The sequence below is a fragment of the Acidocella sp. genome (assembly GCF_028687955.1).
In the GTDB taxonomy this organism is placed as follows: domain Bacteria; phylum Pseudomonadota; class Alphaproteobacteria; order Acetobacterales; family Acetobacteraceae; genus Acidocella.
Genome location: NZ_JAQTZC010000006.1, coordinates 1 through 48,927 on the forward strand (window position 1 = coordinate 1; position 48,927 = coordinate 48,927).

A 48,927-nucleotide genomic window follows, 5' to 3' on the forward strand; every position below is an offset into this window, starting at 1 on the left:
ACCAATGGATGCCTTTCACCGCCAACCGGCAGTTTCTGGAGCAGCCCCGGCTGATCACGCGCGCCGAAGGCGTTTATTATTATAATACACGCGGTGATAAAATCTTTGACGGCTCATCAGGCCTCTATTGCATTCCCCTGGGCCACGGCCGCCGCGAAATCCGCGAAGCCGTCACCCGGCAGATGCAGGAGCTGGATTACGCCCCGCCGTTTCAATACGGCGTCCCGGTGGCCTTCCGTCTCGCCGCCGAGATGGCGGACATGCTCCCCCCCGGCCTCAACCGCGTTATCTTCTCCGGCTCCGGCTCGGAAGCCGTGGAAACCGCGCTGAAAATCGCCATCCAATACCATCGCGTCCGCGGTGAGGGGCAGCGCCAGCGCATCGTAGGCCGTGAGCGCGGCTACCACGGCGTCAACTTTGGCGGCTGGTCGGTCGGTGGCATGGTCAACAACCGCAAGAGCTTCGGCCTCGGCCTGCCGGGCGTCCTGCACATGCGCCACACCAAAATCCCCGAGAACCAGTACGAGATGGGCGAGGGCACCCATGGCGCCGACCTCGCCGATGACCTTCAGCGTTTTGTCGATCTCCACGGCGCGGACACTATCGCCGCCTGCATCGTCGAGCCCATCGCCGGTTCCACCGGCATCCTGGTCCCGCCCAAGGGCTACTTGCAACGCCTGCGCGATATCTGCACCAAACACGGCATCCTGCTGATCTTCGATGAAGTCATCACCGGTTTTGGCCGCACCGGGCAGAATTTCGCGGCGCAGACCTTTGGCGTCACACCTGATATCATGACCATGGCCAAGGCGCTCACCAACGGCTCGATCCCGATGGCCGCGACCGCCGTGCGCGAGGAAATCCAGCAGACGATCCTCGATGCCGCGCCTGATAACAACGTCGAACTCTACCACGGCTACACCTACTCCGGGCATCCCGCCGCCTGCGCGGCTGCCCTGGCCACGTTGAAAATCTACCGCGAGGAAGACACCTTCGCCCGCGTGCGCGATCTCGCCCCGGCGTTTCTGGAACAGATCGGCGCGTTTAAGGATCTGCCCTATGTCACCGATACGCGCGGCTACGGCCTGCTCAGCGCGGTGGAGCTGGAGCCGAAAGGCAAGCCCGGCGCGCGTGGCTTTAACATTCTCTGCAAGGCGTTCGAGGCCGGTCTGGTGCTGCGCGCGGCGGGCGATTCCATCGTCCTCGCCCCGCCATTTGCCGCCACGGCGGACGAGCTTTCGCAGATGATTGATATCATGGGAAAAGTCATCAAAGAGAGCTAGAGGAAGTATAGAATGTATCAGGACGTATTGCTGCATATCGCGGGGAGATGGCGCGCGGCCAGTGGCGGGCGCACGCTCGGCGTGGTCAACCCCGCGACGGAAGAGGTCATCGGCACGCTGGCGCATGCCGGGATTGCCGACCTTGACGAAGCGCTGGAATCCGCCGCCGCCGGTTTCGCCGTGTGGCGGAAAATCTCGGCCTATGAGCGCGGCAAGATCATGCGCAAGGCGGCCGATCTGGTGCGTGAGCGCAGCGAGTCCATCGCCCGGCTCATGACCACCGAGCAGGGCAAGCCGCTGGCCGAGGCGCGGATGGAAATTCTCGGCTCGGCGGATGTGATCGACTGGTTCGCCGAGGAAGGCCGGCGCGCCTATGGCCGTGTCATCCCCGCGCGCGCGGCTGGCATTTATCAGCTCTCATTGCGCGAGCCTGTCGGCGTTGTCGCGGGGTTCACGCCGTGGAACTTCCCAATGAGCCAGGCGGTGCGCAAAATCTCCGCCGCCCTGGCGGCGGGCTGCGCGTTCATCCTGAAAGGGCCTGAGGAAACCCCCGCGAGCTGCGCCGAGCTGGTGCGCGCCTTTGTTGATGCGGGAACCCCCGCCGGTGTGGTTCAGCTTGTCTTTGGCGTTCCGGCGGAAATCTCGGAATATCTCATTCCGCACCCGGTGGTGAGAAAGATCTCATTCACCGGCTCAACCGCGGTGGGCAAGCACCTGGCCGCCCTGGCCGGCGCGCATATGAAGCGCGCGACAATGGAGCTGGGCGGCCACGCCCCGGCGATTATTTTCAACGACGCTGATCTGGACGCCGCGGCCACCATTCTGGCCGCCAACAAGTTCCGCAACGCCGGACAGGTTTGCGTGGCGCCGACGCGCTTCATCGTGCAGAACGAGGTTTACCAGCCGTTCCTGCAAAAATTCGTCGCTAAATGCGAGGCCATCAAGCTTGGCAACGGTCTGGAGGATGGCACCACCATGGGCCCGCTCGCTAATGACCGCCGGATAGCGGCAATGGAATCGCTGCTCGCAGATGCCGTGGGCAAGGGCGCCAAAATCGCCACCGGCGGCAAGCGCGCAGGCAATAAGGGTTATTTCTTCGAGCCGACGGTGGTGACCGATATTCCCCTCGATGCCCGCGTGCTCAACGAGGAGCCGTTCGGCCCGCTGGCACTGTTCATGCCCTTCGCCATGTTTGACGACGCGATCGCCGAAGCCAACCGGCTGCCCTACGGCCTCGCGGCCTACGCCTACACCCGCTCCGCCACCACGGCGGCGGGCCTTGGCGCTGGCATCGAGTCCGGCATGGTGGGCATCAACCACCACGGCCTGGCCCTGCCCGAAACGCCGTTTGGCGGCATGAAAGACAGTGGTTACGGCTCGGAGGGCGGCGCCGAAGGGCTGGAGCCTTATCTGGTGACGAAGTTTGTAACCCAGGCGAGCGTTTAAGAGTCATCTGATACCAGCCCGCCAAGAGCTTGACTCTCTGGGTTTGGTGGCGGGCTGGTATAACTTTGGCATGCGATTTTTCTGGCGAGCAGAACCCAGCCGGTTGCACTGGCGATTGTTGCCTCGAAATCCTTGGCGAGGCGGCGGCGGCGGCCGAGCCAGGCGAAGGTTCTCTCGACCACCCATCGGCGTGAAAAAGTTCAACCCGGATTTCCCAGAGGGCTTCGCGGTATCGTGCCGATGCCCAGCCCTGGCGAGATGGTGGTGGTGCCGCCATTCCCCGGTTCTTGAGGCAACGCGGGCGTTTCGGCGAAAGCGGGCACGGACATCAAAAAGAGCGCCGCCGCGCAGGCCCTCAGGCGGCGGGGGCGGAAGTCTGCCATGCCAGCGTGCCGGGCTTGTGGCAGGCCGGACAGACCGCCGCCCAGTTTTCCTGGGGCGTATGGCAGGCGCTGCACACCCAGGCCGGTTTTGCCCCGCCGCCGGGGGGATTGCCCTCCAGGCTGGCCAGCACATCGCGCGCGCGGGCATCCGTGGCGCCTGCCGCAATCGCCGCCTGCACGTGGCGCCGGGCTTCCGCCGGGAGGGCGGCGTGGAGCGATGTTTGCGCCAGCAGCAGCTCGGACTCGGCATGGCCGGGGTTTTCCGCCGCCAGCTCCGCCGCCGCCTGCACCTGTTCGATCACACCGTTCACCGGCGCCAGATAGGCCTGCGCGATCAGCGGGTTCGGCGCCGCCGCCCAGCCCGCGCGCAATGTTTTGCTGGCGGCACGCGGCTTGCCCGCATCGCGCAACGCCTGCGCCAGGGCCACCACAGCCGGGGCCAGTTTGGGATCGGCCTTGACCGCCTGTTTGGCGAAGCTCAGGGCCTGGCCTTTGCCGGTGCTCGTCTGCGCCGCCGCCGTAGCCAGCGCCGCGACCTCGGCGGGCGCCTGCGTCAGCCCAAGCGCCGCGCGGAAATCCTGCTCGCGCAAGGCCAGCTCCAGCCGCCGGGCACGCACCCAGGCACTGCCGGGGTAGCGCACCTCCGCCGCCGCCGCATGGGATTTGGCTGCCTCATGGTCACCTTGTTCCAAATGATGCCGCAACAGGCCGCGATGGCCCAGAAAACCCATTTCCTCATGCTGGCTAAGTTGCCCGAATGCCGTCTGCGCCTCGGCGGCCTTGCCGGCAAGCCGCGCCGCCTCGGCGGTGATCAAGAGCACCAGCGGCGTGTCGCCCAACAGTTTTTTCGCCCGCCCGGCCTCGGCCCAGGCGGCCTTGGCGTCCTCGGCGGCGAGCGCCACCAGCCCGCGCTGCACCGCCACCTCGCCCAGCCTGTGCCGCCGCCCGCCGCGCCAGGCGCTAAGGCCCCCCGGCGCGCGGCGCAGTCCGCCCGCCACGCGCAGCAGCACCGTAAACAGCAAGGCGATGAGGAATAGCAGCAAAAGCGCGGCGGGGACCGAGGTTTCAACCGTATAGCTGCCAGAGGTTGCGCTTACGCTGCCGGGTAGCCCGCCGATCCACCACGCCAGCAGCAGAACAACCGCCGCGATGAGGATGAATTTGACCGCGCGCAGCATGGGCCTATGCCTGCCCGGCCACGGCGATCAGCGCCGCGCGCGCCGCCAGCAGGGCCTTTGCCTGGGCGAGCCAGCCGCCCATGGCCTGCTGCGTGGACTGGCTGAGCGTGCCCACCTGCGCGACCGCGCCGGCAAGGTCTCCCGCGTTCAGCAGCGTTTGCGCCTGGGCCAGCACGCCGGAAGCGGGGCTGCCGACGAGCACATGCGCGCCCTGGCGGATGGTGATGAAATTATCCAGCCGCAGCAGCGCGCGCACCCAGACGCCGCCCTGCGCGTTCCCGGCGATGCTGGCCGCCGCGGCCGCGGCGGCGGCAGCGGGAAAGCCAAGGCGCAGCGCCGCCACGGTGGGCGGCGGCGTGGTGGCGAACTGCGCCAGCGCGGGCGGGGCGTTGGCGATGGCGCCAAGCGGCATTCCGGCATCCAGCGCCATGCGCGCGGTTTCCAGCTGATTGAGCAAAGCGATGCGGGCGGTAAGCCTGGTTAAGTCCGTGGCGTTCACCTGCAACGTCGTCAGCGTGCCATGGTCAGCGGCGAGCTGGCCCTGCATGGCGTTCACCTGGGCACTCAGCGTCGCGAATTTCAGTGACAGATCCGCCTGGGTGGCGATGCTGTCCGGCCCCGGCTGGGCGCGGGCCGCCTGGGCGCGCAGATCCGCCACCTGCGCCTGCAACACGGCGACCGCCGTGCCCTGCCCGGCCAGGGATTGCTGGAGCTTCCATAAATACACCTCGCCGCCCGCCAGGATGCCAAAGCTGAGCAGCAAAAACACCGGCCAGAGCGAACGCCGCGGCTTTGGCGCCGCCGGTTTCGCGGTTGCGGCCTTGGGTTCGGTCTTGGTTTCGGTCTCGCTCATGATAACAATGCCATCAGATCCGCCTCGGTAGGTGCTAATGCGGCACGAATTGCGCGCCAGGGCAAGCCGCCCAGCGCGGCGGCCACCGCGGGGCTGAGCGCACAGGCGATGATTTGAGCGGTGCCGGGCGGGTTGAGGCGGATAAACGCGCGGGCCGACTCGGCGGAATAGAACAAGGCCGCGCCGATTTCCCCGCCCGCGAGCGCGGCGCGCGCGGCCTCGGGCAACATGCGCAGCGGCCGGGCGGCATAAACCGTGCGGCGCGTCACCGCAAACCCCGCCGTCCGCAACTGCCGCGCCAGCGCCTGCCCGTGGCGCTCGCCCACCGCCAGCACATGCAGCCCCGGCAAATGGCGTTCGCGGATCAATCGCAGCAGATCCGCCGCATCGCCGCTGGCGCTCTCCACGCGGGTAAACCCCGCCGCGCGCAATTTGCCGGCCGTGGCATCGCCCACGCAGAACACCGGCACGTTATGCAGCGCGGGCGGCAATGCGGGCACCGCCTGGCCGCTGGTGACAACCAGCGCCGCCGGATTTGCGGGCAGATGCGCGGGCCGCGGCGTGATGGCAAGGCACGGCGCCAGCACCGGCTCATGCCCCATGGCCACCAGCCGCGCCGCCGTGGCGCTCGCGCCCGGCTCCGGCCTGGTGACCAGGATTTTCACGGCAGGAAGATGTCTGACGGGCTGTCCGCCTTTAACTCCAGCCCCAGCTCACGGCCGATGCGCGCGGCATCCGCCACCGCGCCGGTGACGCTGCGCTTGAGCAGAAACGTGCCATCAGCCCGCGCCACCAGCCCGGTGATATGCAGGGTGGCGTCATCAATCAGCCGCGCATAGCCGCCAATCGGCGTGCGGCAGGAGCCGTCCAGCGCATCAAGCAGCGCGCGCTCGGCGGTGGCCACGGCTTTTGCCTCTGGGTCCTCGATGCTTGAGAGCAGAGACAGCAGCTCGGTATCGGCGGTGCGCACGGTGATGCCAACGATGCCCTGACAGGCGGAGGGGACCATGTGTTCCGGGCTGAGCACGATGCTGGCCTTGTCAGCGAGACCGAGGCGGCGCAGCCCGGCGTAAGCCAGCAAAGTGGCGTCAAACTCGCCGGTCTCCACCTTGGCCAGCCGCGTGCCGACGTTACCGCGCAACAGGGAGAATTCCAGATCCGGCCGGGCGTGCTTCAGCTGCGCCTGGCGGCGCACCGAGGCGGAGCCGACCCGCGCGCCATGGGGCAGGGCGGCGTAGGGGTCGGCGGCGTCCACCGCGGCATGGCTGGATGGCAAAATCAGCACATCGCGCGCGTCCTCGCGCTTGAGGGTGCAGGCCAAAGTGATGCCCTCGGGCAGGGTTGTTTCCAGGTCTTTCAGGCTGTGGACCGCGAAATCGATCCGGCCTTCCTGGAGCGACTCATGGATTTCCTTGGCGAAAAGCCCTTTCCCGCCGATCTCGGCAAGCGGGCGGTGCTGCACCGCGTCGCCCGTGGTGACGATGATATGCTCCTCGAACACCTCCATGCTGCGCAGCACCGGGCAGAACTGGCGCAGCAGCGCGAGGAAAGTCGCGGTCTGGGCGCGGGCGAGCGGGGAGCCACGGGTGCCGGCTTTGAGCGGCAGGTCCCGGCGGTGCGGTTTCATGAGGGGTGTTACGGTTTTCACGAGGGTGGTCTAGAGCGTGCGTCGAGGAAAGAAAAGTAGTGGCAATGAGTCAGATTGTATTAGGCATCGAGAGTTCCTGCGATGAAACCGCCGCCGCGGTGCTGGCGGCGGACGGGCGGATTCTCTCCGAGCTGGTGCTGAGCCAGATCGCCGACCATGCGCCTTGGGGCGGGGTGGTGCCGGAAATCGCCGCGCGGGCGCATCTGGCGGCGCTGGCGGAGATGGTGCGCGCGGCGTTGCGCGAGGCCGGGGTTGGCTATGCGGACCTCGACGCCATTGCCGCCACGGCGGGGCCGGGGCTGATCGGCGGGTTGCTGGTGGGCACCGGCTTTGCCAAGGGCGCGGCCATCGCGGCGGGCCGGCCTTATATCGCCATCAACCATCTGGAGGCGCATGCCCTCACCGCCCGGCTGCCGGGGTTGAGCGCCGCCCAGCCGCAATTTCCGTATCTGCTGCTGCTGCTCTCGGGCGGGCACAGCCAGTGCGTGGTGGTGGAGGGCGTGGGGCGCTACCGCAAGCTTGGCACCACGCTGGATGACGCGGTGGGCGAGGCGTTCGACAAGACCGCGAAGCTGCTCGGCCTGCCCTACCCCGGCGGCCCGGCGCTGGAAGCGCTGGCGCGCGAGGGCGATGCGAGCGCCTACCCCCTGCCCCGCCCGCTGCTGCACCGGGCTGGGTGCGATTTCTCCTTCTCCGGGCTGAAGACCGCCGTGGCGCAGCTGGTGGCGGCGCAAGGCAGCGCCGCCCTGCCCCGCTTGCTGGCTGCCAGCATCGCCGCCAGCTTTCAGGCCGCCGTCACCGATATTCTGGCTGACCGGCTGGCCAATGCCTTCGCGCTCCGCCCGGATGTCTCGGCTGTGATCATCGCCGGAGGCGTGGCCGCGAACACCGCGATTCGCACACGGCTGGACTCCCTCTGCGCCGCCCAGGGCAAAACCCTGATCGCGCCGCCGCTGCGCCTGTGCACCGATAATGCCGTGATGGTCGCCTGGGCGGGGGTTGAGCGCCTGCGCGCCGGACTGACCGACCCGCTCACCGCGCCCTGCAAACCACGCTGGCCGCTGGAAGAGCTGGCGCGGGAGGGCGTGCGATGAACTACCGCCACGCCTTCCATGCCGGGAATTTTGCCGATTGCGTGAAACATGCGCTGTTCATCCAGCTTTTGCGCGCGATGCAGCGCAAGGATAAGCCGCTGCTGGTGCTCGACACCCATGCCGGAATCGGCCGCTACGACCTCACAAGCGGCCCGGCGGAGAAAACCGGCGAATGGCGCGAGGGGATCGGCCGGGTGCTGGCCGCGCACGACCCGGCGCTGGCGGATTACACCGCGCTGATCAGGCAGCTTGGCCCCTACCCCGGCTCCCCCGCCATCGCCGCCGCGCTGCTGCGTCCGGCGGACCGGCTGGTGGTCTGCGAGCTGCACCCTGAGGATGCCGCCATGCTGCGGCGCAATTTCCGCAACGCGCCAGGCGTGGCGGTGCATGAGCGCGACGGCTATGAGGCCCTGCGCGCGTTTTTGCCGCCGCCGGAAAAACGCGGGCTGATCCTGATCGACCCGCCGTTCGAGCGCCCGGACGAATTCGCCACCCTGGCGAAGAACCTGCTGGCTGCCTACACCAAATTCCGCACCGGGGTTTATGCCGTGTGGTATCCCATTAAGCACCGCGCGCCGGTGCGGGCGTTTTTCGAGACGCTGCAACTGGGCGGCGTGCGCGATGTCATCGCCGCCGAACTGCTGCGCCGCCCGGCGCTGGACCCGGCGCGGCTCAACGGCTGCGGCGTGCTCGTCATCAACCCGCCCTATAGTTTTGCGCAGGCGGCGCTGCCGGTATTAGATGCCTTGAGGGTGATTCTGGGCGAACCAGGCAGCGCGGCGGGAATTGAGAGAATAACCGATGAATGAACAAATCGCCGTGATCGGCGCCGGGGCCTGGGGCACGGCGCTGGCGGTGCTGATGGCCCAGGCCGGCAAGAACGTTACGCTGTGGGCGCGCGATGCCGAGCGCGCGGACAATATGCGTGTCACCCGCCACAACATTCGCCTGCCCAGCGCGGTGCTGCCGGACAATCTGCGCATCACCGCGCAGGTTCCCGCCGCTGATATTTATGTGGTGGCGGTGCCGATGCAGCATCTGCGCGCGGCGCTGGCGAACCTGCCGGGCAACGCGCCGCTGGTGCTGTGCTGCAAGGGGCTGGAGAGCGCCAGCCTGCTGCTGGCGCCGGAGATCGTGACCGAGCGCCCCGCCGCCATGCTCAGCGGGCCGAATTTCGCGCATGAGGTCGCCGCCATGCTGCCCGCCGCCGCCGTGCTCGCCACGCCCGATGCGAGGTTGCGGGCAATGCTGATCGCCGCGCTGAAAACCGACACGCTGCGCCTGTATGGCAGCACGGATGCGCTGGGCGCCGCGCTCGGCGGGGCGGCGAAAAATGTCATCGCGATCGCCGCCGGCGTGGTGATGGGGGCGGGGCTTGGCGAGAACGCGCGCGCCGCGCTGATCACCCGGGGGCTGGCGGAGATCGCCCGGCTGGCCGCGGCACTGGGCGGCAAGGCGGAAACCATCGCCGGTCTCTCGGGTCTGGGCGACCTGTTGCTCACATGCACCGGGCCGGGCAGCCGAAATTTCTCGCTGGGGTTTTCGCTGGGCAAGGGCGAGCTGCTGGGGGAGATCCTTGGCCGGCGGACTGTTGTGACAGAGGGGGTTACCACCGCGCCCGCGCTGCTCGCGCGCGCCGCCGCCGCCGGGGTGGGCATGCCGATTACGGCCGCGGTGGCGAAGCTGCTGGCCGGGGGGGCCGGCATCGCCCAGACCATGGCCGAGCTGATGGGCCGGGCGCTGAAGGACGAATGATCAGGCGTTGATCAGGCGTTGCGGACCAGCAGCGCCAGGGCGGTGAGCAGCTGCGCGCCGTTGATCCATACAGATATGCGGTGCCCGCGCGCGAAACCGGCGGTGTCTCCCGCCAGACGCATCGCTTCAAGGTGCGGCATCCAGCCAAACAGCAGCCATACGGTTACCGCCATGAGGGCGAACAAGGCGCTGGCCGCGCCATATTGGCTGCGCAGCAAAAAGCCGCCCGCCGCGAGCGCGGATGTGGCGATGATATACGCATAATAAAACGGGAAAGCAGCGCGGATGAAATTCCCCGCCGCTTCCGCCGGTAGTTTGGTGAACACCAGCGGCGCCATGACGGCGCCGAAGAACAACATCCCGCCGGTTAGGGCCGCCAGACCCAGCGCCACCAGGATGTTGCCTGTGGTTGGCATTAGTAGCGGTAAAGCTCGTGCTTGAACGGCCCCTGCTGCGACAGGCCCAGATAATCGGCCTGCTTCGTGGTCAGCTGCGTCAGCTTGGCACCGACTTTGGCGAGATGCAGCGCCGCGACCTTTTCATCCAGATGGCGCGGCAGCACATACACCTTGTTCTCGTACTTGCCGGCCGGGGCGGTCCACAGCTCGATCTGCGCCAGCACCTGGTTGGTGAAGCTGGCCGACATCACGAAGCTCGGGTGGCCGGTCGCGTTGCCGAGGTTCACCAGCCGGCCCTCGGAGAGCACGATCAGGCGCTTGCCATCGGGGAACTCGATTTCGTCGACCTGCGGCTTCACATTGTCCCACTTCAGGTTCCGCAGCGCCTCGATCTGGATTTCGCTGTCAAAATGACCAATGTTGCAGACGATGGCGCGGTGCTTCATGGCGCGCATGTGCTCGATGGTGATGACATCGACATTGCCGGTGGCGGTGACGAAAATATCACCGCGCGGGGCGGCGTCGTCCATGGTGACGACCTCGTAGCCTTCCATCGCGGCCTGAAGCGCGCAGATCGGGTCGATCTCGGTGACCAGCACGCGGCAGCCGGCATTGCGCAAGCTGGCGGCGGAGCCCTTGCCGACATCGCCAAAGCCGGCGACCACGGCGACCTTGCCGGACATCATCACATCCGTGCCGCGGCGGATGCCATCCACCAGGCTCTCGCGGCAGCCGTAGAGATTGTCAAACTTCGACTTGGTGACGGAATCGTTCACGTTGATGGCGGGAACCAGCAGCTCGCCCGCGCGGGCCATGTCCCACAGGCGATGCACGCCGGTGGTGGTCTCCTCGGAGATGCCCTTCACATGGTTCAGCATGTCGGGGTATTTGTCATGCATCAGCTTGGTGACATCGCCGCCGTCATCGAGGATCATGTTCGGCACCCAGCCGTCCGGCCCGCGCACGGTCTGCTCGATGCACCACCAGAATTCTTCCTCGCTCATGCCCTTCCAGGCGAACACCGGCACACCGGTCGCGGCGATGGCGGCGGCGGCCTGGTCCTGGGTTGAGAAGATGTTGCACGACGACCAGCGCACCGAGGCGCCCAGCGCGGTCAGGGTCTCGATCAGCACGGCGGTCTGGATGGTCATGTGCAGGCAGCCGACGATGCGGGCACCTTTCAGGATCTGGTCCTTGCCAAACTCGGCGCGCAACGCCATCAACCCCGGCATTTCGTCCTGCGCCATCTCGATCTCCTTGCGGCCCCAGGCTGCCAGGGAGATGTCCTTAACCTTATAGTCAGCCGCCACGTTCACATCCGGCATCAGTTCATTCCTTCGATACAAAATTCCTGCGCTCCCTTATTCTGTTGGCCGCGCGCTGCCAACTGCCGCCCGCATCAAGTGCGCCGCGTCTTGTACATTGCTGCCGGGCGCCTTGGAGATTGCCACGGCGCCGCTGGCAGCGCAAAACTTGCTCCCATGGATCAGCCCCGTTACGCCGACGCAACACGCGCCACGCGCCACATGTTCATTCGCGACCTGATGCTCAACGCCTCCATCGGCGTGCATCCGCACGAACATAACGGCCGGCAGCGGGTGCGCATCAATATCGACCTTGCCGTTGCCGACGAAGGCGCCGCCAACCTCTCGCGCGCCGCCGTTGGGCAGGATGAGCTTGGCCGTGTCGTGGATTATGAGACAATTGTGAACAATGTGCGCGCCATGGCGACCGCCGGCCATGTGCAGCTGGTGGAGACGCTGGCCGAACGGTTGTGCGAGGTTTGCCTTCGTGACGAGCGGGTGCGCACCGCCCGGGTGCGTGTGGAAAAGCTGGATGTCTTCAAGGATGCGGCTTCAGCCGGCGTGGAGATCGAGCGGCGGAACGTTTAGTTGTCCACTTCCCAAAACTTACGTTGAGTCAAGGGGTTCCGGGCCGCAACTGTTTCATGTGCGTGACATGGCATTCTTATTTTTTTACTGCAAAATCATGATGTTAAATATTTTCCCGTCGAAATTATGGCGTTTTGCACGGTTTGATCATCTGCCTGCCGGGGCCTCACGCGTTACACCGTTTCCACAAAGTTATCCACAAGGTTATCATGACAAACGGGGATAAGGCCGATATTCCCACAGGCGTCGAAATTATCCTGAAGGCGCTGGAGACCATGCCGGGAAACCCCGGCGTGTACCGGATGCTGGATGCCAAGGGCGACGCGCTTTATGTCGGCAAGGCGCGGAACCTGAAGAAACGTGTCGTGTCCTACACGCAGCTCGCCCGCCTGCCTGAGCGTCTGCGCCGCATGGTGGCCGCGACCGCCACGATGGAGATCCTCACCACCCATACCGAGGCCGAGGCGCTGCTGCTGGAGGCCAATCTCATCAAGCGCCTGCAGCCGCGCTACAATATTCTGCTGCGCGACGATAAATCCTACCCCTGGCTGATGCTGAGCGAGGACCACCCATTTCCACAGATCGCCAAGCATCGCGGCGCGCAGGTGCGCCGGGGGAGTTATTGGGGGCCGTTTGCCTCGGTTTGGTCGGTCAACCAGACTGTGCAGGCGCTCCAACGCATCTTTTTGCTGCGGACCTGCGCCGACACCGTGTTCGCCAACCGCACCCGGCCCTGCCTGCTGTTCCAGATAAAGCGCTGCTGCGCGCCCTGCGTGGGCCGGGTGAGCGAGGCGGAGTACAAAACCCTGGTGGACCAGGCAAAGGCGTTTCTCTCTGGAAAATCAGGCGCGGTGCGCCAGGAGCTGGCCGCCGCCATGGAGGAGGCCGCCGGGCATCTGGAGTTTGAGCGCGCCGCCGCCATCCGCGACCGTATCCGCGGGCTTTCGCATATCCAGGGCACCGATGTCATCAACCCCGCCAGCCTGACGGATGCCGACGTGATCGCCCTGCACCAGGAGGCGGGGCAGAGCTGCATACAGGTGTTCTTCATCCGTGGCGGGCGCAACAACGGCAATCGCAGCTTCTTCCCCTCGCAGGCCAGGGATGCCGAGCCGGGCGCGGTGCTCAGCGCCTTTATCGCGCAGTTCTATGACGACAAGCCCGCCCCGCAACTCATCCTGCTCAGCCATGAGGCCGAGGAGCCGGCGCTGCTGGCTGAGGCCCTCTCGCTGAAGGCCGGGCGGAAAATTACCCTGCTGGTACCCCAGCGCGGTGAAAAACACGACGTGGTGCAACACGCCCAGACCAATGCGCGCGAGGCGCTGGAGCGCAAGCTCGCCGAGACCGCCGGCCAGGGCAAATTGCTCGCCGCCCTGGCGGAGCTGTTTGGCCTGCCCGAACCGCCAAAACGCATCGAGACCTATGACAACTCGCATATCATGGGCACCAATGCTTACGGCGTCATGGTCGTGGCCGGGCCGGAGGGATTCAACAAATCCGCCTATCGCAAATTCGCCATCAAATCCGCCATCACCCCCGGCGATGATTTTGGCATGATGCGTGAGGTGATGCGCCGGCGATTCACGCGCACCCTGGCCGAAGACCCCGGCCGCGAGAGCGAGAACTGGCCGGACCTGGTGCTGATTGACGGCGGCGCCGGACAGCTCTCGGCGGCCAGCGCGATCATGGCGGAACTTGGCCTCTCCGATATTCCCCTGGTGGGCATCGCCAAGGGGCCGGACCGCGACGCCGGGCGGGAATGGTTCTTCATGGCCGGGCGCGAGCCCTTCCAGCTGCCGCCGCGCGATGCGGTGCTCTACTTCCTGCAACGCCTGCGCGACGAGGCGCATCGCTTCGCCATCAGTACCCATCGCAACGCGCGCAGCAAAAAAATCACCACCTCGGAGCTGGATGATGTGCCCGGCGTGGGTGCCGCGCGCAAAAAAGCACTGCTGCTGCATTTCGGCGCGGCGCGCGATGTGCGCGGCGCCGGGCTGAAGGACCTGGAGGCCGTTCCCGGCATCAACCGCGCCACCGCGCGCGCGGTGTATGCTTATTTCCACCCCGGCGTGCGCATGGAGGAAACCTAGCGCGGCTACTGTGGAACTAAATCTCACAAATACAATAGACATGTTTTGTTACTTGTGCGATGAACCGGGCAAGACCGGATCAATTCATCAAACTGGGCGCCGCCGTCCAAGGTAATCCATTGCAGACTGTTACTGATGTGCCGCCGCAGGCACAGGCTGACCCCACATGCACGGACGAGCCGCGCCGCATTCGCCCCCCCAGCGCCTGGGGCTTGCTGCATGAACAGCTTGCCGCGCAGATCGCCCGGAATGATGCCCGCAAGGCCTTCCGGCTGGGCTGGCGGTTCGTGCGCTCGCCCATCGCGACGCTGCGCTGGCTGGGTGAGCTGGAGCGCATTCGCACGATCTGCCGCCTGGAGAAGATCCCCTATGACGTGGTTCGCAAAAGCGGACAGCGCTATCTGCACCATTCCCTGCCGCAGGCGGCCAAACACAATTTGCTCACCACGCATTATGACCATCTGCTGGCAACTCTCGGCACGCCTTTTGTCGCCGGCTTGTTGCGCGAGCAACCAAGCGTTCTGGTGGAGCTGAAGGGCAAGCAGGATGCGCTGTACCGCATTTCGCTGTCGCTCAATTTCCTGAACTTTCGCGAGGGTGAGTTGAGCATTGACCTGTTCCGGGTGGAGGGGAATGTGCGCGTGGCCAGCCTCTCCCTGGTAGCGGGCGCGATGAAGCCGGGGGCGCCGCCCAGCCTGTGGATCGGGGGTTTGCAGGGGGCCAGCCGCGCGGACAGCAAGGCTATCACCGTGCTGGCGACCAAGGAGCTGTTTGGCTTACGGCCGAAGGATGCGGTGGTCCATGCCGCCTATGCGCTGGCTGAGCGGCTCGGCACCGCCGATCTCATGGCGATTTCCAACGCCGGGCATTTCCGCCATGGCCTATGGCGGAAAAAAACCGGCTGGTACGCCGATTACGACTCCTTCTGGGAAGAACTGGGCGGCGTGCGGGTGGCGGGGGATTTCTTCCTCCTGCCCAAAATCCGCCCGCGCCGCTCAATCGAGGAGGTTGCGCCGCCGAAGCGCAGCGCTTGGCGCGCCCGCTACGCGCTGGTGGACCAGATCAACGCCGATATTCAGCGCCTCGCGCGCTAAAACCCTCGCCAGCCCGGCGCCGGTGCTGGCAAAAAGCTGGCACCACCCCCATGTGCCTCATAACGCTGCTTTATAAAGCGGAGGAGAACATGTCAGGCTATGCGACCCATGAGGTAACCAACCAGCCCGGCGAGCTGGTCAACTTCAACACCTACGCAACTGATGCCGCGCTGCGCGCCACCATGCAGGTTTTTGGCGCCGGGTGGGCGGAGGACAGGCTGCATGCCTGCGGCGCGCGGGTGGGCAGCGCGCAAATGCAGGATCTGGCCCGTACCGCCAACCGCTGCGTGCCAGAGCTGCGCACACATGACCGATTTGGCCGCCGCATTGATATGGTTGAATTTTCTCCCGCGTGGCATGAGCTGATGGGGATGATCCGCGCGGATGGCGTGCATGCGCTGGGCTGGACGGCGGCGCGCCCCGGCGGACATGTGGCGCGGGCGGGGCTTTCATATTTATGGGCGCAGGGGGAAGCCGGGGTTGGCTGCCCCGCGGTGATGACTTTCGCCGCCATCGCGGCGCTGCGCCACCAGCCGGAGGCGCTGGCGAAATACCAGGATAAAATTCTCTCCCCCGGATACGACCCGCGCCCCTTGCCGCCGGACCAGAAAACCGCACTCGGCGTGGCGATGGCGCTGACGGAAAAACAGGGCGGCTCGGATTTGCGGCAGACGCAGAGCGTTGCGGCCGCGGTGGGTGACGGCACCTGGCGGCTGACCGGGCATAAATGGTTTTTCTCGGTTCCCACCAGCGATCTTTTCCTCACGCTGGCGCGCGCGCCGGGGGGAGTCTCCTGCTTTCTGGCGCAAGGCTGGCGCGATGACTCCAGCCGCAATTTTCTGCTGCTGCAACGGTTGAAGGATAAATGCGGCAACCGCTCCAACGCCTCGGCGGAGGTCGAGTTCCGCGGGCTGGAGGCGGTGATGCTGGGCGAGGAGGGGCACGGCATCAGGCTTGTGCTGGAGATGGCGCATCTCACCCGCCTTGAATGCGCGCTGGGCTCGGCGGCGCTGATGCGCCAGGCGGTGACGTTGGCGATCCACCACGCCACGCAGCGCCGTGCCTTCGGGCACAGGCTGGTCAACCAGCCGCTGATGGCCGATGTGCTGGCGGATCTGGCGCTGGAATCCGAGGCCGCGCTGTGGCTGGCGATGCGCGCCGCCGCCGCGCTGGACGCCGCCCCGCGCGATGATACCGAGCGGGTGCTGAACCGCGTGCTGGCGCCGCTGGCGAAATATTTTGTCTGCAAGCGGGCGCCGGTGGTCGCGGCGGAGGCCATGGAGTGCCATGGGGGCAATGGGTATGTCGAGGAGGATGTGCTGGCGCGGCTGTATCGCGACGCGCCGGTGAACGGGCTGTGGGAAGGCTCGGGCAATGTCATCTGCCTGGACGTGCTGCGCGCCCTCGCCCGCGAGCCGGAGGCGGCGGGGTTGCTGCGCGCAGAGATCGCCCTGGCCGCGGGCAGGCATCCCGCGCTGGATGCCTGGTTACGGACTGCCACACCGGACCCGCAAGAACGCAACGCCAGGCGGCTGGCGGAACACCTCGCCCTTGGCCTCGCCGCCAGCCTGCTGCTGCGCCACGCGCCACCCGGGATCGCCGCCGCCTTCTGCGCCGCGCGCCTGAACGGCGCGGCGGGGATGACATTTGGCACGCTGCCGGAGGGGGTGGACCCGCGCGCGATCATCCGCCGCGCCGCCGCCGCGGAGCCTTATTAATCCGGGGGGCCGGGGCGGCGTTGTGTCCATCCGGGGGGCGGCATAAACTGGCGGGGAAGATCCGGGTGGCGCCGTGCGGCGGCGGGGCAGCGGTTAGCTTTTTGCAAACAGCCAGTTTTTCAGAAGCCAGTCTTTCAAGGGAGCCAAAAGATGTTCAAGAGCGTTAATCCGGCGAACGGCCAGGAAATTGCAACTTACGCGGAGCTCTCCGGCGCCGGGGTGGAGGACAGGCTCCGCAAGGCGGCGGCGGCTTATCAGCATTGGCGGAAAAGCCCCGTGAGCGCGCGCGCGGATTTGCTCCGCAAAATCGCCGCGCAGTATGAGGTGAACAAGGACCGGCTGGCCCGCATGGCGACAATGGAAATGGGTAAGACCTATGCCTCGGCCGTTGGCGAGGTCGAGAAATGCATCGCGGCGTTCCACCATTACGCCAAGCATGGCCCGGCCATGCTGGTGCCGCTGCGCCATGCGCTGAGCACCGGCGGCAGCGCCGAGCTGCACTGGCTGCCGCAGGGGCCGGTGCTGGCGGTTATGCCGTGGAATTTTCCGTACTGGCAGGTCGTGCGGTTCATCGCGCCCACCATTCTCGCGGGCAACGTTGGGTTACTGAAACATGCCAGCAATGTGCAAGGCGTGGCGGGGCTGCTGGAGGAAATGGTGGTGGCGGCCGGGGCGCCGGTTGGGCTGTTCCAGAATCTGGCCGTGAAATCAAAGGCTGTCGGGGATATTATCGCGGATGAGCGGATTGTCGCGGTGACGCTGACAGGCAGCGAGGGAGCGGGCATGGCGGTGGCCGAACAGGCCGGGCGGCAATTGAAAAAGGTCGTGCTGGAGCTTGGCGGATCGGACCCGTTCATCGTGATGCCCTCGGCTGATTTGGATACGGCCGTGCGCATGGCGGTGAAGGCGCGGATTCAGAACACCGGGCAGTCTTGCATCTGCGGCAAGCGGATGATCGTGCATGCGGATATTTATGAGGCGTTTCTTGAGAAATTCTCCGCCGCGATGAAGGCCGTGAAGGCGGGCGACCCGATGGACCCGGCAACTGATATGGGGCCGCTCTCCAGCTTCGAGCAGCGCGATACGGTGTTGCAGCAGCTTGTGGAGGCCAAAAACCAGGGGGCGAAGCTATTGTTTGGCGGCGAGGCGCTACCAGGGCTGGGGGCTTATATGTCGGCTGGGATTCTCACCGAGGTGCCACTGGACAGCCCGCTGATGCGTGAGGAGATTTTCGGGCCGATTGCGATGTTGTTCCGCGCGGCGGATATTGATGAGGCGATCCGCATCGCCAATAATATTCCCTTCGGCCTGGGGTCTTCGGTTTGGACCAATGATGCGCAGGAGCAGCAGCGTTTCATCCGCGATATTGAGGCGGGGATGACCGCGATCAACCAGATGCTCGCCTCTTCGCCGGAAGCGCCGTTCGGGGGGATCAAACGCTCAGGCCATGGCCGCGAGTTGGGGACGCATGGGCTGCATGAGTTCATGAACCTGAAGACGGTGCTGCGCGCGGCGGGGTAGCGTGCCGCGCACAGGTGGCGGCAACTGTTACGCCGCCAGGCCGCGGCCCATGAGCCGGGAGAGCAACTGCCCCGGATGCACCGGGTTTTCCAGCGTGCTGGACGCCAGGCGCCACTGCGCGGCGGGGTGCTCGGGCGAGGTGCTCAAGGTGGAGAAGCCGCAATGCAGCAAGGCGGCGAACTGGTCCGGGATGACATGGCCGACAGCGCGGATTTCGCCCTTGAAGCCGTATTTAAGCCGCAGGTTGCGCGCCAGGGTGAAGCCCCGGCCGTCACGGAATTTGGGAAATTCGATGGCGATGAGGGCGAAGCTGCCCAGGCGGGGGGCGATGGTCTCCAGGGCCGCGCCGGGGGGGATTTGCACGCCGAGTGGGGCGGGCAGCGGCGAGTCGGTCGAGGGCAACTCCGCCAGGGGGATGATGATGTAGGGTGCGGGGGCAGCGCCGGGCGCGCTGACGCTCCAGCTGTCCGCAACCTCCCGCCCCTGTGCGTTAATGATTGCCATAGACGGCCTCCTTGAATGGCGCCAGGCCAAGCCGGCGGTAGGTCTCGATGAATGTTTCGCCCTCGGTGCGGTGCGCGATGTAGGCGTTGACGATTTTCTCCACCGTCTCGGGCACTTGTTCCGTGGGAACGGCCGGGCCGATGATGGTGCCGATGGCGGCCTTTTCATCCGAGGCGCCGCCAAGGGTGATCTGATAGACTTCCGTGCCGCTTTTATCGACGCCGAGCAGACCGATATGGCCGACATGGTGATGCCCGCAGGCGTTGATGCAGCCTGAGATGTTTAGATCCAGCGGACCGATGTCCTGCTGGCGCTGCGGGTCGGCGAAACGCTCGGCGATGCGCTGCGCGACCGGAATGGAACGGGCGGTGGCCAGGGCGCAATAGTCCATGCCGGGGCAGGCGATGATGTCAGTCACCAAACCGATGTTGCCCGCGGCGAGGCCGAGGGAGACAAGCTCAGACCAGAAAACGTGCAGATCGGCCTTGCGGACATGGGGGAGGACCAGATTCTGCTGGTGGGTGACGCGCAGTTCGCCGAAGGAAAAGCGATCCGCGAGATCGGCGATCTTGTCCATCTCGCCGGCCTTAACGTCACCAGGGATGCTGCCGGGGGTTTTCAGCGATATCACCGCCGAGATGTAGCCAGGCTGGCGGTGCGGGTGGGTGTTGGTGCGCACCCAGGCGCGGAAGGCGCGGTCGCGCTTCAACGCCTCGGTGAATTCCGTGGGTTCTGCCTTCAGGGTTTCAAACGGCGGGGGGATGAATCGGGCGCCGACAGCGGCCACGACGTCTGATTCCAGGACGCAGTAATCAGCCAGCATGGCGGCGAATTCGTCCTCGACCATTTTGATGAAATGTTCGGGCTTCATCTCCCGGATGAGGATTTTGATGCGCGCCTTGTGGATGTTATCGCGCCGGCCCAGCGCATTGTAGACGCGCAGGATGGCCTCAACATAACGCAACAGGTCGTGCACCTGCAGTTCGTCGCGTAGCTTGACCGCGATGACCGGGATGCGGCCGAGGCCGCCGCCGGCGAAGATCTGGAACACCGGCTCACCTTGCGCGTTGCGCCGCGCCATGATGCCGATGTCGTGCAGGCGCACGGCCGCGCGGTCCTGCGGGGAGCCGGTGATAGCGATTTTGAACTTGCGCGGGAGATAGGTGAACTCGGGATGGTCAGTCGACCACTGGCGCAGGATTTCGGCGTAGACGCGCGGGTCGACGATTTCATCCGCGGCGGCGGCGGCGAATTCATCCGTCGTGACGTTGCGCACGCAGTTGCCGCTGGTCTGGATGGCGTGGATGTCAGCCTCGGCCAGCAGAGCCAGGACCGCCGGGGCATCCTCCAGGCGCATCCAGTTGAACTGGATGTTCTGGCGGGTGGTGAAATGGCCGTAGCCGCGATCGTAATGGCGGGCGACATAGGCGAGCTGGCGCAGCTGCGAGGCGCTGAGAATGCCATAAGGCAGGGCCACGCGCAGCATGTAGGCGTGGAGCTGGAGGTAGAGGCCGTTCATCAGGCGCAGGGGCTTGAACTCATCCTCGCTCAGCTCGCCAGCAAGGCGGCGGGCAACCTGCGCGCCGAAGCTGGCGGCACGGTCACGCAGGAACTGGCGGTCGTAATCGTCGTAGCGGTAAATCCCGGCGAAGGGGGAGGTTGAGGTGGCTGAGGGCAGCGGCGGCAGGGCGCCACCGCGCGCGCCCCAGGTGCTGACCGGGAGGTCCGGGCGGACGGAGGGGCCGTCGGCGCGAATTGCCTCGCGCTGGGTGGCGGGGAGCGGGGTGCCATCCGCCTCCAGGGTGACGGGAACCTCGTGGACATCCACCACCACCTGCGGCTGCAGGGCGGCCTTTTGCAGGCCGATCACCAGGGCATCGGCATCGAGGGGACCGGCGGCTTGCACCTGCTCGGCCCAGTCGCCGCTAGCCGTGCGCCAGACGGTGGCGCCATCACGCAGACGATTGGCGGAAATGATACTTAACGGCATACTCAATCCACTCGCTTCCCTGAACTCGGACCATCGCGCCACCAGGGCGCTGAGCTGAAATAGGGTATGGGCGAGGAGATTGAAACCCGCCCGGCCGGGCGGGCGGGCGGCGGTTCTGGCGCGCAGCCCCTTGATGAAACAAGGCTGAAAAGAATGAACCGATATTCTCTCTCTCCCGGGGGAGCTGGAAGAAATTTGCTCCCAACATCAGGGAGCGGGATGCAAAACTCTTCCAACCACGGCGGGGCGGGGGGCGCGGGGCTTCAGGCCCGGGGCATAAAAATATTTTTACAAAGGACCATAAAATCCCGGCGCGGGAGAGAAAAATGGCAAAAAACCGCCCATGCCGGTGGCGAGAGGGGTCAGCGCAGGGTGGCGTTCAGCGCCTCCAGCGCCGCCGAGCCGGGGCAGAGATCCGTCTCGTCCAGGGCGTTGAGCGGGGTGGCCGCGGTTTTGAGGTGGCTGTGCATCTCCTCGGGCTCGGGGTCGAGATAGAGCAACCCGGTGACGATTTCACCCTTGGCATGGTGGTGTTGCAGGAAGTTCAACGCCTCGGCGCGGCTGCTGACATCATAATCACCCGCGAGCTTGCGCAGACGCAGCAGGGAGCCGTCATGCTGCTCGACGATCTCAACCGCGCCGGGGGCGTAGTCGACGGTGATCTCATCGCGGCCGGTGATGACATCCAGCATATTCACCGCCTCGTTGTGCTCGCGCACATAGTCGAAGCTTTTGGTGGAGCCCTGGTGGTTGTTGAAGGTGACGCAGGGGGAGATGCAGTCAATGAAGGCGGCGCCGGGGTGCGCCAGAGCGGCCTGGATCAGCGGTATGAGCTGGGCCTTGTCACCCGAGAAGCTGCGGCCGACGAAGCTGGCGCCGAGCTGGATGGCCATGCTGACTAGGTCGATCGCCTCGTCGTTGTTGGCGACGCCGCGCTTGCTCTTGGCGCCTTTGTCCGCCGTGGCGGAGAACTGGCCCTTGGTGAGGCCATATACGCCGTTGTTCTCGACGATATAGACCATGTTGACGCCGCGGCGCATGGAATGGGCGAACTGGCCAAGGCCGATGGAGGCGGAGTCACCGTCACCCGAAACACCCAGATAGATCAGGTCCCGGTTGGCGAGGTTGGCGCCGGTGAGGACAGAGGGCATGCGCCCGTGCACGGAGTTGAAGCCATGGGAGCTGCCGAGAAAATAGGTCGGCGTTTTGGAGGAGCAGCCGATGCCTGAAAGCTTGGCGATGCGGTGGGGCGGCAGATCCATCTGGAAGCAGGCGTGGACGATGGCCGCCGAGATGGAATCATGGCCGCAGCCGGCGCAGAGGGTTGAGATCGCGCCCTCATAGTCGCGCCGCGTGTAGCCCAGTGCGTTGGGGAGCAGGCCGGGGTGGTGCAGCTTGGGTTTGGGCAGAAAGCTCATGACGCGCTCCTCTCGAAAGACCGGGCCGTGAGCGCAGCGTGGCCTTTGATTTTTCCGGCGATCTGGCGCGCGGTAACCGGCGAGCCATCGTAATGCAGGATTTTGGGCAGGCGGGCGGGGTCTATTTCCAGCTCGTTGACCAGCAGGGTACGCAACTGCGCGTCACGGTTCTGTTCGACGACGAAAACTTTCTCATGGGCCTCGATGAAGCCGTTGACCACATCGCTGAAGGGGAAGGCGCGCACGCGCATCAGATCCAGCTCGATGCCATCGGCGGCCAGCAGGTCAGCCGCTTCGAGCATGGCGGGGGTGGTGGAGCCGTAATAGATGGCGCCGAGTTTGGTGGGCCGGGATGCCGGGCGGACCACGGGGGCGGGAACAAGCGTGGCGGCGGTGGCGAATTTGCGCAGCAGGCGCTGCATGTTGTCCTCATAGGCCGCGCCGGCTTCGGTGTAGCGGGCGTAACGGTCCTTCGAGGTGCCGCGGGTGAAGAAAGAGCCGCGGGTGGGATGGGTGCCGGGATAGGTGCGGTAGGTGATGCCGTCGCCATCGGCATCGAGGTAGCGGCCGAACTCCTTGCCGGCTTCAAGCTCTTGCGCGGTCATCACCTTGCCGCGATCCATCTTTTTGGAGTCATCCCAGACGAGCGGGCGCGTGAGGCGCTCGTTCATGCCGATGTCGAGATCAAGCAGAACGAAAACAGGGGTTTGCAGGCGCTCGGCAAGGTCAAACGCCTGGGCGCCGAAGGTGAAGCACTCATAGGGGTCTTCAGGGAAGAGCAGGACGTGTTTGGTATCGCCATGCGAGGCATAGGCGCAGGCCAGAATGTCACATTGCTGGGTGCGGGTGGGCATGCCCGTGGAGGGGCCGGCGCGCTGGACATCGAAGATGACGGCGGGGATTTCGGCGAAATAGGCCAGGCCAAAGAATTCTTGCATCAGCGAAATGCCGGGGCCGGAGGTGGCGGTGAAGGCGCGCGCGCCGTTCCAGGAGGCGCCGATGACCATGCCGATGGAGGAGAGTTCGTCCTCGGCCTGCACGATGGCGAAGTTATGCGCGCCGGTTTGCTTATCGACGCGGAAACGGGTGCAGTATTTCTGGAACCCCTCGACCAGCGAGGTGGAGGGGGTGATGGGATACCAGGCCGCGACCGTGGCGCCGCCATAAACCGCACCGAGGCCGGCGGCGGCGTTGCCCTCGATGGCGATACGATCGCCCACGGCGGTGGAACGGCGCACACGCAGGCCGATGGGGCATTGCAGGTTGGTTTGCGCGTAGTCCCGCCCCATGTGCAGCGCCTGGATATTGGCGGAGATCAGCTTTTCCTTGGCCTTGAACTGCTCGGCGATGAGGGCTTCCAGCACCTCGATCTCGATATCCAGCAGAGCCGCGATGGCGCCGACATAGATGATGTTCTTGAAGAGCTGGCGCTGGCGCGGGTCAGTATAAACACGGTTGCACAGCTCGGTGAGCGGCATGCCGATGATGACGATGTCGTTACGCAGGCGGCTCTCGGGCACCACGCGGCTGGAATCGTAGAACAGATAGCCGCCGGGAAGGATGGAGGCGATGTCCTGGTCCCAGGTTTGCGGATTCATCGCAACCATGAAATCGGTGCCCTCGCGCGCGCCCAGATAGCCGGCCTCGGAGACGCGGATTTCATACCACGTCGGCAGGCCCTGGATGTTGGAGGGGAAGATGTTGCGCGTGGCCGCGGGGACGCCCATGCGCAGGATGGCCTTGCCGAACATCTGGTTGGCGCTGGCGGAGCCGGAGCCGTTGACGTTGGCGAATTTGACGACGAAATCGTTGACGCGGACGAGGCCGTCAACCGGTTTTACGACTTGGAGCATGCTGTTCCCGCCTGTGCCATATCGAAGAGAAAACGTTGCATGTCCCAGGCACCGGTTGGGCAACGCTCGGCACACATGCCGCAGTGCAGACAGACATCCTCATCCTTGACCATGATGCGCCCGGTCTTCAGGCCGTCCGCGATGTAGAGATCCTGGCTGAGGTTGCGCGCCGGGGCATTGAGGTGGCCGCGCAGATCGGCCTCCTCGCCATCGGCGGTGAAGGTGATGCAATCCTCCGGGCAGATGTCGACACAGGCATCGCATTCGATGCAGGCGGGGGCGGAGAAGACGGTCTGCACATCGCAATTGAGGCAGCGCTGGGCTTCGGCGAGGGCCTGCTTAAGGTCAAAGCCAAGCTCGACCTCGGTTTTGATATTGGCCAGCGCCACGGTTTTTTCGGCATGGGGAACAGCGAAGCGGTGGTCGTTGGAGACCTCGTTGTCGTAGCTCCACTCGTGGATGCCCATTTTCTGGCTGGCCATGCTCACGGCCGGGGCTGGACGGTCCTCAACCGCGCGGCCCTGGCAGAGACGATCAATAGAGATCGCCGCCTGGTGGCCGTGGGCGACGGCCCAGATGATGTTTTTGGGGCCGAATGCGGCGTCACCGCCAAAAAAGACTTTCTCGTTGGTGGAGCGGTGGGTGGTCTCGTCCACCACCGGCATGCCCCAGCGGTCAAAGGCGATGCCGATGTCGCGCTCGATCCAGGGGAAGGCGTTCTCCTGGCCGACGGCGAGCAGAACGTCATCGCATGGCATATGCACATCCGGCTCGCCATTGTTCACCAGCTGGCGGCGGCCTTTATCGTCGTAGACGGCGTGCACGGTCTCGAACACGACGCCGGTGAGGCGGTTGTTCTCATGGGTGAATTCCTTGGGCACCATGAAGTTGAGGATAGGAATGTCCTCACGCATCGCATCTTCTTTTTCCCACGGGCTGGCCTTCATTTCCTTGAAGCCGGAGCGGACGACGACCTTCACGTCGGTGCCGCCCATGCGCCGCGCGGAACGGCAGCAGTCCATCGCCGTGTTGCCGCCGCCGAGCACGATGACCCGCTTGCCGATGCTGGTGACATGACCGAAAGAGACCGAGGAGAGCCAGTCGATCCCCAGATGGATGTTGGCGGCGGCTTCCTGGCGGCCGGGGATGGCGAGATCGCGCCCGCGCGGGGCGCCGGTGCCGATGAATACGGCGTCGTAACCGTCGTCAAGCAGGGATTTGAGGCTGTTCACGCGGGCGCCGAAGCGGGTTTCAACCCCCAGGCGCAGGACATAGCCGACTTCTTCGTCGATGACCTCCTCAGGCAGGCGGAATTTGGGGATCTGCGTGCGGACCATGCCGCCGCCCTTCTCGTTTTCATCAAAAATGGTGATCTCATAGCCAAGGGGGGCGAGATCGCGCGCCACCGTGAGCGAGGATGGCCCGGCGCCAACCACCGCGATGCGCTTACCGTTTTTTGCGGCGGCGGGGGATGGCATGCGCTCCGCGATGCCGCCTTTATAGTCAGCGGCGACGCGCTTGAGCCGGCAGATGGCCACCGGCTGCTCCTCAACCCGCCCGCGGCGGCAGGCAGGCTCGCAGGGGCGGTCACATGTCCGGCCCAGAATGCCCGGAAATACGTTGGATTTCCAGTTGACCATATACGCATCGCCATAGCGGCCGGCGGCGATCAGACGGATATATTCGGGGACCGGCGTATGGGCCGGACAGGCGTACTGGCAATCCACCACTTTGTGGAAATAGCCGGGATCTTTGATATCGGTCGGCAGCAAGTCCCATTCCTCCAACACCAGCCGTAGTCCGCCATGATGGAACTGGCCTTCCGGGCTGCTTAGCGCTTACTCATGCTCTCACGGCATTCTATCCTATCGGGTAGGCGCGTGTTTTGACCGGAAAAAGCCCCCTCAGAAACATTTCACGCATGCACGAAACGCATAACACCCCGCGCCATGCCCTGGAGGAATTGGGCATGGCCAGCGAGGTGAGGGCGGCGCGAACGGCGGGGACAGCCCCCCGCCGCAAGTGGGGCGCAATTCAGGCCAGCGCGTTTTCCACCGGCTCGCAGGTGTAGCCCAACGCGGCGGCGACCGCCGGGTGGGTAACTTTGCCGGCGTGGACGTTGAGGCCATCGCGCAGGTGACGATCGTCCTTCAGGGCCTCTTTCCAGCCTTTATCGGCCAGCGCCAGGGCGAAGGGCAAAGTCGCGTTATTGAGCGCGAAGGTGGAGGTGCGGGCGACGCCGCCGGGCATGTTGGCGACGCAATAGTGAATCACGCCATCAACCACATAGGTGGGGTCGGAATGGGTGGTGGCACGCGAGGTTTCGGTACAGCCGCCCTGGTCGATCGCGACATCAACGATGACCGCGCCCTTCTTCATGGTTTGCAGCAGCGCGCGGGTGACCAGCTTGGGCGCGGCGGCGCCAGGGATCAGCACCGTGCCGATGACGAGATCCGCCGTGGCGATATGGGTGGCGATCGCGTGCTGGGTGGAGAACACGGTTTTGATGCGGGTGCCGTGCTGAGCGACGAGGCGGCGCAGGACATCGGTGTTGCGGTCCACCACGGTGACATCAGCGCCCATGCCGATGGCGATGAGGGCGGCATTCGCGCCGGAGACGCCGCCGCCGAGGATCAACACCTCAGCCGGAGCCACACCGGGGACGCCGCCGAGCAGCATGCCGCGCCCGCCGGTGGCGTTTTCCATGTAATGCGCGCCCACCTGCACGGCCATGCGGCCGGCGACTTCGGACATCGGGGTGAGCAGCGGCAGCGCGCCGGTGGGGCTGGTGACGGTCTCATAGGCGATGCAGGTGGCGCCGGAGGCCAGCAGGTCCCTGGTTTGTTCCGGGTCCGGAGCGAGGTGGAGATAGGTGAACAGAACCTGGCCGGGGCGCAGCTTTTTACGCTCGGCGGACAAAGGCTCCTTCACCTTGATGACCATTTCGGATTTGGCCCAGATATCATCAGCTCGGGCGACGATTTTGGCGCCAGCGGCCTCGTAGTCAGCGTCAGAAACGCCGATGCCGTGCCCGGCCCCGGCTTCGACCGCGACTTCATGGCCGCGATGGGTGAGTTCACGCACCGAGGCGGGCACGAGGCCGACACGGTCTTCATGGTCTTTGATTTCAGCCGGTACACCGATACGCATGAGACAGTTTCTCCCGTTTCCAAACCAGCCGAGGTTTCGGCCGCTAAGGTGAATAATAGCGGGGTTTTGTGAAATTTTTCACGAATTTATTATGTATTTTAGGGCATAGATGGTGATATATTCAAATAAATAACCATTTATTCGAAGTTTATATCAATGAATGAAATCGATGTGCGGGATGTGCAGATTCTGAACGCCTTGCAGGGTGATGGCCGGCTCTCCAACGCGGAGCTGGCGGAAAAGGTGAATTTATCGCCCTCGGCCTGTTTAAGGCGGCTGCATTTGCTGATGCAGGGGGATCTGGTGGCTGGGACGCATCTGGTACTCGACCAGAGGGCGGCGGGGTATCCGGGGACCGCCTATGTATTCATCACGCTGGACGGGCAGGACCGCAAGAAGCTGGACGCCTTCGAGGCGAAGGTGAATCTCGTGCCGCAGATTCAGGAATGTTATCTGCTGGCCGGGCAGTCGGATTATCTGTTGCGGGTGATTTTCCGGGACATGGCGGATCTGGAGCGGCTGCACTCGGAGGTGCTGACCAGCGTCCCGGGGGTGAGCCGGGTGCAATCAACGCTCACACTGCGCACGGTGAAGCGGACGGCGCGGCTGCCTTTATAGCCCAAACAAAAACGGCCGGACCCGAAGGTCCGGCCGCATTGCCGTTAAACGTAGCGGATTTTTAGAACAACAGGCCGGCTTCCAGAGTGCTCTGGAAAATGCCGCGGCTGTTGGCGTTGCTGCCAAAACCGGTCTTGGTGCCGTTAGGCTCGGTGCGGTTGAGCAGATAGAGGTAACCAACGTCCGCACGGGCGAACAGGTCCTTATACTGCCAAGTCGGGCTTGCCGAGAAGCCAACGGCTTCGGCATCCGGCGCAATGAACCAGTTGCTGTTGTCGAGGCTGGAGGTGTGCGAGGTGAAGTATTCAACCCAGCCGCCCAGCGAGTAGGGGGTGTTGGCGAAAGAGTAGTCCCCGAACACAGCGGCGCCGAAATTGCTGGTCGCCTTATTCTGGCCAAGCTGCGCGTCAGCTTTGGCGATCTGGTACTGCACTTCGGGCACCACGTTCAGGTTGCCGATGGTGTAGCTGTAGTAGGCGCCGACCATCTGCGAGTTATCAAACTCGGAGCCGTAGGCACCAACAGAGGTGGTGTTGTAGTTGCCGGTGCCGGCATAGGTATGGGCATTCAGGCCGGTGCGGCCCAGGTTGCCGGCGTAATAGACGCTGAGCATGTTGTTGGAATTGAACGAATAGCTGGCCAGAGCCTGCAGGAAGTTGAACACGCCGGTGTCGTAACCATCGCCCAGCTGCACGGAGGCCGAGACCGGACCCTGCGAATAATTGAGCTGCACGCCACGATCCTGGGCGTTTTCAACATAGAAGATGCCGGTGGTGAACTGATTGGCATTATTCCAGTCAATGGCAGATTCGTAGCCTTCAAGCGAGGCCATCTGGCCGACGGAGACCGTGAAAGGCGAGCCGGTGGGCGCGACGGTGACATAACCGGCATAGAGCGGGCCGGTGGAGAAGTTGCTGATGCTGGTCTGGGTCGGGGCGGTGCCGAGGGTAACGGCGCCGCCGTTGGAGCCGACTTCAACCGTGAACTGCAGGACGCCTGAGGTCTTCTGCAACTGGACCAGGCCGTTGGCAACGTTGGCGCCGATGTCCTTGTTGGTGCCCGGCATGTTGCCGTTGTTGTTGGTCTCGCCCAGGTAATAGCCATAGCCGTCAACGCCGCCGCTGAGCGCGAGCGAGCCGAGCGGGCCACCGTCAATCGTGATCGCCGTGGGGCCGCTCATGGCCTGAGCTGCATGAAGAGCGAAAAGCGAGGACGCGGCGACGAAGCCCAGTCCCAGAAGTTGCCGACGCATGGTAATCATTATGCCTCCTGTTTGCGCAGTAGTTGCGCTAAAATGCCTAAAACGTAGCCCGAAACGCCTCTCATTCAGGGGAAAACCTGATTTTGCGCCATCTCGTCACAACGAAATGGCAATCTACATGCCGATCCGGTCACCCGGCCAGTCAAAAGAAGGCGTATATTCGTTTTGCAACATTCCTGTTGCTGAAATAACACAAATTCCGTCTGAAATTTAATCTCTTACGGCGCGGCGCTGTCTACCGATTGCCTGCCATCCGGCTAGAGGGAATGCGCGGGGCCAGCGTTGTTATTGAGTGCTGCCGCTGACAAAAAGCCCAGGCCGGAAGCCGCAAGACAGAGAATCAAGGAGGCGGCGGCATAGAGCCCGGCGCGGCCGGGCTGGCCGGCGCGGATGAGGTCCACGCTCTGCAGGCTGAATGATGAGAATGTAGTGAATCCACCGCAAATGCCGACCGTGACGAAGACCCGCGCCTCATATGGCAGGGCGAATCGGTCTCCGCTGCCGGTGAGCATGCCGAAAAAGCTGATGACGAAGGAGCCGATGACATTAATGAGCAGCGTGCCCCAGGGAAAGGCGGGGCCGGTGAGCATGACCATGGCGTTGCCCAAGGCGAAGCGCGCCACGCTGCCAAGAGCGCCACCTATGGCAACCCAGAGATAGGCGGCGGCATCGTCCATTCAGCTCAGCTCGGCAAGCAGGGTCAATTGTTCATCACGCGGCTCGATGTGGTCGGTGAGGGCGATCGGGTAGTCGCCGGTGAAGCAGGCATCGCAAAAGGCGGGGTTTTTGGGGTCACGGCCAGATTTACCCAGGGCGCGGTAGAGGCCGTCAATGGAGATGAAGGCCAGGCTGTCAACGCCGATCAGCTTCGCCATCTCCTCGATGCTGTTGCGCGCGGCAAGGAGCTTGCTGCGCTCGGGCGTATCAATGCCGTAGAAGCAGGAATAGGCGGTCGGCGGGCCGGCAATGCGCATATGGACCTCGGCGGCCCCGGCAGCGCGGACCATCTCGACGATTTTCTGGCTGGTGGTGCCGCGCACGATGGAATCATCCACCAACACGACGCGCTTGCCCTCTAAGATCGCGCGGTTGGCCGAATGTTTCAGGCGCACGCCAAGATGGCGGATCTGGTCGGTCGGCTCGATGAAGGTGCGGCCGACGTAATGGTTGCGGATGATGCCCAATTCGAAGGCAACCCCGCTGGCTTCGGCGAAGCCCATGGCGGCGGGCACCCCGGAATCGGGCACGGGGACGATGACATCCGCCTCGGCCGGAGCTTCCTTGGCCAATTGCGCGCCAATGAGCTTGCGGGCGTTGTAGACGGAGGTGCCCTCCATCACGGAATCCGGTCGGGCGAAATAAATGTATTCGAATACGCAGAAGCGCGGGCTCTGCGGCGCGAAGGGCTTGATGCTGCGCACGCCAGAATCGTCGATCAGCACGATTTCGCCTGGCTCGATGTCACGGATGAAGTCAGCGCCGACAATATCGAGCGCGCAGGTCTCGGAGGCGAGAATCCAGCCGGCGTTGCCATCCGCGCCATGCACACGGCCAAGGATGAGCGGGCGCACGCCCAGCGGGTCGCGCACGCCGATCAGGTGTTCATCGGTGAGCGCAACCAGCGAATAGGCGCCGATGACCTGCTTGATCGCGTCGATCAGGCGGTCAACCACGCTGGCGTAGAGGCTAATGGCGATGAGGTGGATGAAGACCTCAGAGTCCATGGTGGACTGGAACAGGCAGCCGCGGCGGGTGAGCGCCTTACGCAGGGTGTGCGCGTTGGTGAGGTTACCGTTATGGCCGACAGCGAAACCGCCGAATTCAAACTCGGCGAACAGCGGCTGCACGTTGCGCAGCACGGTCTCGCCCGTTGTGGCGTAGCGATTATGGCCGATGGCACGCGTGCCCGGCAGGCCGGCCATGGTTTTCGTGTCGCCGTAATTGTCGCCCACAAGGCCCAGGCCCTTATGCGAATGGAAGCGCACGCCATCATGCGTGACGATGCCGGTTGCCTCCTGCCCGCGATGCTGCAACGCATGCAGGCCAAGCGCCGTTATCGCCGCTGAATCAGTGACGTTCCAAGCACCAAATACGCCGCACTCCTCATGAGGCTTGTCATCATCGATCACGGTAGCCTCTACCCCCACTCTAAATCGCTCGCGCCTCAACTAGCCTTGTGACAGTCCGATGTCGAGAAGAGCATGCGCATTGCTCTCCCCCGCTTTGTCAATGCGCGCTCAGCGCGCTGCCCGCGACCGGCTGCTGCATCAGGCTTCCGGCGCTGGGCGCGGGCTTGCCTGGCAGCGGGTCCACCTTCGGCTGGTATTGCTTGGGCAGCAGCGAAACCAGCGCCGTGGCCCCCTGATAGGCCATTGGCAGAAAACGGGCGTTGTTCACCGGGGCAGGCCATTGCTCGGGCGCGACGCCGACGGAAAGCGCGATATAAGCCAGGCAGACAACGAGCGCGCCGCGCACCGCGCCGAACACCAGGCCGAGGCTGCTGTCCAGCCCGGAGAGGGCGGAATCTCGTACATAGCCGCCGATCAGCGCGCTGATCAGGCTCAGCACGATGAGCACCACGAGGAAAACCAGCGCCATCGAGCCATAGTCAACCAGGTTTTTGGGCAGGATGCTCGCCATTTCGGGCTGCACCAGGGAGTAGAATTTCACTGCCGCGAAGGCGGCGCCGATCCACGCGGCAATGCCCAGGGCCTCGCGCACAAAACCGCGCACCATGGAGAACGCCGCGGAGAGAATCACAATCACCAGGGCCGCGGCATCAATCCAGGTCATTCCAGCTCCTTGTTCTTGGTCTTGGGTGCGGCACGTTTTACCCCTGATGTGGCGATGCCAACAAGATCCGTGAGATGGCCGATCTCCAGCAGCTTGAGGCTGGAGGGAATGGCGATGCGCGCCGCCCCGCCCGCCACGCGCTTGGGCGCCGCGGCCTGGGCGAAGCCGAGTTTGGCGGCTTCCTTCAGGCGCAGATCCGCCTGTGCAACCTGGCGCAGCTCGCCGGAGAGGCCGATTTCGCCGAAGAAGACCATGGAGGGGTCGGTTGGAACATCGGAGGCGGCGGAGATGAGGGCGGCGGCCACCGCCATGTCCGCCGCTGGTTCGGTGACGCGCAGGCCGCCGGCGACGTTAAGGTACACATCGTTCATCGCCAATTTTAAGCCGCAACGCGACTCCAGAACCGCCAGCAGCATCGACAGCCGCCCCGAATCCCAGCCGATGACGGAGCGGCGGGGCGAACCGCCAGGATTAGGCGCGAGCAGGACCTGGATTTCCACCAGCACCGGGCGCGAGCCCTCCAGCCCGGCGAACACCGCGCTGCCGGAGACATTGCCCCGGCGCTCCGCCAGGAACAAAGCCGAGGGGTTGAGCACCTGGGCGAGGCCGCCGCCTGTCATCTCGAAGACGCCGATTTCGTCAGTGGCGCCAAAACGGTTTTTTACACCGCGCAGGATGCGGAACTGGTGGCCTCGGTCGCCTTCGAAATGGAGCACGACATCGACCATGTGCTCCAGCACGCGCGGGCCGGCGAGGTTGCCCTCCTTGGTGACGTGGCCGACCAGCATAAGCGCGAAGCCCTGGGATTTGGCGGCGCGGATGAGCTCGAACGCCGCCGCGCGGACCTGGGTGACGCTGCCGGGGGCGGAGTCCACGCTTTCGGTCCACATGGTCTGAATGGAGTCGATGACGACCAGCGCGGCATCGGGGAACTGGGCGAGGCTGGCCAGAATGTCCCCCAGCTGGGTGGTGGCGGCGAGGTGCATCGGCGCATCGGTGAGGCCAAGGCGCGCGGCGCGCATGCGGATCTGGTCCACCGATTCCTCGCCCGAGATGTAGATGACCTGGCTGCCCGCGCGGCCCAACGCGGCACCCGCCTGTAATAATAAGGTGGATTTGCCGATGCCGGGATCGCCGCCGACCAGCACGACCGAGGCCGGGACCAACCCGCCGCCGAGCACACGGTCAAACTCCGCGATGGTGGTGGGCACGCGCGGCGGCGGCGGCGTGGTACCCGAAAGGCCGACGAATTCGATCTTTTTGCCGCGCGCGTTGCCGGTGGCTTTGAGGCCGCCGGGCAGCGCCGGAATGGCAGCCTGCTCCTCCAGCGTGTTCCAGGCGCCGCAGGCCTCGCAGCGCCCACCCCATTTGGGGAACACACTGCCGCAGGCCGAACAGACGAAGGATTTGGCCGGCTTTGCCAAATCAGCCCGGCTGCCAGCCGAAATTCTTGGTCAGGAACGACAGCATATCCACTTGGTCGGTGGGTGCGAGGTTGACGGCGGTAAGACTCGCGATGACCGCGGGGGCCGATTCCAGGGTAATGGAGCTGGCGCTGGCGGCGGCAACCAGGGCCGGGGCGGCGGTGGCCGCGCTGGCGGCCTGGCGCCATTGCGCGATGAGGCTCGGGTCAGTCAGCCGCGGCAGCACCATGATGAAATCCAGCCGCGCGGCGCAGGCGGCGGCGCGGTAGGAGGTGTCCAGAAAGGGGGTGATGCTGGGGCCGAGGGCCGTGGCGTCGGGCAGGTTGGGGAATGCCGGGTCGGGGCTGATGCTGCCGTCAGCGTTTTGCAGGCCCAGGCTGAACACCGGTACGCCGCCGCCGGCAGTTAGGGGGGCAATATCCTCAGGCACCCCCTCGCCGCAGAGGAACACCGCATCCACCTCCCCGGCAATGAAGGCGCTGATTTTGGCATCCGTGCTGCGCAGGCCGAACACCGGGACCGTGGAGACGCCAAGCCGGGCCAGGGCGAGCAGCGCGGCGAGATCATTGCTCTCGGGCTGGTCGGCCGCCAGTTTCAAAGGGGCCATGGATTGCAGGGTGTTTAAATCCGGCGGTGCGCCGGCGGGCAGGCGCGCCACCAGCACACCGGAGTTGGCCCCGGCCATCAGCGGCACCCAGCGCGTGGGGTCAAAATGCACACGCGAATCGCTGGTGAGCCAGGCGGTCATCGCCGCTCCCGGCAAAATGGCCGCGGTTTTACCGTCGGGGACAACCAGCGCGTCCAGCCGGTTGGCGCCGGTGACGCCATCCAGCCCGCCGACCGCCTGGGTGGCGATGGCGGGCGCGCCGGGAAAGCCGGACTCCATCGCCAGCGCACAGGCCTTGCCCCAGCGGCTGGTCTGCTGGCCGTCCGGCCCGGCCACCAGCAATGTGAGGGCCGACAAGGCCCGCGCGCGCCCCGCACCAAACGGCACCAGGGATGCCAAAGCCAATCCGCGCACAAGCTGCCGGCGATTCATTCAGACTACCACCCTCTTTCGGTCAAACGGCACGTCGCGCCTAATTCGTGGCCAATTAATGGCAGGCTCAATCGTCGTACTGAACAAGCGCTTCGAAGGGAACGTCTAACTTCTTGCGGCCATTCAGGAAGGTCAGCTCGATCAGCGCGGCCGCGGCAACAACCTCGGCGCCGACGTTCTGCAACAGTTTAATGCCAGCAGCCATGGTGCCGCCCGTGGCCAGCAGGTCGTCGACCACCACCACCTTCGCGCCTGGCGTCACGGCATCGGCCTGAATTTCGATCCGGTCGGTTCCGTATTCCAGATCGTAGTCCAGCCCCACGGTCTCACCAGGCAGCTTGCCGCGCTTGCGCAGCATGATAAAGCCGCAGCCCAGCTTGAGCGCCAGCGGCGCGGCCAGCAGAAAGCCGCGGCTCTCCACCCCGGCCAGCACGGTGGGATGATACGCCCGCACCACGTTGGCCATCCGGCCCATGGCCACCTGCCAGGCATCGGCATGACGCAGCAGGGTTGAGATGTCATAGAAAAGAATTCCCGGCTTGGGGAAATCAGGGATGCCGCGAATGTGATCTTTCAGGTTCATGGAGGCGTCTATAGCCGACCCGCCGGGCGGGGCAAACCTTTGCCAGAGAGTCCATTCATCCCAGCCCGCCGCGGGCGGCGATTTGCGGGCTGCCGCCATGGCTGGCGCGCACGATGCCGGTGAAGCTGGCGAGGAGGGCCATGCCTGCGAATTCCTGGCCGATCGCGCAGCGGATCAGCCTGGGGTCAGCGAAAGCGGCGGCATGGCCAGGCGAGCGCGCGCGGCCAGGAAATGAGACCGTCCACTGTGGAGACGCCTTCCGGCAGGGGCAGATTTTCCTCGGTCTGCCCTATTTTTCCCGTACCCAGGCAAAATAAAGCAGCTTCATTTTAATTGCCGCTGCTGGCGGAGGGCACCACTTGTGGCGTCGCCCCCGCAGGAACCGCGTACAGGGTGCCGCCGGCTGTGCCGGTGGAGCCTGGCGCCGGCCCCTGCCCGGGCGGGTAGGGCGAGGGCAGCGAGGGCGTGTAGGACTGGCCGAGCGGCAGATTCGCGTTTTTCTGGATGTCACTCAACGTCGGCATCGGTTGCACCGGGCCGGGCCAGACATCGCCCGCCTGCGGCGCAATCGGCGTGACAGCGGGGCTTTTGCCCAGGGAACGCTGGGCGGTTTCGCTCGCCACCCTGGGCGCATTCGGATTGCCGAACGGCCACAAGGAATCCGCTGCGAAATGGCGCTCGCTCGCGCAACCGGACAACAACAATACCAGACCCAGAACCAGACGATGCCGCAAAACCATGACTCCCATGCACTTGCGCCCGTGTTTAGCCGAACCGGCGCCCGGAGGAAATGCGCGCCTGTTCAAACGCCGGAGCGGGGCGCGCTGACGTGGCGCAGCCCGGCGGTGAGGTAATCCCAGCCGGTGACAAGGGTGAGGACCGCGGCCATCCACAATAAGGTGCCGCCGATCCAGGCCATCGGCAGCCAGCCGAGCCCGATGATCCGCGCGCCGCCGCTCCCCAGCAGCAGCAGGCCGAGCGCCACCATCTGCACGCCGGTTTTCCATTTGGCCAAGCGCGTCACCGGCAGGCCGATGCGTAACTCGGCCAGATATTCGCGCAAGCCGCTAACCAGGATTTCGCGCAGCATGATGACGATGGCGGGGTAGATGCCCCAACCCGGCAGGTGGCCAAAGCCGACCAGCGCCATCAGCGTCGCGCCGATCAGCAGTTTGTCGGCGATCGGATCGAGCATGCGGCCGAAATCCGACAGCTGGGCCATTTCGCGGGCCAGCCGGCCATCAAGATAATCGGTCACCGCCGCGATGAGAAACACCAGGGCGGCCAGAAAATCCGCCCAGGGCGCGCCGATGGCGACAAAGAGCACGAGCAAAGGAATAGCGCCGATGCGCGAGAGGGTGAGGATATTTGGCAGATCACTTATCATTTTGCCCACAGTAGCTGGGTTTTCGTCCCGGCGGAACAGCTAATGCGGCTTCAATTTCCTGCAGACAGGCAGCGCCAGGAGGGGGATGCGGTGCGGGTGCCATGGGCGGAGATTTGTCTGCGGCCTGACCCCTTAAAGCTGAAGCGGCTGGGTGAGGCGCTTGATGAACGCCGAGAGATGGTGGCGGCGCATCTCGGCCTTCGCCTTGGCGCTGGTGGTCATGTAGTTCATCTGCACCACATAGCGCTGGCCGATAAATTGTTTGTGACCGTGGAAGGCGGTGGGGCTGTTGGGGAAAACCAGCAGGGTGCCGTCCACCGGGGGAATTTCGGCGGCGTAGTTTTCCAGATCCGTGCCATTGCGCAGCAGGCGCAGGCAGCCTTCCTGGCGGGACCAGGCCTCGCCGCTGGCGGGATTGAGATAGAGCAGGATGGTGACGCGCTTGGCTGTGGAATCGGTGTGAATCTGGCCGTCCTGCGCGCCGGAATTGCCGCGCAGGGTGGTCATCAACGGGGCGCTCTTAAGGTCCAGCCCGAATTTCCCGGCGATGATGGCGCGGAACTCTTCACCCTCCAGCCCCGCAATGGCGGCGCGGGCGGCCGGCCCCAGCTTCAGCGCGCCGATGGGGAAGCTGCCACGCCCCTTCATCGGCGGCAGGGCCGCGAACACGGCGGCCAGCGCCTGCGGCTTCACGAAACGCGGCAGCACGATGTGGGGAAACGGGCTGGCGGCGACCGGCGCCGCGCGCAAACCCTCGAAATCGAGAACATCCATAAGCAAATGCGTATTCAAGCCAGGGCCGCGCGTCAATGCACAGCGGGCGCGTGAGGCGCATGACAAATGATTGCGCGCGTCGCCACTGGATTATTGCCTAACCCCACGCGCAATGCAACCAAGCTTTATGGTTGTTGCGCTGCACAAGCCCCAGGAGTAACGGGGGTGCCTAGCATGTCCAGCGTCTCCTACTCCGCTCCCGGCGTCATCCCCGCGTACCGCGCCCACGTCGCCGCCGGAATGATCGTCTCCGACCCCGCGCAGGCCAGCGCGGCCGAGCGGCTGCAGGATTTATGGGCGAAGCTACGCGGCTATAACCCGTATCCGAAGAAGCCACCCAACGGCTGGGTGGGCCGGTTGCTCCACCGCAAGCAGGTGGATGAGGTGCAGGACCATCCCAACGGGCTGTATATCGTGGGCGAGGTTGGGCGCGGCAAATCCATGCTGATGGATTTGTTCTTCGAGGCGGCCGACGTGCCGCGCAAAAAACGCATCCATTTCCACGAATTCATGCAGGACGCACACCGGCGCTTCCATGCCATCAAGCGCGGCAATCCCAACATCGCCGACCCGATTCCCGCCCTGGCCGATGAGATCGCCGAGGAAGCCACCTTGCTCTGCTTCGACGAATTCCAGGTGCATGACATTGTGGACGCGATGATCCTGGGCCGGCTGTTCGAGGCGCTGTTCGCCCGGCTGGTGGTGGTCGTCGCCACCTCCAACACGCTCCCGGATGACTTATACAAGGGCAAGCCGGGGCGCGATGCGTTTTTGCCGTTCATCGCGATGATCAAGAAAAAGCTGGATGTGCTGGTGCTGGACGCCGAGCGCGACTACCGGCGCGAGCGGCTGCATGGGCTGGCGTGCTGGTATGTACCAGCCAACACAAGGGCGGACGCGGCGTTGGACCGGATTTTCAGTGAACTCACCGCCGGGGCGGCGCCAAAGGCGGAGCGTATCGTCGTAACCGGACGCACCCTGGCCGTACCGCTGGCCGGGGCGCAGACGGCGCGGTTCGACTTCCATGCGCTTTGCGGCGTGCCGCTCGGGCCGGGCGATTATCTGGCCCTGGCGACGCATTATCACAACATACTGATCGACGGGATTCCCAGGCTATCGCCAGATAATTTCGATGAGGCGCGGCGCTTCGTGACGCTGATCGACGCGCTCTATGAACACCGGGTGAAACTCTACGCCACCGCCGCCGCGCGGCCCGATGATTTGTACCGTTCCGGCGAAGGCGCTGCGATATTTGAGCGCACCGCCTCCCGCCTGGAGGAAATGCAGAGCGAGGAATATTTGAAACTGCCACATCTGACTTGACCAACGGGGAGATGCCGCCGGGCTTTCCCCCTGCAATCGTGAAACTCCTGCAGCGCAGCAATGCTTCTTGCCGGGGGCTGATGATTGGAGTAGCACCCCCGGCGACGCCTTTTTAACTCCAGAAAACAGGGTAGGCCGACTTCAAATGAATATACATGAATATCAAGGCAAGGAACTGCTGAAAGCCTATGGCGTCGCAGTGTTGGGCGGGCATGTCGCCTGGACGCCGGAAGAAGCCGTGGAAGCCGCGAAAAAGCTTCCCGGGCCGGTGTATGTGGTAAAATCCCAGATCCATGCCGGTGGGCGCGGGGCTGGCAAGTTCAAGGATGACCCCAACGGCAAGGGCGGCGTGCGCCTGGCCAAATCGCTTGACGAAGTGCGCGAAGCCGCCGCCGCGATGATCGGCCACACGCTGATCACCAAGCAGACCGGTCCGGGCGGCCGCCTGGTGCGCCGCGTTTATGTGGAAGCTGGTTGCGATATCAAGCGTGAGCTGTATCTCTCCCTGCTGATCGACCGTTCGGTCTCCGAGATTGTGATCATCGCCTCCACCGAGGGCGGCATGGAGATCGAGGAAGTGGCCGAGCACCACCCCGAGAAGATTCTGCGCGCCCCGGTTGACCCAGCCGCCGGGATTTCCGGTTTCCACGCCCGCAAGCTGGCCTTCGGCCTGGGCCTGGAAGGCAAGCAGGTCGGCACGTTCACCAAGTTCGTGAGCGCGATCTATGAGGCGTTCGTCGCGCTGGATGCGGCGATCATGGAAATCAACCCGCTGGTGGTGACCGGCGCTGGCGAAATCATCGCGCTGGATGCCAAGGTGAGCTTTGACGACAACGCGCTCTACCGCCATCCCGAGATTGAGAAGCTGCGCGACGAATCCGAGGAAGACGCCAAGGAGCTGGAAGCCAACAAGCACAGCCTCTCTTACGTGGCGCTGGACGGGAACATCGGCTGCATGGTGAACGGCGCCGGGCTGGCGATGGCGACCATGGACATCATCAAGCTCTACGGCGCGGAGCCGGCGAACTTTTTGGACGTTGGCGGCGGCGCGACCAAGGAGCGCGTGACGGCGGCGTTCAAGATCATTCTCTCGGACCCGAACGTGGAGGGCATTCTGGTCAACATTTTTGGCGGCATCATGCGCTGCGATGTCATCGCCGAGGGCGTGATCGCCGCCGCGCGGGAGGTTTCGCTCTCCGTGCCGCTGGTGGTGCGCCTGGAAGGCACCAATGTGCAGCTTGGCAAGGATATCATGGCCAAATCCGGCCTGCCGATCATCCCGGCGGACAACCTCGCCGATGCTGCTGAAAAAATCGTCAAAGCCGTGAAGGAAGCCGCGTAATGGCCATTCTCGTCAATAAAAACACCAAAGTCATCACCCAGGGCTTCACCGGCGCGCAGGGCACGTTCCACTCCGAGCAAGCGCTGGCGTATGGCACGCAGGTTGTCGGCGGCGTGACGCCGGGCAAGGGCGGCAACAAGCATCTCGACCTGCCGGTGTTCAACACCGTGGGCGAAGCGCGCGCCAAGACCGGCGCCAATGCCTCGGCGATTTATGTGCCGCCGCCGTTCGCGGCCGATTCCATCCTTGAGGCGATCGACGCCGGGATCGAGCTGATCGTGTGCATCACCGAGGGCATTCCGGTGCTCGACATGGTGAAGGTGAAGCGCGCGCTTTGCGGCTCCAACTCGCGCCTCGTGGGACCGAACTGCCCCGGCGTCATCACCCCGGATGAATGCAAGATCGGCATCATGCCCGGCCACATCCACAAGCGCGGCTCAATTGGCATCGTCTCGCGCTCCGGCACGCTGACCTATGAGGCCGTGGCGCAGACCACCGCCGCCGGGCTTGGCCAGTCCACCTGCGTTGGCATCGGCGGTGACCCGGTGAAGGGCATGGATTTCATCGAGGTGCTGGACCTGTTCCTGCATGACGACGAGACCCAGGCGATCATCATGATCGGCGAAATCGGCGGCCCTTCCGAGATCGACGCGGCTGCGTTCCTCGCCCACCACAAGATCAAGAAGCCGGTTGTGGGCTTCATCGCAGGGGTGACCGCACCTCCGGGCCGCCGCATGGGCCATGCTGGCGCGGTGATCTCAGGCGGCAAGGATACCGCCCAGGCGAAAATCGCCGCCATGCAGGAGGCCGGCATTTTTGTCGCCGACAGCCCGGCGGCGCTGGGCAGCACCATGGTGAAGGCGCTGCGGGCATAAGCGCCGCAGCTATGTGATTGATTGGTTGAAGGCTGAATCGCACAAGCGGTTCAGCCTTTTTCGTGGCGTTCCGCCGGGTTTGCGCATTATGAAACGGGCGGATTTTAAGAAATCGGACGGCGCGGGGCGGTTAATCTGATACACATGCAGGTTGAACAACCCAGCCCCTCCAAACCGGATAAAGATCAGGCCGGGCTTGTGGCTTATATGCCCGCAGAGTTCGCAGACCCGCCCTTCTCGCGCGGGAGGGTGAGCTTGACGCTGCCGCGGTGTGGCAGCGTGGAACAAGCGGGACGGAATCGCTTTATAGAGGGATAGGTTTGGCATGGCCGGCGTCGACATCATCGCAACCGCCATGAACGGGGCGAATGCCCAGTTCATCGCACAGCTTTACGCAAAATGGATCTCCGCCCCACATTCGGTGGACCCGGATTTCGCGGTGCTCTTCGCCTCGCTGGACGATGAGGCGCGCTCGGTCCTCACCGATGCATCGGGCGCTTCCTGGGCGCCGCGCCCCGCGGTTTTCGAAGTGCCGGAGGCCACCAAATCCGCCCCGCCGCCCACCGCCGACACCCGCGCCGCGACGCTGGATTCCATCCGCGCGCTGATGCTCATCCGCGCCTACCGCGTGCGCGGACATCTGGAAGCGCAGCTCGACCCGCTGCATCTGCGCCAGCCGCGCCAGCATCCCGAGCTTGACCCCGCCACCTATGGCTTCACCAGCGAGGACATGGACCGGCCCATTTTCATCAATGGCGTGCTCGGCCATGACAACGCGACGGTGCGGGAAATTCTCGCCATCCTGCGCGCCAGCTATTGCGGGGAAATCGGCGTCGAGTTCATGCACATCCAGGACCCGGCGCAAAAATCCTGGATTCAGCAGCGGATTGAGGGCGCACCCTGGCTCGCCGCATTCGGGCCGGAAGAGAAAACCAAGATTCTGCGCCAGCTGACCGAGGCTGACAGTTTCGAGACCTTCTGCCAGCGCCGCTATGTCGGCACCAAGCGCTTCGGCTTGGAAGGCGGCGAGAGCACGATTCCGGCGCTGCATACGATCATCGAGACGGCCGCCAAGGGCGGGGTGAAGGAAATCGCCATCGGCATGCCGCACCGCGGCCGGTTGAACACGCTGGTCAACATCGTACAGAAGCCGCTCGTCGCATTGTTCAGCGAGTTCGGCGGCGCCAGCGCCAAGCCTGAGGATGTGGAAGGCTCCGGCGACGTGAAGTACCACCTCGGCACCTCCACCGACATCAACATCAACGGCAACCAGTTGCATCTCTCGCTGCAACCCAACCCCTCGCATCTCGAAGCGGTGGACCCCGTGGTGGTCGGCAAGATCCGCGCCCGCATGGACATGATGGGCGATGCCACCCGCCGCAACGCGATGGCAATTCTGATGCATGGCGACGCCGCCTTTGCGGGCCAGGGCGTGGTGTATGAGACCCTGGCGATGAGCCAGCTGATCGGCTACCGCGTCGGCGGCTCGGTGCATCTGGTGGTCAACAACCAGATCGGCTTCACCACCGTTCCGGCGCATGCTTTCTCCGGCCTGTATTGCACGGACGTTGCCAAGGCCGTGCAGTCGCCGATTTTGCATGTGAACGGTGACAATCCGGAGGCCGTGGTGTTCGCGGCCCGGCTGGCGACCGAATTCCGCATGGAATTCGCGGTGGATGTGGTGATCGACCTCGTCTGCTACCGCCGCCATGGCCATAACGAGAACGAGGAACCGGCGTTCACGCAGCCGATCATGTACAAAGCGATCAAGGCTCTGAAGACGACGCGCGCGCTCTATGCCGACGCCCTGGCGGCCGAAGGTAGCGTGAGCGCCGAACAGGCGCAGGCCATTGCGGATAATTACAACCAGACCTTGGAGGACGCCTACAAGGGCGCGCAGGCGTACAAGGTGAACAAGGCGGACTGGCTGGAAGGCCATTGGTCGGGCCTGGGCCAAGCCACCGAGGAGGACGAGCAGGAGGAACAGGCCACCGCCGCGCCGCTGGAGCAACTGCACCAGGTTGGCAAGGCCATCTCCACGCCGCCGGAAAATTTTGACATCAACTCCAAAATTCTGCGCCAGCTCGAAGCCAAGCGGCAGATGATCGAGACCGGCGAGGGCATAGACTGGGCGACCGGCGAGGCGCTGGCTTTCGGCACGCTGATGCTCGACGGCCACCGCGTGCGGCTCTCCGGCGAGGATTGCCAGCGCGGCACCTTCAGCCAGCGCCACGCCGTGCTGATCGACCAGACCAACCAGAACGAATACACGCCGCTGAACAATATCAGCACGGACCAAGCACGGATTGAGATCTTCAACTCACTCCTCTCAGAGGTCGGCGTGCTGGGCTTTGAATACGGCTACGCCCTGGCGGACCCCAGCGTGCTGGTGCTGTGGGAAGCGCAGTTTGGCGATTTCGCCAACGGCGCGCAGGTCATTATTGACCAGTTCCTGGCCTCTGGCGAGACGAAGTGGCTGCGCATGTGCGGCCTCGCGCTGCTGCTGCCGCACGGGCATGAGGGCCAGGGGCCGGAGCACTCCTCCGCCCGGCTGGAGCGCTATCTACAGCTCTGCGCCGAACGCAACATGACGGTGTGCAACCTGACGACGCCAGCAAACTACTTCCATGCGCTGCGCCGCCAGCTCAAACGCAACTTCCGCAAGCCGCTGGTGCTGATGACGCCTAAGTCCTTGCTGCGGCATAAGCTGGCCATCTCGCCGCTGAGCGATATGACCACCGGCTCCGGCTTCAAATATGTGATCCCGGAGATCGACCAAATCGCGGCACCGGCACAGGTGAAGCGTGTCGTGATCTGCTCCGGCAAGGTATATTACGATCTGTTGGCCGAGCGGCGCGAACGCGGCATCGCGAATGTCGCCATCGTCCGGCTGGAGCAGTTCTACCCCTTCCCGGCCCGCAAGTTGCAGGCGGCGCTGGCGCCCTACACCAAGGCTGAGGTGGTCTGGTGCCAGGAAGAGCCTGAGAACAACGGCGGCTGGACCTTCGTTGACCGCAAGATCGAGGCTGTGCTGCTTGCCGCCGGAGGCGCCGCCAAGCGGCCGCGCTATGTTGGCCGCACCGCCGCGGCCAGCCCGGCGACCGGCCTTGCCCGCGTCCATGCCGCCGAGCAGGCCGCCCTGGTGAACGAGGCATTATCCGTCTAAACTTTCGCAGCACCTCCCAAACGACCCCGCGTCTACAAATTAGGAGCAGTTATGGCCGCCGACATCAAAGTCCCGACACTTGGGGAAAGCGTTACCAGCGCAACCATCGCGCGATGGATGAAAAAAGCCGGGGACACAGTGGCCGCCGACGAACCCCTGGTGGAACTGGAAACCGACAAGGTGACCGTTGAGGTTAACGCGCCGGAGGCCGGCACGCTGGAAGAGATCATCGCACCGGAAGGGGCTGAGGTCGAGGTCGGCGCGCTGCTGGGCCGGATCGGCGCCGCAGGGGCAAAGCCTGCGGCGAAACTAATCGAGCCCAAATCTGCCCCTGCAACCGCGCCCGCCGCCGCCGCCGGCGTGCATCCGCCGCAGACACCCCCCGGCCCCGTGGCGCGTCCCGGCGTGGCGGCACTGCCCGCCGCCGCGAAGATGATGGAGGAGAAGCACATCTCCGCCGCCGAGATCGGCACCGGCACCGCCAAGGACGGCCGCATCTCAAAGGGGGATGTGCTGGCGTTCGTCAACAAGCCGCCCGTGGCGCCCGCCCCGCCCGCGGCCAAGCCCGCCCGCGCGCCCGACACGCGTGAAGAGCGCGTGAAGATGACCCGGTTGCGCAAGACCATCGCCAGCCGCCTGAAGGACGCGCAGAACACCGCCGCGATGCTCACCACCTTCAACGAGGTGGATATGAGCGCGATCATGGCGCTGCGCAGCGAGTACAAGGAAGCCTTCGAGAAGAAGCATAAGGGCGTGCGCCTGGGCTTCAACGGCTTCTTCGTGAAGGCCGTGGTCGCGGCGCTGGCGGAATTTCCCGCGGTTAACGCCGAGATCGACGGCGATGACATCGTGTACAAGCACTACGTCCACATGGGCATCGCCGTTGGCGGCGCCAATGGGCTGGTGGTGCCGGTGATCCGTGACGCGGGTGAGAAGACCATCGCGCAGATCGAGGCGGAGATCGCCGGGTTCGGCAAGGCCGCCAAGGAGGGCACGCTGAAACTGGAGCAGCTCTCCGGCGGCACCTTCTCCATTACCAACGGCGGCGTTTACGGCTCGCTGATGAGCACGCCGATCATCAACCCGCCGCAGTCGGCTATTTTGGGCATGCATAAAATCCAGGAACGCCCGGTGGCGGTGAACGGGCAAGTGGTAATCCGCCCGATGATGTACTTGGCCGTCTCCTATGACCACCGCATCATCGATGGCCGCGAGGCCGTCTCCTTCCTGGTGCGCGTGAAGGAAAGCCTGGAAGACCCGCGCCGCCTGCTGCTGGAGATCTGATCCCTGCGGTTACACCGGCCCGCCAAGAGCTTGACTCTCTGGGTTTGGTGGCGGGCTGGTATAAGCTATTGATTTTGCGCGCGGCCGCCCCACCAGCCCCGCGCGCATACCAGTCCGCCTTAAGGCTGACTGGTATTACACCGGCAAAAAGGCCAGAGGTTGATCCTCTGGCCTTTTTTATGGCGTGATCAACCGGGGCAGGCCGTGCGGCAGCCCGGCGCCGGGTGGGCTGTCCAGGGTATAGACATGAACCCGCCGGGCCGCGGGCGACATCATGATAACATAAGGGTCCGGCGCATTGAGCGCGGTGGAGAGCTGGGTGTCCAACCCTGGCGGTACGTTGCCGATACCATGCCAGACAGCGAGAACACGCCGCTGATAGGGCAAACCCAGGTCCGGCTCCGCGGAGTGGTAATCGGCGATGGCCGTGTTCCACGAGCCGGTCTGGTTTTTCAGGCGGTTGAGGAAGCCGGCGGCGTAATTGGCGTTTTCCACGGGGTCGAAGGCATCATCGAGGGAGGCGAAGGCATCCGGGTGGTTTTGCAGGCTGATCTGGAAGCAGCCGACGTCGATATCGCGCGCACCGGAGGATAAGGCCAGCCGGACAAAGGCTTCAGCCGCGGCTTTGTCCGCGAAATACTGCCCGTTGCCGTCAGCGTTCACAGTCCAGGGCCAGGGGGCGATGCGGCCGGTCAACGGGTCGGGGTGGCCGCTTTCTACCTTGCCGATGGAGACCAGCAGGTTGGCCGGCAAAGCGGCGGCCTGTTCGGCGGCATGCCCGGCGGTGGCGCAAGCCTGCCCCGGCGGCAGATCTGCCCACGCGGCAGAGGCCAGCAGCAGCATCGCTCCTATGCCAGACAACAAAATTCTCAAGCCGGTTTCGCCTCCCATCAAGACCAATGCTTAGGCAAATGCCTAGTTCGTGACGAGGCTTTCATGCCGCAATTCCATTAATTTTTGGGTTACATGCCGCCGCAACGCTGCAATGGCGTTTTAGCCCTCGCTTTTGCGGCGCAATATGGCTATGCGGAGCGGGAAATCTTCCGCGCGATTTTTGGGCCGTTGCTCCGTTCATACGAGGCAGCGGCCCAAGCATTGCACTATCTGTACTGCACTAACTGTCAGGCCCATCAAAAATGTCCGCTCCAAAAATCCGCAATGTCGCCATCATCGCACACGTTGACCATGGCAAAACCACGCTCGTCGACCAGCTTCTCAAGCAGTCCGGCGCCTATGCGGCCCACCAGGCCGTGACCGAGCGCGCGCTCGACCGCAACGACCTCGAAAAGGAGCGCGGCATCACCATTCTGGCGAAAGTGGCCTCGGTGGTCTGGAATGACGTGCGCATCAACATTGTCGACACCCCAGGCCACGCCGACTTCGGCGGCGAGGTGGAGCGTATTTTGAACATGGTGGATGGCGCCGTGATCCTGGTAGACGCCGCTGAGGGTGTGCTGCCACAGACCAAATTCGTGCTCGGCAAGGCGCTGGCGCGCGGGCTGAAGCCGATTGTGGTCGTCAACAAGATCGACCGTGGCGACGCCCGCCCCGACGATGTGCACAACGAGATGTTCGACCTCTTCGCCGCGCTAGACGCCAATGAGGAACAGCTCGACTTCCCGATGCTGTTCGCCTCCGGCCGCCAGGGCTGGGCTGTGAAGGATCTGGCCGACCCGCGCGAGAGCCTGACCCCGCTGTTCGAGTTGATCCTCTCCCATGTTCCCGCGCCGAACCTGGATGCCGAAGCGCCGTTTGGCATGGTTGCCTCCATCCTGGAGTCCGACACCTTCCTCGGCCGCGTGCTGACAGGGCGCGTGGAGCAGGGCCGCGCCACCGTCAACATGCCGGTGAAGGTCTACCGCCTGGATGGCACCGTGGTTGAAACCGGCCGCCTGACCAAGCTACTCTCCTTCCGCGGCCTGGACCGCGTGGCCGTGGACGAAGTCTCGGCCGGCGACATTGTCGCCGTCGCGGGGCTGACCGACGCCACCATCCCGCACACCATCGGCTCGATGGATCTGCCAGGCCCCCTGCCCGCCACCCCGATCGACCCGCCGACCCTCTCCATGACCTTCCGCATCAATGACAGCCCGCTGGCCGGGCGCGAAGGCAAGAAGGTGACGTCGCGCCAGATCCGCGACCGGCTATACCGCGAGGCCGAGGGCAATGTTGCCATCATGGTGGCGGACAGCTCAGAGACCGACGCCTTCGAGGTTTCCGGCCGCGGCGAACTCCAGCTTGGCGTGCTCATCGAGCAGATGCGCCGCGAGGGCTTCGAGCTGACCATCGGCCGCCCGCGCGTGCTGACCCGCACCAACGAAGAGACCGGCGAACGCGAGGAGCCATACGAGGAAGTGCTGATCGACGTGGACGAGCCCTATGCCGGCGCTGTCGTTGAAAAAATGTCCCGCCGCAAGGGTGAGCTTTCGGACATCCGCCCCTCCGGCGGCGGCAAGCAGCGCCTGACCTTCCGCATCCCCTCGCGCGGACTGATCGGCTACCATGGCGAGTTCCTCACCGACACGCGCGGCACCGGCGTGATGAACCGCCTGTTCGCGGGCTATGGCCCCTGGAAAGGCAAGATCGAGGGCCGCCGCAATGGCGCGCTCATCTCCTCCGAGGATGGCGAGGCCGTGCAGTACTCACTATTCGCGTTGCAGGACCGCGGCGTGCTGTTCGTCTCCCCTGGCGAGAAGGTTTATGTCGGCATGATCCTGGGCGAGCATTCGCGCGAGAACGATCTCGACATCAACCCGGTCCGCGAAAAGAAGCTCACCAACATCCGCGCCGCCGGCAAGGACGAGGCGCTGTTGCTGGTGCCGCCCCGCAAGATGACGCTTGAACAGGCGATTGCCTATGTTGAGGATGATGAGCTGGTGGAGGTAACCCCCAGCGCCGTGCGCCTGCGCAAGAAACATCTGGACCCCAACGCCCGCAAGCGCGCCGACCGCGCCTCAGGCGACGCGGCCTGAACAGAAAACAAGGGGCACCTCATGGGGTGCCCCTTGTTCGTTGTGGAGGGGCCTGTGGAAGCCGTTAGAGACCATATGATCGTGGATGCCGCATTGCAGCGGCAAATCACCGATCGCTTTATCGCGGGGCGATTTGGGGACATTCCCAGCCATGCCGTGCATGACCTGGGCCGTGTGAGCCTGCCCGGCGCAGGAGATGTGGCGCTGCATCTGCGCCATGCGGCCGATGCCATTTTGCTTGATGATTTCGGCCAGGTGGTGCTCATCACCCGGCTGCATCATCCCGGTGCCGGGCTGCTGGCGCTACCGGACGGGTTTATCGATGATGTGGACGGCGGAATGGAAAACCCGCTGGACGCGGCGATCCGTGAGGCGGTGGAAGAAACCGGAATGGACGAGGGGCTGCTGCGGAGTATTTCGGCGGCACCGGCAGGCCACCGCCTATATGACCGTCCGTTCGACATTCGCGTGGCATGGAATAACCTGCCTGGCACCAGCATCCGCCAGGGCGATGTTTTTGGCGTCTCCACGCAGGGGTTCTGCTTCAGGCTGCCCGGAAATTTACGCGGCCTGCCATTGCAGGCGGGTGATGACGCAAAGGCGGTGCAGGTGCTGGGAATCGCAAGCCTCCGGGAAAGCCAGTTCGCGGTGCCAGACCATCTGCCACTGATCCGCCTGGCGCAAGAGATGACAGCATTCGGCAATAAAAGTTGAAATACTCCATTGCCGTTGCCGGGTGCCAGGTTTTCAGATAGAAGCGCCGCAGTACGGACCCGTAGCTCAGCTGGATAGAGCGTTGCCCTCCGAAGGCAAAGGTC

Annotated in this window: 42 protein-coding genes and 1 pseudogene; 19 read left to right on the forward strand and 24 right to left on the reverse strand. The window is 64.6% G+C overall.

The features are described from left to right. The first annotated feature begins 8 nt into the window (after positions 1-8). Both PHE40_RS01375 and PHE40_RS01380 read left to right on the forward strand, forming a co-directional pair. A complete protein-coding gene (locus tag PHE40_RS01375; protein ID WP_299957040.1) occupies positions 9-1,283 on the forward strand; it encodes an aminotransferase class III-fold pyridoxal phosphate-dependent enzyme in 1,275 nt (424 codons plus the stop codon). 12 nt (positions 1,284-1,295) lie between these two features. Beyond that, complete coding sequence (locus PHE40_RS01380; protein ID WP_299956934.1) at positions 1,296-2,729, forward strand: NAD-dependent succinate-semialdehyde dehydrogenase; 1,434 nt, start codon at positions 1,296-1,298, stop codon at positions 2,727-2,729. On the opposite strand, the pseudogene PHE40_RS01385 reads toward PHE40_RS01380, so the two are convergent. The 5 genes and pseudogenes from PHE40_RS01385 to hemC form a co-directional block, all read right to left on the reverse strand. Beyond that, positions 2,726-2,920: pseudogene (locus PHE40_RS01385) on the reverse strand (hypothetical protein); the annotation flags it as partial. The gene PHE40_RS01380 and the pseudogene PHE40_RS01385 sit on opposite strands and share 4 nt — an antisense overlap. A 164-nt stretch (positions 2,921-3,084) precedes the next feature. Further along, positions 3,085-4,290, reverse strand: a complete 1,206-nt coding sequence (locus PHE40_RS01390; protein WP_299956937.1) for a heme biosynthesis HemY N-terminal domain-containing protein — start codon at positions 4,288-4,290, stop codon at positions 3,085-3,087. Positions 4,291-4,294: 4 nt separating this feature from the next. Next, positions 4,295-5,143, reverse strand: a complete 849-nt coding sequence (locus PHE40_RS01395) for a hypothetical protein (RefSeq protein ID WP_299956939.1) — start codon at positions 5,141-5,143, stop codon at positions 4,295-4,297. Further along, on the reverse strand, positions 5,140-5,808 hold the full coding sequence (locus PHE40_RS01400; RefSeq protein WP_299956942.1) for a uroporphyrinogen-III synthase: 669 nt from the start codon (positions 5,806-5,808) through the stop codon (positions 5,140-5,142). Before PHE40_RS01400 ends, PHE40_RS01395 begins: the two co-directional genes overlap by 4 nt. Next, positions 5,805-6,770: a hydroxymethylbilane synthase gene (gene hemC, locus PHE40_RS01405; protein WP_299956945.1), complete on the reverse strand. Its 966-nt coding sequence runs from the start codon at positions 6,768-6,770 to the stop codon at positions 5,805-5,807. The genes PHE40_RS01400 and hemC overlap by 4 nt, the downstream gene beginning before the upstream one ends. A gap of 65 nt (positions 6,771-6,835) precedes the next feature. On the opposite strand from hemC, the gene tsaD reads away from it, so the two are divergent. The 3 genes from tsaD to PHE40_RS01420 are packed head-to-tail and all read left to right on the forward strand — an operon-like array spanning position 6,836 to position 9,640. Beyond that, on the forward strand, positions 6,836-7,885 hold the full coding sequence (gene tsaD / locus PHE40_RS01410; protein WP_299956948.1) for a tRNA (adenosine(37)-N6)-threonylcarbamoyltransferase complex transferase subunit TsaD: 1,050 nt from the start codon (positions 6,836-6,838) through the stop codon (positions 7,883-7,885). Then, the gene (locus tag PHE40_RS01415; RefSeq protein ID WP_299956951.1) at positions 7,882-8,694 is read left to right on the forward strand and encodes a 23S rRNA (adenine(2030)-N(6))-methyltransferase RlmJ; all 813 of its coding nucleotides are present in this window, start codon (positions 7,882-7,884) and stop codon (positions 8,692-8,694) included. Before tsaD ends, PHE40_RS01415 begins: the two co-directional genes overlap by 4 nt. Then, the gene (locus PHE40_RS01420; RefSeq protein ID WP_299956954.1) at positions 8,687-9,640 is read left to right on the forward strand and encodes an NAD(P)H-dependent glycerol-3-phosphate dehydrogenase; all 954 of its coding nucleotides are present in this window, start codon (positions 8,687-8,689) and stop codon (positions 9,638-9,640) included. Before PHE40_RS01415 ends, PHE40_RS01420 begins: the two co-directional genes overlap by 8 nt. An 11-nt stretch (positions 9,641-9,651) precedes the next feature. Here PHE40_RS01420 and PHE40_RS01425 read toward each other — a convergent pair whose 3' ends face one another. Both PHE40_RS01425 and ahcY read right to left on the reverse strand, forming a co-directional pair. Next, the gene (locus PHE40_RS01425) at positions 9,652-10,056 is read right to left on the reverse strand and encodes a DUF4149 domain-containing protein (protein WP_291423291.1); all 405 of its coding nucleotides are present in this window, start codon (positions 10,054-10,056) and stop codon (positions 9,652-9,654) included. Continuing rightward, positions 10,056-11,363, reverse strand: a complete 1,308-nt coding sequence (gene ahcY, locus PHE40_RS01430; protein ID WP_299956960.1) for an adenosylhomocysteinase — start codon at positions 11,361-11,363, stop codon at positions 10,056-10,058. Before ahcY ends, PHE40_RS01425 begins: the two co-directional genes overlap by 1 nt. A 156-nt stretch (positions 11,364-11,519) precedes the next feature. Here ahcY and PHE40_RS01435 point away from each other — a divergent pair, with 156 nt between their 5' ends. The 5 genes from PHE40_RS01435 (at position 11,520) to PHE40_RS01455 (ending at position 18,353) form a co-directional block, all read left to right on the forward strand. Next, a complete protein-coding gene (locus PHE40_RS01435; RefSeq protein WP_291423297.1) occupies positions 11,520-11,930 on the forward strand; it encodes a dihydroneopterin aldolase in 411 nt (136 codons plus the stop codon). A 209-nt stretch (positions 11,931-12,139) separates the two neighbouring features. After that, on the forward strand, positions 12,140-14,020 hold the full coding sequence (gene uvrC, locus PHE40_RS01440) for an excinuclease ABC subunit UvrC (RefSeq protein ID WP_299956961.1): 1,881 nt from the start codon (positions 12,140-12,142) through the stop codon (positions 14,018-14,020). A gap of 119 nt (positions 14,021-14,139) precedes the next feature. Then, the gene (locus tag PHE40_RS01445) at positions 14,140-15,114 is read left to right on the forward strand and encodes a DUF535 family protein (protein WP_299956964.1); all 975 of its coding nucleotides are present in this window, start codon (positions 14,140-14,142) and stop codon (positions 15,112-15,114) included. A 50-nt stretch (positions 15,115-15,164) separates the two neighbouring features. After that, entirely contained in the window at positions 15,165-16,832 is a 1,668-nt protein-coding gene (locus PHE40_RS01450) for an acyl-CoA dehydrogenase family protein (RefSeq protein ID WP_299956966.1), read from the forward strand. Between the two features lie 150 nt (positions 16,833-16,982). Beyond that, a complete protein-coding gene (locus tag PHE40_RS01455) occupies positions 16,983-18,353 on the forward strand; it encodes an NAD-dependent succinate-semialdehyde dehydrogenase (protein WP_299956970.1) in 1,371 nt (456 codons plus the stop codon). A gap of 27 nt (positions 18,354-18,380) precedes the next feature. Here the strand turns inward: PHE40_RS01455 and PHE40_RS01460 are convergent, their stop codons facing one another. From PHE40_RS01460 to PHE40_RS01480, 5 genes are all read right to left on the reverse strand, one after another. Continuing rightward, positions 18,381-18,857, reverse strand: coding sequence for a DUF934 domain-containing protein (locus PHE40_RS01460; RefSeq protein ID WP_299956973.1), 477 nt, complete (start codon positions 18,855-18,857; stop codon positions 18,381-18,383). Then, positions 18,844-20,847, reverse strand: a complete 2,004-nt coding sequence (locus tag PHE40_RS01465; protein WP_299956976.1) for a DUF2849 domain-containing protein — start codon at positions 20,845-20,847, stop codon at positions 18,844-18,846. Before PHE40_RS01465 ends, PHE40_RS01460 begins: the two co-directional genes overlap by 14 nt. Before the next feature lie 362 nt (positions 20,848-21,209). Beyond that, entirely contained in the window at positions 21,210-22,265 is a 1,056-nt protein-coding gene (locus tag PHE40_RS01470; RefSeq protein ID WP_299956980.1) for a 2-oxoacid:ferredoxin oxidoreductase subunit beta, read from the reverse strand. After that, positions 22,262-24,118, reverse strand: a complete 1,857-nt coding sequence (locus PHE40_RS01475; RefSeq protein WP_299956983.1) for a 2-oxoacid:acceptor oxidoreductase subunit alpha — start codon at positions 24,116-24,118, stop codon at positions 22,262-22,264. The genes PHE40_RS01470 and PHE40_RS01475 overlap by 4 nt, the downstream gene beginning before the upstream one ends. Further along, positions 24,103-25,890 (reverse strand): FAD-dependent oxidoreductase, encoded by a 1,788-nt coding sequence (locus PHE40_RS01480; RefSeq protein ID WP_299956985.1) that lies wholly within the window; start codon positions 25,888-25,890, stop codon positions 24,103-24,105. Before PHE40_RS01480 ends, PHE40_RS01475 begins: the two co-directional genes overlap by 16 nt. Positions 25,891-26,039: 149 nt before the next feature. Between PHE40_RS01480 and PHE40_RS01485 the strand changes: the two genes are divergently transcribed. Next, a complete protein-coding gene (locus tag PHE40_RS01485) occupies positions 26,040-26,189 on the forward strand; it encodes a hypothetical protein (protein ID WP_299956987.1) in 150 nt (49 codons plus the stop codon). Here PHE40_RS01485 and ald read toward each other — a convergent pair. Continuing rightward, positions 26,153-27,268 carry an alanine dehydrogenase gene (ald, locus tag PHE40_RS01490; RefSeq protein WP_299956990.1) on the reverse strand — a complete coding sequence of 372 codons (1,116 nt, stop codon included), beginning with the start codon at positions 27,266-27,268 and terminating at the stop codon, positions 26,153-26,155. The two genes, PHE40_RS01485 and ald, sit on opposite strands and share 37 nt — an antisense overlap. Positions 27,269-27,424: 156 nt before the next feature. Between ald and PHE40_RS01495 the strand changes: the two genes are divergently transcribed. Continuing rightward, a complete protein-coding gene (locus PHE40_RS01495) occupies positions 27,425-27,886 on the forward strand; it encodes an Lrp/AsnC family transcriptional regulator (protein WP_299956993.1) in 462 nt (153 codons plus the stop codon). Between the two features lie 61 nt (positions 27,887-27,947). Here the strand turns inward: PHE40_RS01495 and PHE40_RS01500 are convergent, their stop codons facing one another. The 10 genes from PHE40_RS01500 to PHE40_RS01545 form a co-directional block, all read right to left on the reverse strand. Continuing rightward, the gene (locus PHE40_RS01500) at positions 27,948-29,147 is read right to left on the reverse strand and encodes an outer membrane beta-barrel protein (protein ID WP_299956995.1); all 1,200 of its coding nucleotides are present in this window, start codon (positions 29,145-29,147) and stop codon (positions 27,948-27,950) included. Between the two features lie 257 nt (positions 29,148-29,404). Continuing rightward, the gene (gene crcB, locus PHE40_RS01505) at positions 29,405-29,824 is read right to left on the reverse strand and encodes a fluoride efflux transporter CrcB (RefSeq protein WP_299956998.1); all 420 of its coding nucleotides are present in this window, start codon (positions 29,822-29,824) and stop codon (positions 29,405-29,407) included. Continuing rightward, the gene (gene purF / locus PHE40_RS01510; protein WP_299957000.1) at positions 29,825-31,276 is read right to left on the reverse strand and encodes an amidophosphoribosyltransferase; all 1,452 of its coding nucleotides are present in this window, start codon (positions 31,274-31,276) and stop codon (positions 29,825-29,827) included. A 97-nt stretch (positions 31,277-31,373) separates the two neighbouring features. Continuing rightward, positions 31,374-31,940, reverse strand: a complete 567-nt coding sequence (locus PHE40_RS01515; protein ID WP_299957002.1) for a CvpA family protein — start codon at positions 31,938-31,940, stop codon at positions 31,374-31,376. Continuing rightward, positions 31,937-33,364 carry a DNA repair protein RadA gene (gene radA, locus PHE40_RS01520; RefSeq protein ID WP_299957006.1) on the reverse strand — a complete coding sequence of 476 codons (1,428 nt, stop codon included), beginning with the start codon at positions 33,362-33,364 and terminating at the stop codon, positions 31,937-31,939. The genes PHE40_RS01515 and radA overlap by 4 nt, the downstream gene beginning before the upstream one ends. A 1-nt stretch (position 33,365) precedes the next feature. Next, complete coding sequence (locus tag PHE40_RS01525) at positions 33,366-34,403, reverse strand: hypothetical protein (protein WP_299957008.1); 1,038 nt, start codon at positions 34,401-34,403, stop codon at positions 33,366-33,368. Positions 34,404-34,470: 67 nt separating this feature from the next. Then, positions 34,471-34,986, reverse strand: a complete 516-nt coding sequence (locus PHE40_RS01530; RefSeq protein WP_299957011.1) for an adenine phosphoribosyltransferase — start codon at positions 34,984-34,986, stop codon at positions 34,471-34,473. Positions 34,987-35,315: 329 nt separating this feature from the next. After that, the gene (locus PHE40_RS01535) at positions 35,316-35,735 is read right to left on the reverse strand and encodes a hypothetical protein (protein ID WP_299957013.1); all 420 of its coding nucleotides are present in this window, start codon (positions 35,733-35,735) and stop codon (positions 35,316-35,318) included. A 53-nt stretch (positions 35,736-35,788) separates the two neighbouring features. Then, positions 35,789-36,373 carry a CDP-diacylglycerol--glycerol-3-phosphate 3-phosphatidyltransferase gene (gene pgsA, locus PHE40_RS01540; protein WP_299957016.1) on the reverse strand — a complete coding sequence of 195 codons (585 nt, stop codon included), beginning with the start codon at positions 36,371-36,373 and terminating at the stop codon, positions 35,789-35,791. Positions 36,374-36,505: 132 nt separating this feature from the next. Beyond that, complete coding sequence (locus PHE40_RS01545) at positions 36,506-37,147, reverse strand: 2OG-Fe(II) oxygenase (RefSeq protein ID WP_299957019.1); 642 nt, start codon at positions 37,145-37,147, stop codon at positions 36,506-36,508. A 174-nt stretch (positions 37,148-37,321) separates the two neighbouring features. Here PHE40_RS01545 and zapE point away from each other — a divergent pair, with 174 nt between their 5' ends. From zapE to odhB, 5 genes are all read left to right on the forward strand, one after another. Continuing rightward, positions 37,322-38,470: a cell division protein ZapE gene (gene zapE, locus PHE40_RS01550; protein ID WP_299957021.1), complete on the forward strand. Its 1,149-nt coding sequence runs from the start codon at positions 37,322-37,324 to the stop codon at positions 38,468-38,470. Positions 38,471-38,615: 145 nt separating this feature from the next. Further along, the gene (sucC, locus tag PHE40_RS01555) at positions 38,616-39,812 is read left to right on the forward strand and encodes an ADP-forming succinate--CoA ligase subunit beta (protein WP_299957023.1); all 1,197 of its coding nucleotides are present in this window, start codon (positions 38,616-38,618) and stop codon (positions 39,810-39,812) included. Further along, positions 39,812-40,687 (forward strand): succinate--CoA ligase subunit alpha, encoded by an 876-nt coding sequence (gene sucD / locus PHE40_RS01560; protein ID WP_299957025.1) that lies wholly within the window; start codon positions 39,812-39,814, stop codon positions 40,685-40,687. The genes sucC and sucD overlap by 1 nt, the downstream gene beginning before the upstream one ends. Positions 40,688-41,012: 325 nt before the next feature. Next, positions 41,013-43,853, forward strand: coding sequence for a 2-oxoglutarate dehydrogenase E1 component (locus PHE40_RS01565; RefSeq protein ID WP_299957028.1), 2,841 nt, complete (start codon positions 41,013-41,015; stop codon positions 43,851-43,853). A 51-nt stretch (positions 43,854-43,904) separates the two neighbouring features. After that, positions 43,905-45,137: a 2-oxoglutarate dehydrogenase complex dihydrolipoyllysine-residue succinyltransferase gene (gene odhB, locus PHE40_RS01570; RefSeq protein ID WP_299957030.1), complete on the forward strand. Its 1,233-nt coding sequence runs from the start codon at positions 43,905-43,907 to the stop codon at positions 45,135-45,137. A gap of 177 nt (positions 45,138-45,314) precedes the next feature. Here odhB and PHE40_RS01575 read toward each other — a convergent pair whose 3' ends face one another. Next, positions 45,315-46,010, reverse strand: coding sequence for a transglycosylase SLT domain-containing protein (locus tag PHE40_RS01575; RefSeq protein WP_299957032.1), 696 nt, complete (start codon positions 46,008-46,010; stop codon positions 45,315-45,317). A gap of 263 nt (positions 46,011-46,273) precedes the next feature. Here PHE40_RS01575 and typA point away from each other — a divergent pair, with 263 nt between their 5' ends. Both typA and PHE40_RS01585 read left to right on the forward strand, forming a co-directional pair. Then, complete coding sequence (typA, locus tag PHE40_RS01580; protein ID WP_299957034.1) at positions 46,274-48,109, forward strand: translational GTPase TypA; 1,836 nt, start codon at positions 46,274-46,276, stop codon at positions 48,107-48,109. A 54-nt stretch (positions 48,110-48,163) separates the two neighbouring features. Continuing rightward, entirely contained in the window at positions 48,164-48,823 is a 660-nt protein-coding gene (locus PHE40_RS01585; RefSeq protein ID WP_299957037.1) for an NUDIX hydrolase, read from the forward strand. The last annotated feature ends 104 nt before the right edge of the window (positions 48,824-48,927 follow it).

Bases quoted from the DNA above. Each gene is read 5' to 3' on its own strand.
- PHE40_RS01375 (WP_299957040.1), top strand. From the start codon at position 9: ATGCCTTTCACCGCCAACCGGCAGTTTCTGGAGCAGCCCCGGCTGATC.
- PHE40_RS01380 (WP_299956934.1), top strand. From the start codon at position 1,296: ATGTATCAGGACGTATTGCTGCATATCGCGGGGAGATGGCGCGCGGCC.
- PHE40_RS01390 (WP_299956937.1), bottom strand. From the start codon at position 4,290: ATGCTGCGCGCGGTCAAATTCATCCTCATCGCGGCGGTTGTTCTGCTG.
- PHE40_RS01395 (WP_299956939.1), bottom strand. From the start codon at position 5,143: ATGAGCGAGACCGAAACCAAGACCGAACCCAAGGCCGCAACCGCGAAA.
- hemC (WP_299956945.1), bottom strand. From the start codon at position 6,770: ATGAAACCGCACCGCCGGGACCTGCCGCTCAAAGCCGGCACCCGTGGC.
- tsaD (WP_299956948.1), top strand. From the start codon at position 6,836: ATGAGTCAGATTGTATTAGGCATCGAGAGTTCCTGCGATGAAACCGCC.
- PHE40_RS01415 (WP_299956951.1), top strand. From the start codon at position 7,882: ATGAACTACCGCCACGCCTTCCATGCCGGGAATTTTGCCGATTGCGTG.
- PHE40_RS01420 (WP_299956954.1), top strand. From the start codon at position 8,687: ATGAATGAACAAATCGCCGTGATCGGCGCCGGGGCCTGGGGCACGGCG.
- PHE40_RS01425 (WP_291423291.1), bottom strand. From the start codon at position 10,056: ATGCCAACCACAGGCAACATCCTGGTGGCGCTGGGTCTGGCGGCCCTA.
- ahcY (WP_299956960.1), bottom strand. From the start codon at position 11,363: ATGCCGGATGTGAACGTGGCGGCTGACTATAAGGTTAAGGACATCTCC.
- PHE40_RS01435 (WP_291423297.1), top strand. From the start codon at position 11,520: ATGGATCAGCCCCGTTACGCCGACGCAACACGCGCCACGCGCCACATG.
- uvrC (WP_299956961.1), top strand. From the start codon at position 12,140: ATGACAAACGGGGATAAGGCCGATATTCCCACAGGCGTCGAAATTATC.
- PHE40_RS01450 (WP_299956966.1), top strand. From the start codon at position 15,165: ATGTGCCTCATAACGCTGCTTTATAAAGCGGAGGAGAACATGTCAGGC.
- PHE40_RS01455 (WP_299956970.1), top strand. From the start codon at position 16,983: ATGTTCAAGAGCGTTAATCCGGCGAACGGCCAGGAAATTGCAACTTAC.
- PHE40_RS01460 (WP_299956973.1), bottom strand. From the start codon at position 18,857: ATGGCAATCATTAACGCACAGGGGCGGGAGGTTGCGGACAGCTGGAGC.
- PHE40_RS01465 (WP_299956976.1), bottom strand. From the start codon at position 20,847: ATGCCGTTAAGTATCATTTCCGCCAATCGTCTGCGTGATGGCGCCACC.
- PHE40_RS01470 (WP_299956980.1), bottom strand. From the start codon at position 22,265: ATGAGCTTTCTGCCCAAACCCAAGCTGCACCACCCCGGCCTGCTCCCC.
- PHE40_RS01475 (WP_299956983.1), bottom strand. From the start codon at position 24,118: ATGCTCCAAGTCGTAAAACCGGTTGACGGCCTCGTCCGCGTCAACGAT.
- PHE40_RS01485 (WP_299956987.1), top strand. From the start codon at position 26,040: ATGCACGAAACGCATAACACCCCGCGCCATGCCCTGGAGGAATTGGGC.
- ald (WP_299956990.1), bottom strand. From the start codon at position 27,268: ATGCGTATCGGTGTACCGGCTGAAATCAAAGACCATGAAGACCGTGTC.
- PHE40_RS01495 (WP_299956993.1), top strand. From the start codon at position 27,425: ATGAATGAAATCGATGTGCGGGATGTGCAGATTCTGAACGCCTTGCAG.
- PHE40_RS01500 (WP_299956995.1), bottom strand. From the start codon at position 29,147: ATGATTACCATGCGTCGGCAACTTCTGGGACTGGGCTTCGTCGCCGCG.
- crcB (WP_299956998.1), bottom strand. From the start codon at position 29,824: ATGGACGATGCCGCCGCCTATCTCTGGGTTGCCATAGGTGGCGCTCTT.
- PHE40_RS01515 (WP_299957002.1), bottom strand. From the start codon at position 31,940: ATGACCTGGATTGATGCCGCGGCCCTGGTGATTGTGATTCTCTCCGCG.
- PHE40_RS01525 (WP_299957008.1), bottom strand. From the start codon at position 34,403: ATGAATCGCCGGCAGCTTGTGCGCGGATTGGCTTTGGCATCCCTGGTG.
- PHE40_RS01530 (WP_299957011.1), bottom strand. From the start codon at position 34,986: ATGAACCTGAAAGATCACATTCGCGGCATCCCTGATTTCCCCAAGCCG.
- PHE40_RS01535 (WP_299957013.1), bottom strand. From the start codon at position 35,735: ATGGGAGTCATGGTTTTGCGGCATCGTCTGGTTCTGGGTCTGGTATTG.
- pgsA (WP_299957016.1), bottom strand. From the start codon at position 36,373: ATGATAAGTGATCTGCCAAATATCCTCACCCTCTCGCGCATCGGCGCT.
- PHE40_RS01545 (WP_299957019.1), bottom strand. From the start codon at position 37,147: ATGGATGTTCTCGATTTCGAGGGTTTGCGCGCGGCGCCGGTCGCCGCC.
- zapE (WP_299957021.1), top strand. From the start codon at position 37,322: ATGTCCAGCGTCTCCTACTCCGCTCCCGGCGTCATCCCCGCGTACCGC.
- sucC (WP_299957023.1), top strand. From the start codon at position 38,616: ATGAATATACATGAATATCAAGGCAAGGAACTGCTGAAAGCCTATGGC.
- sucD (WP_299957025.1), top strand. From the start codon at position 39,812: ATGGCCATTCTCGTCAATAAAAACACCAAAGTCATCACCCAGGGCTTC.
- PHE40_RS01565 (WP_299957028.1), top strand. From the start codon at position 41,013: ATGGCCGGCGTCGACATCATCGCAACCGCCATGAACGGGGCGAATGCC.
- odhB (WP_299957030.1), top strand. From the start codon at position 43,905: ATGGCCGCCGACATCAAAGTCCCGACACTTGGGGAAAGCGTTACCAGC.
- typA (WP_299957034.1), top strand. From the start codon at position 46,274: ATGTCCGCTCCAAAAATCCGCAATGTCGCCATCATCGCACACGTTGAC.